This is a genomic window from Evtepia sp. (genome assembly GCF_034090835.1).
In the GTDB taxonomy this organism is placed as follows: Bacteria; Bacillota; Clostridia; order Oscillospirales; family Oscillospiraceae; genus Evtepia.
Genome location: NZ_JAXDRS010000024.1, coordinates 1 through 54,798 on the forward strand (window position 1 = coordinate 1; position 54,798 = coordinate 54,798).

The window sequence follows — 54,798 nt, forward strand, 5'->3', positions numbered from 1 at the left end:
GCTGTCACCAACCGGTACAAGAACCTGGACAAAGGCTGGTCCGTCGGCACTTTTATCATTGCCGACAACTTCACCTATGAGTACCTGAACAACCACCCCCGTGTTATGATGCGCCGCGGCCGTTACACCAACGACCCCATGATCATTGCGCAGCAGGATAACATGGTTTCCATCAACGCCGCTCTGCAGATCGACCTGACCGGTCAGGTCGCCGCAGAAGCCATCGGCCACATCCAGTGGTCCGGCACCGGCGGCGCCACCGACTACGCCTACGGCGCATACCACTCCAGAGGCGGCCGGGCCATGCTCTGCCAGATCTCTACCGCCAAGAAGGGCACCGTTTCCCGTATCGCTCCCATCCTGGACCCCGGCTCCATCGTCTCCGTCTCCCGCAACCTGACGGACATGGTGGTCACCGAGTACGGCGTGGCCAAGCTGCGTCAGCGCACGGTGAAACAGCGCGTGGAGAACCTGATCGCTGTGGCTCACCCCGACTTCCGTGCTGAACTGCGGAAGGAAGCCAATAAGTATATGTACTTCTAACCGATTTATTCCCTTATATAAAAGCCTGCGGAAGAACCTTTCTTCCGCAGGCTTTTTCTTTCATTCCAGTGCAATGGCATCGCCGCCCAAACTCACCCGGTTTTCCGGCGCCCATGTCTGGCACAGACGCTGGATTTGCAAAAGGCGCGGGTCACGGGTCTTTCGGCTCTCCACTTCCCCCATGGCATAGGTTTTTCCGATCATCTCATATTTGCTCTCCCCTAGGTTGTGATAGGGCAGCAGATTCAGCTCCGGGCACCCAGAAAGAGAGTCTACAAACTGCGCCGCTTCCTTCACCGTCTCGTCGTCATCATTATACCCCGGGATGAGAGGCACTCTTACTATCACCTTTCCTCCGACCTTGGGCAGTTCCTGACAGAGTTTCCGAATGTTCTCCAAAATCAAACGGTTGCTCACACCGGTCTGCTCTCGGTGTTTTTTCTCGTCCATGTGTTTTAGATCCACGAAGACCGTATGACAATAGCGGGCTACCTGCCACAAGTGGTCCCACGGCGCATAGGCCGAGGTCTCCAGGCAGGTGTTCAGGTAATTGCTCCGGCACAGTCGCAGGGTCTCTGCTGCCACCTCATATTGCAGCAGGGCTTCCCCACCGGAAATGGTGACACCGCCGCCCCCCTTCCGGTAAAAGGCAGCGTCCTTGTTGGCCTCCCGGAAGAGTTCCCGCGCGGTATATTCCTTCCCGGAGATCATTCTCGTACCCGCAGGGCAATGATCCACGCAAGCACCGCAGAGAGTGCAGTGATCAAAGTCCACCTGCACCTTCTCCCCCGCCGTCACCTGGTTTACTCCTTGCCCACAGACCTCCGCACAGGTACCGCAGCCGGTACACTTCACCGGATTCACCACCAGCTGAGGTTTGGGAGACAGCCCAAAGGGATTGCTGCACCACCGGCAGGACAAGGGACATCCTTTAAAAAACAGGATCGTACGGATCCCCGGCCCATCAGTGTTACGAAACCGGCCAATATCAAAGATGGTTGCTGTCTTTTCCATGTGGTCCCCTCCTCTGGCAGGCAAGCGCCCCATATCAGATTCCCCGGGGCGTTTCCGTCCCGGGGAATGGGTGGTTTTCAAAAGAAATCAATGACTCAGAAGGTATGCTCCGTGCGGTTAATGATATCGTCCTGCACTCGCTCTGCAATATCCGTCCAGTAGACGCTGTATCCCGCCACTCGAACCATCAGCGTCGGATAATTTTCCGGGTGGGCCTTGGCGTCGATCAGTGTTTCCTTGTTGATGGTGTTAAACTGCACGTGGTAAACCCCATAGTCGTTGAGCATGGTACGGACCAGGTTGGTGAAGTTGCGCATGCCCGCCTCTTTGTATGCAGGCTCGGTATAGGTGGAGTCCGGACAGTTCAAAGGATTGTCTCGAATGGTGGTCATAGCAATTCTCCTTTCCGCAGCTTGTTTTCTCAGGATTTTTCCAGCAGCTCAGACTGGCTGATCCACATATTCAGCAGCGTGCCGTTGGTGTAAGCCGGGAAGTCCAGCTTTCCGTAGCTTCGGGCTGCAGCGGTGGGCCCGTGGGTATCCGCCTGCTGGGTGGCCGACATGGTGTCCGACAGAGGCATTCCTGCCAGACGGCCATTGGGCGTGGCACCCGTCATAGCGCCGTACCCCACGTTGGACTGCACCATCTGCACCGCCGCATCGCAATAGTGGCCCCGATACATTTTCAGTACCATGGTGCAGTCTGCAAACCACTTCCACAGATCTGCTGCAATATCATCGGCAAAGTCATCGTCGTTGCCATACTTGGGTGCCTTTTGCAGTTTTGTCCGCAGCCCTTCACAGCCCTTAAAGTTATTCATACAGGCGTCGCAGACCTCTTGCAAGGTCGCTTCCTTGTCCTCAAAGACTACCTTCTTAATGGCCGCCACCGAGTCCACCATGGTACCAAAGCCGGACATATTCATGGTGGGACCCACGTTGACCTTGGCTCCTCCTGCAGTGGCATCTACCGCTTTTTCCAGGGCACCGTCCAGCAGGATGGTGAAGGTCGGGAGATTGAACTGCTCTGCCAACAGCTTTTCACATACCAGCAGGTTGGCGTGGGCTTCGTCGATGGCGTACTTGATCTGGGCTTTCACCGCAGCATAGAATTCCTCAAAGGTCTGGAAGGAATCGGGCGCGCCGCTCTCAAAGGTCAGGAGTTTTCCGGCAAACATATTATCCGACTCCACCGGCATCACGCCATTGGTCACCGCCATAAGGGCTGCGCCCGCCACGTTGATAATACCCGAGTCCGTGTGGCCATACTGAAGGCCTTCCGCGCCAGGCTCTACGCAGCCGATGGGAGAGCCATACTTCAAAATATCCTTCCGAGTGTAGTTGGAATAACCGTCCAAACCGCCAGCCCGGTGCTCCAACATAGAGTAGAGCCCTTCGCAGTTGAAGAAGGAGGGATGCCCCATCCCTTCCGCTGCCAGTTCGCAGGCCTCATACAGCAGAGAATCGGGGGTTTTCTGGTGGAGCATCAGGGAAACGGCGGGAGAAGTCGTTTTGGCATAGCGCATGGCCCGCAGGCACAGATAGGACAGCTCATTGGAGGCATCCTTTCCGTTCTCGTCCAGGCCGCCTACGTCCAGGTGGGGATACCGGTAGTACCCGCCAAAGATATAGGCCATCTGGGTGGACTGGAACCAGACATTGGAGGTCACTCGGACATACAGTTCCTCGATCAGCTCCATAGCCTTCTCCGGGGTCAGGATCCCCTTTTCTACATCTGCTTTGTAGTAAGGATACATGTACTGGTCAAAGCGTCCCCAGGTAATGGAGGGGCCTGCCCCTTCCACAAACAGGAAGAAGCACACCGCCCACGCCGTCTCACAGGCGTCGTGGAAGGAGGTCGCCGGTCCCCAGGGCACCCGCTTCATCATGGCTGCCATGTCTTCCAGCTCTTTCTTTCGCACCGGGTCCTGTTCCCCCTCTGCTCTCCTCTGGCAGGCAGCGGACATCCGCTCGCCCCAGTCTCGAATGGCTTCCAGGACTTCCAGGATCCCCTGATAGAAGATCCGCTTGTCAATGGAGGCAGGATCATTGGGGTCCAGAGCCGCCAGAAGAGCCTTTGCCTTCTCGTAGTACTTGACGAATCCATGCTGAATGACATCCGTCCAGGCAGGGATAAAGTGGGAGCCGTTGGCGCACAAGTAGTTCGACACGTCAGACACGCCGCCGAACTGTCCCCGGTTCCACTCTTCCTTGCTCACATAGTGGCCCCACTGCACCGCCATGGTCTTATCCTTCCAGTAGGGCAGAAGATCCTCTTCCAGCTCCTTGTAGTCTTCCTCCGTGATTTCAAAGGGATCATAGGTACGGTCCCGCAAATTGGGCAGATCTTCCGCCAGCCAGTGGGCGTGCAGCTCAATGGCAAAGTTTGCCCCGCGGATCCGCTTGGTGGGCCATCCCACCAGCTGTTCATAGTCGTACACGTTGTCACTGAGGGTCCGGTACACCTCAGCGGACGCCTTATACCGGCGCATCAGGCTGGGCATCCCCTCTGTCTCCCGGTACACCTTGGTGTAGGCCCGGGCCCGGGTGATGTCCACATTGGGCCGATTCTGGTGGAGCATACCGTTCAATTCCTGAATTCGTTTGGTGCTGCCGACCTTCGCCACAGTACCTGCTCGAAGCTCGTTGCCCAGAGCAGCGCCGGCAGTGGGTGTATGCTGCATCATAATACGCTCCTTTCCGCAGGCCTCTGCTGGGGCGGCCCCAAGCAGAAGCACACTTCCCTTCCTATGCTCTCTGTCCTCTGCCGAGAGAGAACACCTTTAGTCCATCCAGCCTTTCTCTACCCACTCCATGATCTGGTCGTAATCGTGACCAAAGAGAAGGGTGGCCTGGTAGTCCTGTTCCATCTTCTTGATCCGCTTCAGGTTATCATAAAACTCCTCGGGCGTCTTGTTGATGGTCCCCCCGGGAGGAAGCTCCTGCTCGTAGCTCTCTCTGGTATAGATGGTGTCGCTGGTGGTAATGACGGTGCCGTGGTGTTCCGTTTTCAGGATCATCCCGATCACGCCCGGGGTATGAGAGGGCTGCACGAAGAGTTCCAGATCCTCTGCCAGCTTGGTGTCCCCGGAAATGGCACGGAACTGTACCCCCTCCACATCAAACAGCGAGCGGATGTAGGCCCCGCCGTTCCCGGTCATCACGCTGAAATATGCGTTCTTCAGATCTTCCTCCGAGACGATCACACGCTCGATGGCTTTGGTGCCTACAAAATCCTGCAATCCGCCGGCGTGGTCAAAGTGCAGGTGGGAAAGAATGATGTGGTCAATGTCATGGGGCGTCAGACCCTTGTCTGCCAATGCATCCTTAATGGAAATGAGCTCCGTCACAGGATAGTTATGAAGCATCTCCGGGGTGTAGACGTCCGCAAAGGCCGGGCTGTTGCCCGTATCGTACAGAATATTCCCCAGTTCCGGATGCTGGATCAGAATGGCCACCGCAGGTGACCGCACCATGTTTTCTTCGTCAGGACACTGGACCAGACGGAACTTGGGAAACTCCATCTTCCCCAAATACAGAACCGAAAATTTCAAACCCATCTCACGATTTCCTCCCTTACAGTCTCTCTTCACAGCCCTGCTGTTTTCTTTTATTGAACCGCACTTCTCCCAGAAAATCAATCCACAGAAAGCGTTCAACTCATTCCTTTTTTTCATTATTCATGGTAAACTATTCAAAAAACAGGAGGTTTCTCCCCATGAATCTGGACCATCTCCGCTACTTCATCGTCCTCACCCAGGAGATGCACTATACCCGCGCCGCCGACCGGCTCAACATTTCTCAATCCGGACTCAGCCATGCCATCGCCGCCCTGGAAAAAGAGCTGGGTGTGCCTCTTTTCCAGCGCCAGGGGCGAGGGATCACCCCCAGCCCCTACGGTGCCGTTCTCCTTCCCCAGGCGGAACAGATCGTCACAGCCGCCGACAGCTGCCTGCGCAGCTTTCAGCTCATGCGGGAGGGCGGCGGCATCCTTCGGCTGCGTACCATCCCCCTGCTGATCATCCCTACCGTCACCACCCTGTGCCGCCGCTTCAAGGAGGCCAACCCGGAGTGTGACTTCACCTTTTCCACCGGTATGTCCAGCCAGGTCTGCCAGTCCGTGAAGGAAGGCACCGCAGACATCGGCTTCTGCTCCAAACTCACCGAGGACCCCAGTCTGGAATACGCCCCCATCCAAAAACGCCGCATGGTGGCTGCCGTTCCCTTGGGGCATCCCCTGGCCCAACAGAAAACCGTCTCCGTACAGGATACCCTTCCCTACCCCCACGTCACCTACTCCTGGCTCAGCGGCCAGCGGGACCCGGTGGACCGTCTTTTCGCCCCCGTCCGTGACCAATGGAACATCGCCTACGAAGTAGAAGACGCCAACTTTATCATGGAACTGGTGGCCCAGGGCTTTGGCATCACCGTTATGCTGGATACCCCTCCTGTCCATCGCCAGGACATCCATCTTCTCCCTCTTTCGGACGACCACACGGAAAGCTGCTTCTATATCGCCCGGAGAAAGGAACCCCATCCCTTAACCAGCGTGGACCGCTTTTTCACCTTTTGTGTCCAGGAATCCCCGCTCTAAAGAAAAAAACAGCGGCCCCCATCCGAAGACGGGCACCGCTGCCTCAGCCACGACCTCTCGCTGAGAAGTCGATGGTAATATCATATCACTTCTTTTTCCTCACCGCAAGGGAAAGAGAGAAACTTTTGCGTTGGAACCGCATCCAGCCACAGGCCGCCGTTTGCGCGCAATGTCCCCTTACAGCTGGCTGTAAGCAACCGCAGTCCGGGCAGCCAGCCGGGCGTTGTTGAATACCAGCTGAATGTTGGCCTCCAGGCTGTCGCCGCCGGTGATCTCCTTGACCTTGGCCAGCAGGAAGGGCGTGGTCTCCTTGCCCTGGATGCCCTTTTCCTTGGCCTCTTCAATGGCCTGCTCAATGACTGCGCCAATCTTCTCCGGATCCATGGAGTATGCCTCAGGAATGGGATTGGTCACCAGCACACCGCCCTTCAGACCCAGGTCATGCTGCACCTTCAGCACCTGCGCCAGCTCCTCCGGGGTGTCCATCTGGGCGTCCACAGAAAGACCGGAGGTCCGGGTATAGAAGGCGGGCAGTTCCTTGGTCTGGTACCCCAGCACCGGCACACCATGGGTCTCCAGATACTCCAGGGTGAGCTTCAGGTCCAGAATGGCCTTGGCCCCGGCGCAGACTACCATCACGTCGGTCTGGGCCAGCTCTTCCAGGTCAGCAGAAATATCCATGGTGGTCTCTGCACCCCGATGCACGCCGCCAATGCCGCCGGTGGCAAAGATCTTGATGCCTGCCATGTGTGCGATCATCATGGTGGTGGTCACCGTGGTGGCGCCATCCGCGCCCTTGGCCACCAGCACCGCCAGGTCACGGCGGGAGGCCTTGGTCACCTTCTGGCCCTGCTGGCCCAGATAGGTGATCTCTTCCTTGGTCAGACCCGCCTTCAGGCGTCCGCCCAAAATAGCAATGGTTGCAGGAACGGCACCATGCTCCCGGATGATCTCTTCAACCTTCAAAGCTGTCTCCACGTTCTGAGGATAGGGCATACCGTGGGAAATGATGGTGGACTCCAGGGCGACCACAGGCTTTCCTTCTGCCAGGGCCTGGGCTACTTCGGGATTAATATCAAGATAACGGTTCATGGTTTTTCCTCCTATTTCTGCATCCGTCCTCGCACCCCTTCCGGGGACAGGACGGGATTGATGGTCTTTTCTCCTTCTACCGCAATGGCAGCCGCTGCCACAGCGGCACGGGCGCTGTCTTCCAGACTTTGTCCTTCCAGCCAGGACCAGGCCAGGGCCGCGGTAAAGGCGTCCCCGCCCCCGGTCGCGTTGCGCACCTGGGCCGGACAGGCCGGCACCAAAACCGCCTGTCCCTGCTCCGCAGCAAACACGCCCTCTTCACCCAGAGAGATAAACACCCGGGTGAGGCCGGTGTCCAGCAGACAGGCTGCCGCCCGCTCTAAACTGGCCCGGTCCGTGATGGGCACCCCGGACAGCAGCTCTGCCTCCAGGCGGTTGGGTTTCAGCGTGTGGATCTTCCCCAGGATGGGCCGCAGTTTCTCCCCCTTGATGGTGGAGACCGGGTCCACAAACAAGGGCGGACGGCAATGCTCTGCCAGGTAGGCCAGAGACTCTGCCGGAAGATTGGCATCCGCCACGATGAGCTTCGCCCCGTTGAGCACCCCCAGATGCCGGGCAAAGTATGCCGGCGTCAACTGCCGGTAGATCTCCATATCCGACACCGCCAGGGCCATGTCTCCATCCTGGTCACTCAAAAAAAGATAGGTGGAAGTGGTCCCGCCGGGCACCCGCAGCGCAGCGCTCAGGTCGATCCCCAGGGACTCACAGGAGGACATCACCTCCCCGGCGTGCACATCCTCTCCCAGCGCTGTCAGCAGGGAGACCTCCGCCCCCAGCAGACGCAGATTGTGGGCGATATTTCGCCCCACGCCCCCAAGGCTGATGGTCACACTCCCCGGATTGGAATCGCGAGCAACCAGCGGGGCGTGAGAGCGTCCCCCAATATCCACGTTGACCGCCCCGGCCACCGCTACGTAACCGCCGGTCCGGAGCACATAGCCCTTTCCGGCAATATACCCCTTCTTCATCAGGTTTGAAATGTGCACCGCCACCGACGAGCGGGTGATCCCCGCCCGCTCGGCCAGAGCCTCCTGGGAGATCATGGGATCCTCCATAATCCACTGAAGAATCTGCCGCTCCCTCTGGGTCATCCCTCCACCTCCGTAAACATAAGTTTAATTTTAATCACTTGCTTATATTATCATATTTTTTCCTTCTGTCAAGAGGAAAAAGGAAAGCCGCAGTCCCCTTTGGACTGCGGCAAAAGAAAACACCTGAAATCGTACGATTTCAGGTGTTTACCAATGGTGGAGACAACAGAACTCGAAAAAAAGACATAGCTTCTCGCCTTTCAACACGAAGCGAAAAAACCATTGATATACATAGGCTTTTTTCGTCCTTCGTTTTGTCTCCTTCTCTCTTTGGTCGTTACCTTTTGCGCGGATAAAGACCAAACAACGACGAATTTGCAAGCATTTCACACGCACACAGCAGCCATAGACTCAGGCTTTAACTTTCTGGCTTCGGTGGTGTAATCGCACAAGCCGAAGTTACGGCCAACTTCCAGAATAAAGTCAGAGCGCAATCTCTGTGCAGTGGAGTACGAAACATAGCAGGCAGCGGCAGCACCGTGCGTATTGTGAGAGCGCCGCCAAAACTCAAGATCGATGAGCCTCAACGCCAAAGCCCCATTATACTTTCCCTTTGTAGCTTCAATGGCCCGCCGGACGGCTTCAACTTCCCGGTCGCAGGTATCACCAAGGGAGACCATCCCAAGGCGTTCCGTAGGACGGGAGATCTCACTACCCCGGAACACTCCACCGTAGTTTGCCACATGGGACCGTTCTTGAAGACGTTGAAGTTCTTTCAAACGCTCCGGGTACAGTCTAATCATCCACTCCACATATCCGCGCCACTTATACCGTGTCTTACTCATGCCGTGACCTCCTATACTGTAATGCGCCTGGCTCACTCTATGTTATTGCGTTAGGTCCTCTAAGGTATAGTACGCTTTGGCAAGTCCCATTTCTTGCATATATCCAACAACGGCCTGTTCCCATTCTCCCGTAGCCATCTGCGGGCATTCCGCGTAAGCCGTGAGCACTGCCCTGCTTAAATCGTCCGCCCGGTCCCACAGCTGCCGAAACTCTCCCCGGGTGGGAATGCGCACGCTGTTACCTAAAAAAGCCGTCACGCGGCGCTCCAACGTTTCTATGGTCATGTCCGCCTCCGGTTCAAGTCATCCAGGAGCGCCGCAAGCTCGTTAATTCTACGCTGCTGATCGTCAGCCCGGATGGACTGCAAGATCGTTTGAGCGGCATGCCATAGAGAATTGCGCTCTGCACATATGCATTTACCATGTTATACACCAGCCCTTCCACCGCGTCTTCTATCGCCGGCGCATTGTCCTTCAAGAACTTATTAAGGCTTTTATTCGCAGCAGTGATCCAAGGGTCTGTCCTCTGAATCTCATTCCAGATTTCAGTTTCCGTAACTGCGGACATAATATCATCAACAATGATCAATTCTTCATTTTTCATCTTGCATTTCCTCCATTTTTGTTGTATAGTGGAGATGAAACAGTGGTAATGTCACCTTTTGTTCCACCTTTGAGCTGTTCGGCGTTGGTAGCACCGGACAGCTCCTTTTCTTTGTCCTGGCAGTCGCACCGCTCCCCTGGGTCCAAGTGGGCCCCGCATTGGGGGCAGGTGTGATAGTACGTCATTTCTCTATAGCCTCCTTCCTTGGGCGGGAGACCTGCCACGCGGCGAACGTCGTCCACGCTGATACGGCGCTTTGACTTCCCAGCGAAGGGGCCAAAGCCGTACCTGCTCCCACGAGCTAACATCTTCTTCCCTGAGCTGTCTTTGTAGGTGTCTTTCTTCATCTGTCGCGCCTCCTTTCATGTTGGCGGATAAGGTCGTGAATCGCGACCTTAGATTCCGTCGTGATTCGCTACGGTATTTTGGTTGGTATCCATCAGGGTGTCGCATTTCGCTACCCCCTTTCGTTGCCACCGTCAAAGAGAGACAAATAACCCAGTGAAACGCAAACCATTGATATATAAGGCTTTTTTCACTGGGTTAGGTAACCCAGTGAAAGCGGGACGGTTTAAATTCTCTGGGGTCAAATGGTACTAGCGCATAACTTCTTCCTTACACACATAGAAGTGTTATTTGTTATGCATTGTTATGCACCCGCCGCATAACTTCGCATAACAATGCATACGAAACATAACTATTTTTTTGTAATAGGGAAGTTATGCATCCGATATTTTTGTTTGGTACCCCTCCGGGTGCTTGTACTGCTCAATTCTGATTCCACGCCTGTTTGTTCTATCGCGCTCCCCATGCGTCACAATCAGCCCATCCCGCTTTTGGAGTTCTTTGGCAAGGCCGTTGTCCAGCCTTTGGCGGAGGTCGTTCAAATCACTATATGGCGGGAACCCGAGTATCTTTGCACCCTCGTTTTTCAATTCCGAATAGCTCCAGAACCCCCCGCCGGGGCGGTCAGTAATAAGCTGGTTGAACACCTGTACAAGGGGTTCTGTATCGTAGTTGATCCCCTTCTCTTTGCGCTTGGTGATGATCTGCAAATCCTCAACGGTCATAGGGCTAAACCCCGTCCATTGCACGCCCCCTTTTTCCCCTATAGTGTAAGCAATACTACGTCCCTTTGGCGCGTTGGAGCATTTCACATGGACCATGATCCGCTCGTCCTCGTTTTCGGGGTTCTGGGTCAGCTGTAGGATGCTGCGCATAGAGGCGGGAATATCGACGGAACCAAGAGCGCGGTTCACCGGGGAAGCTCCCACACTTCCTTTGCTCATGTGTGCGATAATCACGCAAGCGCAGTCGTTCCGCTCACACATCTCAAAAAGCTTTGCCAGCTCGGGGCGGGTTTCATTCGAGCGGAACATATCCACCTTTGCGCCAAGAAAAGCCTGAAAGGGGTCAAAAATAACCATCTTAGCCCGGATTGTTTTTATGGCCTCCTCCACTACTTGGTCTGTGAAAGTCAAACCGGCTGCGTTGGTCATAAAGTGACACTTGGTCAGATCACCGCCGTCAGCCTCTATCCGGCCACGCAGAACAGGTAAATCATCCTCTACAGACAATATAAGTATGTCCCCTGGAGTTTCCACCGGGATGCCCAACAGCGGCCTACCCGTGGAGACGTGAGCGGCCACAGCGCACATGAATGCCGTTTTGCCGCTGCCGGGATCCCCCTGAACAAGTGTGCCCTTGCCACGCTGGAAGTATGGAGCAATCGTCCACTTGGGCGGTTCATAGGGCACCACAGCAGCCTGGATGAGCTGGGGCTTTATGCTTTGCCCTCCGCCATCGTTCTGCTGTCCTCGCTTGTACTTCCCCGCGCTTTGGCATATCGTCACCACCTCCTTATCGTCCAATGGGGGGATGCACCTGTTTTCATTGAACTGCCGCATGGAGGCAAGCATCTCATCAGCGGTCAAGCCCTTGGCCCGGAGGGAGGATGCCATCTTGAACAGAGCGTCATTCCGTCCGCCCTCCATGATTTTCGGCGGGCCATCCGTTTGCCCTTGCTGCGCTGTGGTCTTGGACTTCTTACCCCCAGCATAAGCCTGTGGAGCCAGTCAGGGAGCGGGGCCAGGGGTAAGCTGGTGGGGGTATGGGCCGCCTCCCACTCATACCTGCGCCCGCTCTCGTGGATGCTGGGCGGTGCTATGACGTAACCACCCGCCCCGCGATAGTCCAAGCCGGGTGCGAAGTTCACGCCCGTAGTAAGCTTTGGGTCATCACACCGGAAATAGTAGTGTACACCGCCGCCGCCAGTAAGGCACATCCAAGTGTCAGGCAACGGGCCATTTAACCATTCCAGCACCGCAAGGGTCTCGTCACCATACTTCCCCCGCTCGTGGTCAATATCCACATCAAGCACTACGAGGCCGTTTCCAGTGGCTATAGCGACGTTGTAGGCGCTTTCGCCCTGCCACCACTCGGCTACCCTGGACGGGTCTTTGGAAGCGTCATGGAAGCCTCTGGGGGTGGCAGGGGCTTTGCCGTTGGGCACACATGGGAAAATAGGTAATCCCATTTTCCCGGCGTATGCCTCAGCAAACAAGCGGAAGCGATTATCAGACACGGACACCGGCACCTCCAGACAGCATAGCGGACCCCTCAATTTGCACGCAACCGCTCTTGTCAGAAAGCTCCACTTCAATTTCTACCTTAGCCGCCTTGCCAATATCCACAACCAAGGCTCCACGCCGGTTATAAAGACGGTTGATCAGCTCCTTAGAGCTTTGACCTACAATCTGAGCGGCATTCAGCTCCGCCTTGGTCAGCACAATGGTGTCATCCGCCCTCTTGCCAGTGTTCGGGTCAAGATAGGCTACAGGGAACACCCGCACGGGTATTTTAATCGCATGGGTCATGTTGTTCTCCCTCCTCCAAATAACGATATAGATATTCCATGTTGATAAGCTTCTTTGTCCCTGCCTGGGTAAATGGGATTTTCCCCGTTTTTATTAGTCGCCTGATCTGGTGCAGGGAAACGGAGGTTTCTGGGTCCTCCTCCCGGATCATGGCAAGCGCCTTTTCTGCGGTCCGCATCTTTGGTACCTTATGCGCAGTTTGCTCTGGCATTGCTTAGTCCTCCTTTTCCACGATGTCACGCCCCAGCACGGCGGCCAGTTTCTCCGCTGTCTCTCTGGAACAACTCTTCCCACTCTTTACGGCCGTAACCGTGGCGCGGGAAACACCTGCCTTTTCGGATAATTTGTTTACAGTTAAATCCCCTCGGGCCATCTCCGCCGCAAGGCGTACTCGGTCAATTCTCATTTTATCACCTCCCCCTTAAACATTTGCATTTGACTGAACGTCTGTATAATAGCACAGTCTTTTGTAAATGTAAATACTTTTATTCAGTCTTTCGCTTGATTTTTTTGTGGCGCAGTGTTATTCTTACACACGGAGGTGTCACAATGACAACTGGAGAACGAATTAAAAAGGCACGAAAAGACGCCGGAGTTACGCAAAAAGAGCTCGGTGCGCGTCTCGGTATTTCCCCACAAACTTTAGCGCAATGGGAAAACAATTTGCGAAACCCCAAAATAGAAACATTACAGAAAATATCCGCCGCCTTAAAAGTTCCTGTAGAATATCTAATAGGCACATGGGAATATTATGGTGGTGGGGTCTATGGCCGTGAAGCAAGTGATGAAGTGTACGCAAAGTTCGCGGAGAACATAAAAAGACACACCACCCAACCCAGCCCGTCAGAAAAGAAGTTGTTAACCCCGTTTCGCAAGCTCAATCCTACGGGTCAGCGCGTGGCCGTGGAGCGTGTGGAAGAGCTAACAGACATACCCAAGTACCAAAGGCCTGCAGAAGCCACCACAGAGCCGCCAGAGGGCGGAGAGGGGCAAGAGTGATTTATATCAGAGCATGAAAAAACCGCGCAGAGGCGGCAACCTCTACGCGGTCAAGCACACAAATACCAGGACAGTAAATCAAGGCATCTGCGCTTCATCATTATATCATCTTTGGGGCGCGGTGTCAAACGCGAAAGGAGCGTTTCACCATGGCAACCTATACTAAACGCGGAAACTCTTATCGAATCCGCTCTTCCTGCGGATACACCCCAGAGGGAAAGCAAGTCATGAAGTCAAAAACCTGGACACCGGATCCGGGCATGTCGACGCGGCAAGTCGAGCGGGAACTTAATCGGCAAATGGTTCTGTTCGATGAGCTGAGCCGTGGCTCCGCATTGGCTGACGGGCATATCAAGTTCCAACTATTCGCGCAACAGTGGATGCAGGAACATGTTGAAACGGCATTAGGGAAGCGCACGCAGGCCAATTACAAGCAGCTTGCCCCGCGGATTTATGGTGAGCTCGGGCACTTATATCTGGACAAGATCACGCCGCGACACATTCAACGGTTTGTGAATGGCCTAAGCAAGCCAGGTGCCAACAAAACACATCCAAGCAGGGGCCTTTCCCCTACCAGCATAAAGAACCACCGCGCATTTATCTCCGCCGTGTTCGCCTATGCAATCCGCATGGGGATGCTGCAATACAACCCATGCCTTGCCGTTACGCTGCCCCCTCTGGACGTTGGGAAGGAAAAGGAACACGATAGGCGAAGCGCAAGCGTTCTTAGACGCGCTTGTGGAGGCTCCTCTATCCTGGCAAGTGTTCTTTACCTTGGCTCTGTTCGGGGGCTTCCGCCGGGAAGAGCTGTGCGGGTTTGAGTTTCAAGACTTCGACCACGACCACCAAACGGCAAGCGTGAAGCGCGTGTCACTATACACACCAGAAGACGGTATTTTTACTGCGCCCACCAAAACGGCAAAGAGCCGCCGCTCTCTAAAGCTCCCTGCCTGGGTTTTCTCTCTTGTGGCGCAGCTTCAAGAAGAGCGCCATCGGCAATGCCTCGCCCTTGGGGATCAATGGCATGAATCCGGGAGACTGTTCACGAAGGTTGACGGGTCCCCCATCGACCCGGGACGGCCTTATAAATGGTTAAAGCGATTTTGTAAAGAGCGGGGCCTACCCTTCTACGGGGTCCACCAGTTCCGGCACCTCAATGCATCCCTACTAATCTACAACGGCGAAGATGTCAAAACCGTTTCGGCCTCTCTCGGCCACTCCCAAACCTCAACGACGCTAAACATCTATACACACTCGTTCGAGACTGCCCAGGCAAGAGCCAGCTCCGCAATCGCGGACAAGCTGCCGGTTAAGTTCGGAGGAAAATAACGACCACGGAACGACCGGGGCATATAAACAAGGACACAAGAAAAAGCCACAACCCTTGATAGATAAGGGCTGTGGCTTTCCTGTCTTTGGTGGAGACAACAGAACTCGAATCTGTGACCTCTCGCGTGTGAGGCGAGCGCTCTACCAGCTGAGCTATGCCTCCGTGTGGTGACCCGTACGGGACTCGAACCCATGTTACCGCCGTGAAAGGGCGGTGTCTTAACCACTTGACCAACGGGCCATGCATTTCCGCAGAGGCTGCGGAAATATGGTAGCGGCAACTGGATTTGAACCAGTGACACTCCGGGTATGAACCGAATGCTCTAGCCAACTGAGCTATGCCGCCGTGTCTCGCCCGCATCACCAGCGAGCGATGTTTAGTATAGCGAAAAAGGGGCTGTTTGTCAACAGGATTTTTAAACTTTTTCTGTTTTTATCATTTTGTCAACTTCTCTCACCAGTTCCACCAGCATATCCGTCATTTTATACAACGACTCTACAGGAATATACTCATTTACCCCATAAAAATGGAATCCACCGGTGGAGAGATTGGGGCAGGGGAGCCCCATAAAACTTAATTTTGCGCCGTCGGTCCCGCCTCGGATGGGCAGATCCCAAGGCTCTACTCCCACGGCGCGGAAGGCATTTCTGGCCCAGTCCAGCAGCTGGGGATAGGGGGCGATCTTTTCTTTCATGTTGTAGTAGCTGTCCTCGATCTCTACGGTGACCGTCCCAGGTCCATAGACGCCGTTGAGATAGTCCCCAATGGCCAGAAGACGTTTCTTCCGGTTCTCAAAAGAGGTTCGGTCATGGTCCCGGATGAGCCACGACAGCCTGGCCTCACTCTCGTCCCCTGTCATGGTGGACAGGTGATAAAAGCCCTCGTACCCCTCCGTATGCGCCGGAGACTCCGCAGAGGGCACCATAGCGATCAGTTCCGCTGCGATCAGGCTGGCGTTCTTCATCTTGTTCTTACCCTCGCCGGGATGGATGTTCACCCCGTGCACCGTCACCTCTCCCGAGGCAGCGTTAAAGTTCTCGTATTCCAGCGCACCCAAGGGGCCGCCGTCCACGGTATAGCCAAACTCCGCTCCCAGCTTCTCCAGGTCCACGTAGTCTGCGCCCCGGCCGATCTCTTCGTCCGGGGTCAGGCACACGGCCACTCGGCCGTGGGTCCATTCCGGGTGGGCCAGCAGGGTTTCCATGGCGGTCAGGATCTCCGCTACCCCCGCTTTATCGTCCGCCCCCAGCAGGGTGGTCCCGTCAGTCACTACCAGTTCCTTCCCCACGTGGAGCGCCAGATCTGGGAAATCTGCCACAGCAGTCACCAGCCCCTTCTCCTCGTTCAGGACCAGGTCCCCGCCTGTGTAGGTCACCACCCGGGCCTTCACCCCCCTGCCGGGCACACGGGGAACCGTATCCATATGCGCGATGAGCGCAATGGTGGGAAGGTCCTCCTTCCCCGGAGACGCGGGCAGCCAGGCATAGACATACCCTTTTTCATCCATATGGGGACGCTCCATCCCCATCTCTTCCAGTTCTCGACAGAGCAGGTCCCCCAGTACCTTCTGCTTTTCTGTGGATGGGATGGTCTCTGATCCTTCATCCGACTGGGTGTCAAAGGAACTATACCGCAAAAATCGCTCCAGTGCTGTCATGGTCTCCTCCTGTTCCCGCTGTGCTTATGCTTCTTCCCACTGTTTGGCCCGTTCCAGAGCCTTCTGCCACCGCTGGTATTCCTCCCGTCGGTCGGTTTGGGGTTGGTACACCTTCCCAGGGACCTGCTCCCGGAGAATCTCTTCCGGAGAGGCCCACAGCCCCGCAGCAAGCCCCGCCAGGCAGGCAGCGCCCCAGGCCGTGGTCTCCACCACCTTGGGCCGCTCCACAGGCACCCCCAGCAAGTCCGCCTGGTACTGCATCATAAAGTCGCTGACGCTGGCTCCGCCGTCCACCCGCAGGCCCTGAATCTTCTGTCCGGCATCCTTTTCCATGGCCGCAATCAGGTCGGCGGTCTGATAGGCGATTCCTTCCAGCACCGCCCGGCACAAATGGCCCCGATTGGTCCCCCGGGTCAGGCCCAGCACAGCCCCACGGGCATACATATCCCAGTGGGGGGCACCCAGGCCGGTAAAGGCCGACACCATATAGACGCCGCCGTTGTCCGGCACGGACTCCGCCAGAATGTCACACTCATGGGAGTAGTCAATGATACCCAGCTCATCCCGCAGCCACTGGATGGAGGACCCTGCGTTAAACACACTGCCCTCCAGAACATAGGTAGTCTTTCCCCCAAGGCCCCATCCAATACAGGTCAGCAGCCCATTCTTTGAGGTCACCGGTTTCTCTCCTGTGTTCAGAAGGGTAAAGCAGCCGGTTCCATAGGTATTCTTCAGCTGGCCCGGGACAAAGCAGCCCTGCCCAAACAGAGCCGCCTGCTGGTCGCCGGCGGCGCCGCAGATGGGAATCCCGGCCAGCCCCTCCAGATGGGGCACCCCGGACGCCACCACGCCCAGCGGCCCGCTGTTTTCTACCGGCTCCGGCAGCCATCCCATGGGAACTTCCATCAGCCGGCACAGTTCCTCATCCCAGCGCAGATGGTGCAGGTCAAAGAGCATGGTACGGGAGCAGTTGGAGTAATCCGATGCATGGGTCTTTCCCCCGGTCAGATTCCACAGCAGCCAGCTGTCCACGGTCCCGCAGAGCAGCTCCCCGTTTTCTGCCCGCCGCCGGGCGCCGGGCACGTTCTCCAGGATCCACCGGTACTTGGTGCCGGAAAAATACGCATCCGGCAGCAGTCCGGTTCTCTCCCGAATGAGCTGGGTATACCCCTCCGCCTCCAGTTTCGAGCAGAAGGGGGCTGTCCGGCGGCACTGCCACACAATGGCGTTGCACACGGGTTTTCCGGTGTCCCGTTCCCAGACCACCGCCGTCTCCCGCTGGTTTGCCAGCCCGATCCCGGCGATCTGCCCCGGCGTGACTCCGCTCTTTTCCACACATTCCGCTGCCTCCCGCAGCTGGCTGTCCAACAGCTCCATGGGGTCGTGCTCCACCCAGCCAGGCTGGGGATAGTGCTGGGAAAAAGAAATCTGCGCCGAGGAAAGGATCTCTCCCTCCCGGGAAAATAAAATCGCCCGGGAACTGGTGGTTCCCTGGTCCAGCGCCAGCAGGTACTCTGTCATAGCTGCCCCTCTCTTTCTCTCGATCTGCTCAGGGTCCGGTTGACGAATCTCCGTTCCTTCGCTATCATGGTATTTCCCATAGTGTACCATGGCTCGCCGCTTTTTTCTACCCATTTCCCAAGGAGGTCCCCCGTATGACGTATCCTTCCGTTCTTCCCGCCACCTTTGTGTCCCGGCCCAACCGGTTTGTCGCCCAGGTCCTGGTGGACGGTACACCGGTGTCCGTCCACGTAAAAAACACCGGACGCTGCCGGGAACTGCTGCGTCCCGGCGTCCGGGTCTGGCTCACCCCCGGAACAACGCCTGGACGGAAAACGCCCTACGACCTCATCGCTGTAGAGAAGGGAGAGCGGCTCATCAATATGGACGCCCAGGCCCCCAACCAGGTCTTTGGCGAGTGGGCCCGGGCCGGACACTTTCTCCCGGACCTCACCCTCCTCCAACCGGAGCATCGTTACGGTGACTCCCGCTTTGATTTTTACTGGGAAACACCTACAAGAAAAGGGTTTGTGGAGGTGCAAGGGGTCACCCTGGAGGAGGACGGCGGGGTCTACTTCCCTGACGCTCCCACCCAGCGGGGCATCAAACACCTGCATGGGCTCACCCACTGTCTCTCCCAGGGGTACGAGGCGGCGGTTTGTTTCGTCATTCAAATGGCGCAGGCAGACTTCTTTGCCCCCAATACCCGGACCCATCCCGCCTTTGGGGAGGCACTGCGGCAGGCCGCCCAGGCAGGGGTCCAGGTGATGGCCTACACCTGCGCAGTCACCCCGGACCGCCTGACCATGGACCGCCCGGTCCCCATCCATCTGTAACCAAAAGGAAGGAGGCATCGAGATGACTCCTTCCTTTCTGATTGGATTATTTTATTGGTTCAGTGGGTCTCCGCAGGGGTATCCTCCCCTGTCAGTTCTCTGTGTTCTGCATGTTTTTCCTTTCGGATGAGAGCCACCTTCTCTGCCAGCGTAAAGAAGATACCCACCCAGATGATCACAAAGGCCACAAACTCCGCCGGATTCATCTTTTCTCCAAAGTACAGGATGCCCACCAAAAACTGCAAGGTAGGGTTGATGTACATGAGGATACCAGAAAAATAGTAGGGGATCTCCTTCACACCCATGTTAAACAGCAGCAGGGGCACCGAGGTCACCAGGCCGCTGGCAGGCAGAAGCCAGAAGGACGCCCCATGCAAAGCGCCGGCGCTGCCCCCCACCTGGGATTCCCACCACAGGGAAAAGGCCAAAGCCAGGGGGAAAACGCACACGGTCTCCATGAACAGGGATGCCTGCGCCGACAGGTTCAGGTTCTTTTTTACACCGCCGTACACAGCAAAGGGCGCACCGATGAGCAGCGCCAGGACAGGAATGCTGCCGGTACGGATGAGCAGATACAAGATCCCGCCTACGGCGAAGATCAGTGTCAGGGTCTCGCCCCGGCTGGGTCTCTCACGAAAGGCAATGACCCCCACCAGCACCACCAGCACCGGCTCAATAAAGTAACCCATGCTGGCCTCCAGCACATGTCCGCTGGTCACGGCGTAGATGTACACCCCCCAGTTCATGGTGATGAGCACGCCGCAAACAAAGCTCAGACGCAGGGTCCTGCGGTCTTTGAAGGCTCCCTTGATCTCTCCCATCCCATGGGTAAGGAGCAGGAAAATCCCGATGAGGATCATCGACCAGATGATCCGCTGGGACAAAATGTACACCGGGTTGACCTGACCCAGCAGGTTCCAGAAAATCGTCAGCGTGCCCCACAGCACGTACGACCCCAGCACAGTGGCCAGCCCCAGTTTTCTCTTCCGTTCCACGGCACCATTTCCTCTCTTTCTGCATAAAGTCGCTCCATCCATTATATCCTACCGCCCTACTCTGTCAATCCAAATTTCCGCCCCTTCCGCCTCTTGTAATTTCCCTGCGCTTTGGCTATAATGTCGAATTGACCATATTTTTTGCCAATTCCGATTATTTTATGAAAAGGAGACTGCACCCCCATGGCATCGAAACTCTTCTCTGCCGGTCAGATCGGCACCCTCACCCTGCCCAACCGTCTCATCCGCTCCGCCACCCAGGACCCCTTCGGCAAGCGTGACGGTACCTGCGCTCCCGAGCAGGTTGCCCTCTACCGGGATATCGCCGCCAGCGGCGTGGGCGCTATCATCACCGCTTACAGCTATATCTCCCCCGAGGCCCGCTCCACCGGCATCCAGGTGGGCTTCGCCACCCCCGAGCAGCGGGCCAGCCAGAAGGAAGTGCTGGACGCTGTCCATGCCGCAGGCGGCCGCCTGATCCTCCAGATCATGCACGCCGGCATGAACGTCTTCATGTCCGAGAAACACGTGGCAGGCGGCAAGCTGCTGGCTCCCTCCGGCGATATGAAGGCCCCCAACGACATGATGACCACCGAGATGACCACCGCCGACATGGATAAGATCCGCGCCGACTTCGTGGACGCTGCTCTGGCCGCCAAGGAAATGGGCTTTGATGGTGTGCAGCTCCACTGCGCACACGGCTATCTTCTCAGCCAGTTCCTGGACCCCAACACCAACCTGCGCACCGACGAGTTCGGCGGCAGCGCAGAAAACCGCTTCCGCTTCCCCGGCCAATGTCTCTCCGCCATTCGCGAGGCCGTGGGCAAGGACTTCCCCGTCCTGGTGAAGGTGAACACCAACTGCGCTGGCGAGGCTGACGCCGCTTACGCAGAGGACATCCTCTATTTCTGCCGTCAGTTCCAGGCTCTGGGCGCAGACGCCATTGAGCTGTCCGGCTACAACTGGCTCCCCCTGGGCAAGAAGAAGGTTCCCACCTTCTATCTGGAGCGTGCTGGCGCCATCCGCAAAGAGGTCACCATCCCCCTCATCCTGGTGGGCGGCGTGCGCAGCGTAGAGGGCGCTGACCAGATCCTGGACGCCGGCCTCGACTTTGTGGCCGCCTCCCGTCCCTTCATCTGCCAGCCCGACTTCTATCAGTACCTGGAGAAGGGAGAGGAGTCCCTCTGCATCGGCTGCACCAAGTGTCTGGGCAACATCTGGACCAAGGAAGGCCGCCGCTGCGTCAAGCACGAGATCCCCGAAGGGTTCCCCAAGGCCTGACCCACTGTTCTGTCCGAAAAAGGCGACTGCCGCCGGAGGAAGTTTCCTCCGGCGGCTTTTTTTGTCCCCCTCCCATCTCTTATACTTTCATTAGTACATTTGTTCGATTTCCAAAAGAGGTGGGATCATGACCACAGAAGAAAAACTCACCATCCTCACCGACGCCGCCAAGTATGACGCCGCCTGTACCTCCAGCGGCGCCCGCCGGGGAGGGGGACAGCTGGGAAAGACCATGCCCGCAGGATGCTGTCATTCCTTTTCTGCGGACGGGCGCTGTATCTCTCTGCTGAAGGTGCTGCTCACCAACATCTGCTGCTATGACTGCCAGTACTGCGTCAACCGCTCCTCCAACGATATTCCTCGGGCCATGTTCACCCCCCGCGAACTGGCCGACCTCACCCTGGCCTTCTACCGGCGCAACTATATCGAAGGGCTATTCCTCAGCTCCGCTGTGGCCAAGAGTCCGGACGACACCACAGAGCGGATGATAAAGACCCTCTCTCTTCTGCGAAATGACTACGGGTTCACCGGCTATATCCACGCAAAGGCCATCCCCGGCGCGGACCCTGCCCTCACCGCCCAGCTGGGCCGCCTGGCTGACCGCCTCTCGGTGAACATCGAGCTGCCCTCTTCCCAAAGCCTGGCTCTGCTGGCCCCGGATAAAAAGAAGGAGGACATTTTCCGCCCCATGGCCCAGATCCGGGAAGGGATCCTGGAAGCGGAAGAAGACCGGAAAAAATTCCGCTCTGCTCCCACCTTTTCTCCCGCCGGACAGTCCACCCAAATGATCATCGGGGCCACAGAGGAAACCGACTATCAAATTTTAAAGCTGTCCGAGGGGATGTACCAGAAATACAACTTGAAACGGGTGTTCTTCTCCGCCTACATCCCTGTAACGGAAAACCCGCTGCTCCCCTCCCCCCAGACCTTCCAGCCTCCCCTGCTCCGGGAGCATCGACTCTATCAGTCTGACTGGCTGCTTCGCTTTTACCACTTCCAGGCGGATGAGATCCTCTCTCCCGACGCCCCTGCTCTCAACCCCCTTTTGGACCCCAAGTGCAACTGGGCCATGAACCATCTGGACTGCTTTCCCATCGAAGTCAACACCGCGGACTACCGCACCCTCCTTCGGGTACCTGGAATCGGCCCGGTCAGCGCACGGCGCATCGTAACTGCCCGCAAGTGGCGGGCGCTGGACCACGAGGCTCTGAAAAAGCTGGGGGTGGTCCTGAAACGGGCCCAGTACTTTATCACATGCAGCGGAAAAATGACGCCCGCTCTGCGGGTGAAACCGGCCAGCATTCTGCAAGCCCTCACCGCCCTGGAGGCTCCTGCCCTGGCTCCCCATTACCAACAGCTCTCCCTCTTCCCTTCCTGAAAGGAGGTCTCCTCATGCCCACCTGGCCCCAATGCGCTATGGTATACGACGGTTCCTTCACCGGTTTCCTCTCCTGCGTGGCGGAGAGTTTCCGCCGGAAGGAATACCCTGTCTATTTTCTTCCCCCCAGAAGCAGCCAGCTCTCCCTCTATCCTCTGCGAGAGATCCCTTCCGATCCCAGCGCAGCCAAAGCGGTGTACCAGGCCCTGGACACCAGGGTCTCCCACGCTTTCCAGCGTCTGGTCACCTACGGCTTTCTCACCTGTCTGCCCCAGAAGGAACGACACCTTTTTGATCTCATCTACCTGGGCTTTCTGGGGGCGCTGCCCCAGGACCTCACCGATGACCGGGTGCTGGTGCTCACCCGGGCCATCCGTCACCTGATCCACGAGGCCCATCAGTTCAAGGGATTCGTCCGTTTCTCCGACTACGGCGGGGTTTTGGTGGGGCAGATCACCCCCAAAAACCGGGTCCTCCCTCTCCTCCGCCCTCATTTCTGCCAGCGTCTGCCGGAGGAGGCCTTCCTCCTCCACGACAAAACCCATCGGGAAGCCCTCTTTTACGCCGACCGCAAGTGGAAGATCCGCCCGGTAGACCACCTGGAACTGGACAAACCCGACCAGGCGGAGGCCACCTGCCGCGCTCTCTGGAAACAGTTCTACCATACCGTCGCCATTCCCGCGCGCTATAACCCCAACTTGCGGCGTACCCATATGCCCAAGCGGTACTGGGACGATATGACCGAGTTTCAGCCGGATTCCTCCCCAGAGTCATCCCTCTCTCTTTCCTGTCAAAAAGAAAGGGCATGACCGGCCGGTCATACCCTTTCTTTTTTTCGTTTCATGCGTGTGCTCTCCCCACGATCAACTGGGGTCTGCGCTCGTCTTTGAACCTGAATTCCTTTCCTGGGGAGGTAACGTAGGACAGAATGTCTGACAACTCCCGCACAGCGGAAGAGACCCCTGCCTCTAGCTGATCCCGCAGCTGGAGCGCCTGGAACCGCTCCCACTCTCTGACCTTGGCCGGCACACCTTCGCCCCGCAGGCAGAAGTGATTGACCAGCATGGCCATCCGCCACAGGCCGGACAGGTATTGGTTTTCGCTCACAGGTTGGATGATCGTGGCTGCCGCCTGGGCGGTGCGCCACTTTCCATCTGTCACCAGACGGGGCGGGATATACTGCCGCTCCTGTAAAATCAGCTTATCCAGGGCCATCTCCAGACGGAAATGAGAGGACCCATCCTCCATCCAGGAATAGATCCGGGGATGAACCACGTCGTCCAGCATCTGATGGAGCATGTAACCCGCCGCAAAACTGCGCATGGTCTGGTCCCCGGCGCAAATGGCCTTCTTCAGCTCCGGCAGGGTCTCCGCCCGCCAGAACTTATGCAGCCGGTCCGACGTCTTTTTGGTCCGGAAGGAAAGGATCAGTGGATCCGGGCCATACAGGCCCATGCGGAACACCGGAAGATCTCCCGCGCAAAGGTTTTTCAAATCTGGGGGCAGCTTCTCCAGCACGCGCATTCCAAAGTAGGTATGGGCATTGTAATTGGCCATACTACCGCCTCCCATCTTCTATAGTTCTATCATACGCTCTTCCCCTCGATCTTTCCAGTGGAAATTATGAACAAACCGAAAAAAGAGGGGCAGCGCCTGTCGATCCCCACCAAAAGACCGGTCGTCTATGAAAACGACCGGTCTTTTTTATCCAATGATATAGCCTCCGTTGGGAGCCAGGACCTGCCCGGTAAAGAAACTCCCCCCCTCTGAGGCCAGAAACCAGATGGTTTGCGCCACTTCCCGCGGCGTTCCCAGCCGCTCCAAAGGGGTTTCTTCCGCCAGGCTCTGCATACTCTCCGGAGAAAGGTTTTGGTTCATCTCGGTTGCGATAACCCCCGGCGCCACACAGTTCACGGTGATCCCTGACGGCCCCAGTTCCTTGGCCAAGCCTCGGGTGAGGCCGATGACCCCGGCTTTCGCCGCAGAGTATGCCACCTCACAGGAGGCCCCCACCTGCCCCCACATGGAGGACAAGGTGATGATGCGTCCCGCTTTCCGGTGGATCATGTGGGGGAGGACTGCCTGGCAGCAGTGAAACACGCCATCCAAATTGACGCCCATCATCTCCCGCCAGCTCTCCTGGGTGATATCCGTAAAGAGCTCCTGCCGGGCGATCCCGGCGCTGCACACCAGCGCATCCAGCTGGCCAAAGTCCCGCAGGAACTCCTCCACCATCCGGTCCACCTGGGCTCTGTCCGCCACGTCGCAGGAATACAGCTTGGCACGAACCCCCGCAGCGGTCAGTTCCTGCACCAGGGCCTTCCCCCGCTCCGGGCTGCGGCGGCAGGTGATCCCCACCGCCCAGCCATTCTCTCCAAAGAGTCGAGCTGTCTCCGCTCCAATGCCCCGGGAACCTCCGGTGATCAAAACGGTTTTCTGCTCAGACATTGAACCGGAACAGGACCACGTCGCCGTCCTGCATCACATATTCCTTGCCTTCGGACCGAACCAGGCCCTTCTCCTTGGCTGCGGTCATGGAGCCGTCGCAGGCGTCCAGATCAGCAAAGGACACCACCTCAGCCCGGATAAAGCCCCGCTCGAAGTCGGTGTGGATCTTACCAGCTGCCTTGGGTGCCTTGGTCCCCCGGGTAATGGTCCAGGCCCGGCACTCATCCTCGCCGCAGGTGAGATAGGAGATGAGGCCCAGCAGCGTATAGCTGGCCTGGATGAGCCGGTCCAGACCGGACTGCTCCACTCCCAGGTCTTCCAGGAACATGGCCCGGTCTTCCGGGTCCATGGCGGCAATGTCTGCCTCCACGTTGGCGCAGATGGGGATCACCTGGGCGTTTTCCTGCTGAGCAGCCTTGACCACGGCCTCATAATAGGGGTTGCCGTCGTGGTTTTTAAATCCATCCTCGTCCATGTTGGCCGCAAAGATCACCGGCTTCAGGGTGAGCAGATCGGCAGTCTCCAGGATCTCCTTCTCCTCTTCGTCGCAGGGATAGCTCCGAGCCGATTTGCCGTCGTTCAGCCAGGCCAGAAGGCCCTTAAACACCTCAGCAGAGTGGAGGAACTTTTTGTCGCCTTTGGCGGCCTTGGTATCCTTCTCGATCCGGCGCTCCACCATCTCCATATCGGCCATGACCAGCTCCAGGTCGATGATGTCAATGTCCCGGGCAGGGTCGCAGCTGCCTTCCACGTGGATGATATTCTCATTGTCGAAACAGCGCACCACGTGGACGATGGCATCGGTCTCCCGGATGTTGGCCAGGAACTTGTTGCCCAGACCCTCGCCCTTGGAGGCCCCCTTCACCAGACCGGCGATGTCCACGAACTCAATGACCGCAGGCGTCTTTTTCTTGGGCTGATAGATCTCTGCCAGCCGGTCCAGACGGGCATCCGGCACAGTCACCATGCCCACGTTGGGATCGATGGTGCAGAAGGGATAGTTGGCAGACTCAGCCCCTGCGTTGGTGATGGCGTTAAACAATGTACTTTTACCCACGTTGGGCAAACCCACGATACCTAATTTCATACTTCGTTCTATCTCCTTACTATTTCTTGTATTTTCAAAGGGTTCGGGTGTGGCGCTCTGGTCATCACGCCATTTCGGAAACCCAGTTTCTTTCCACCTGCCGAACAGCCTGACCCAGGGAATCGGTGGTTATGGGGACATACCAATACAGGATAATGATAGCACATCGTCCTCGTTTTCTCAAGGTACATTGCCGGGGATTTTCCTGAACCGGTCAGAAAAAGCAGGGGCTCCGTTCCCTGTCCTGTTCCTGCCCAAAAATGCAATCAGCCGTTCACAGGCGGACTCCCACCTGTGAACGGCTGACTGGATCTCTCTTGAGGGTCTGATAGGATACGGTCCCACCTTTGGGCAGCATTCATCCGTTGATCTTCCGGCTTGAGATCGGGCTGCCGCAGTACTCGCACTTGCCATAGGTTCCTGCACGGAGCCTGGTCGTGCCGTTGCACTGTTCGCACACAACGTTGACAAAGCTCGTTTTGCTGTCCGCTCTGCCCGAGAGGATCACACCGGGCCTCCCCTCTTTTTGCAGCGTGCAGTCGCAGAACACCCCTTTCTGAAACAACCATTCCAGCTCGGAGATCACTTTCTCAGGCGGCTTTCCCACCTGTCTGGCCAGTTCCTCCATGGTGACCGTGCCGTCGGCATCGCACATAAAGATCTGGTTGTAGCGGTTCACGAGGCCAATTTTTTTTGCGTTTCTTGCCCCCAGTACAAACAGCAGGGTGAAGAGCGCGAATATGACGATACTGCTGACAAGGCCATCCCGCAGATCCTGGTCGTCTCCTACCAGCCCCATAACGATCCCGAACAGGTAAAACGCCATAAAAAAGCCGCCGATCCCCATCTGCATATTTTTTCTGCGGGCCAGCTTTTCAAACACAGCACGGGAGATGTAGGATCCTCCGCCTACCACGTTACCGGCTCTTTTCTTCATCCTTTCTCCCTCCAGATATACATTTCACGACGCCAACTACGATCAGCACCACGCCGAACGACGCGGCGAAAAGCGAGGCGGCGATGCCCGACTTTTTATGTTCCCCGGCAAATTCCTCTGCCGTCATGAGACCCTCGAAGGTCGATATGCTGTCGATGTTCTCTGCTTTCACAAGGGTATCTCCCTTTTGGATCCCGACGATCGTATACTCCATCGGATCATCGGACGAAGTGATATAGTAGGCCAATTTTTGTTCGCCTTCAGCCCAGTTGATGTAGCCTCCCGTGGTTTTCCATGGCAGGTATGTCTCTTTCGACAGGCAAAATTTGCTTTCCTGACCACCAGAATACAGGTTCCAGCCCGGTTTCAGGCTTGCCTCGTCATAGTCTGTAAATTCACTCGATTTCTGAATGGGGAACAGCAGTTTCTCTTCCAATCGAAATTCGCCCAGCGTCGTGGGGGCAACCAGGATCGTCGAGACCAAATTCTCGGAATTGGTCACCAAGCCTCCGTCTTTGGTATACTCGTTTTCCTCCGCACTCCACTCCCAGACCCGTTCATTGTCCTGGTCACTCACGTGCTGATACGTCCAAACCTTTCGGTTTGCGATCACACCGGGAAGGGTGACCCCGGTCAGCTCATCTCGGAGCGGTTCGCTGGGCTCCAAAACACCCGAAACCACCACAAGCTTCCCTTCGTTTGCAGGATCGACCTTACCATCCTGGACCGTGACTGCGTTTCTGAGCTGTTCACTGGATTCCGGGACAGAAACTATGGCTTTGATGGGCAAAACAGACATGAGCAGACCAATTGCGATCAGTACCACACCGGATTTCTTCATTATGACTCCTCCATTCTATTTCTGACAGCGTCAGGCTGGTTCTCCCTTGCTGCGCCTTGGGCCGCTGATCACGCCCGCAAGCCTGCTGCGCAGCCGGACCACGCCGGGCCCGGGCCGCCATCTCGGTATGATGGGACATATTGTTTTTATAAGGGTAACACAAATCGTTTTCCTCTTCCCTACCCGCGGCGGGTAGTCTGTTTTATCCGGTGCCATAGTGGCGCAGTGAAGCGCGCTGCAAGCAGGTTCCCTTGCAAGACAAGCCGGCGCTGCCCACCTCTGTTTCTCCCCTTCCTCCGGCCCCAATCCCAAAAGGCGCAAAACCAAGGCTTTATCGGCAAAAAAACGGACCAACCAGCAGCCTTAGATGCCCCTCGTTTCCCGCCTGTCATTTCGCCAAAAAAGATGGGATTCTTGCATTTTTTCTCCTCGCCTCTTTGTGGGACCATCTGAAATCCCCAAAAATCCCCATCTTTTTTTGATGAAACCGCTTAATTTTTGTCTTTTTGAGGGTTCATCTCGCTTTTTTATTGAATTTTTTCCCGTCTTGCAGTAAAATGCACCCTGTATAATAACGACAGTTTACCAGAGTGAGGCGAGGGTCCTATGCTGAATATCGTTCTTGTGGAGCCGGAAATCCCCATGAATACTGGAAATATCGCCCGCACCTGCGCCGCGACCCGCAGCCGTCTGCACCTGATCCGTCCTCTGGGCTTTGATATCAGCGACAAGGCCGTCAAACGGGCCGGTCTGGATTACTGGCCCATGGTGGATGTGCACGTCTACGACAGCCTGGATGATCTCTTTGAGACCCATGAGATCTCCGATCTCTGGCTGGCGACCACCAAGGCGCCCCAGGACTACACCCATGCCCAATTCCGGGACGACTGCTGGCTCTTCTTTGGAAAAGAGACCGCCGGTCTGCCCGCCTGGTTTCGGGAAGCCCACGCCCAACGCTGCATCCGCATCCCCATGCGGCCGGATGCCCGCAGCCTGAATCTGGCCAACTCCGTTGCAATTTTAACGTACGAGGCGCTTCGCCAGCTGGATTTCCCTCATTTGAAGGGGGAAGGAGAAATGGATCCGGCAACTCTTGCTGCCGCCACACACAACAAATGAAAAGAAGGGGCTTTTTTTCGTATGAATTATAACAAGAAGACCATTCGGGACATTGATGTGTCCGGAAAGAAGATTCTCCTGCGCTGTGACTTTAACGTTCCTCATGATAAGAAAACCGGCGTCATCCATGATGATACCCGGATCGTGGCCACACTGCCCACCATCCGCTATCTTCTGGAGCACAATGCCGCTGTGATCCTTCTGTCCCACATGGGCCGTCCCCACGGCGAGTGGAAGCCGGAGCTCTCCCTCTTCTCTGCCCGGGATCACTTGGAAAAGCTGCTGGGCATCCCTGTTCCTCTGACCCAGGACGTATTGGGCCCCGACACCAAGGAGAAGTGCAGAAATCTCCAGCCCGGCCAGGTCGTTCTGGTCGAAAACCTTCGTTTCCGTCTGGAAGAAGAAAAGAACGACCCCGAATTTTCCAAAGAACTGGCTTCTCTGGCTGACATTTTCGTCTTTGATGCGTTCGGTGCTGCCCACCGGGCCCACGCCTCCACAGAAGGCGTGTCCCACTACCTGCCCTCTGTGGCCGGTCTTCTGGTAGAAAAGGAGCTGCGCTTCATGGGCGGCGCCCTTGACAACCCCAAGCGTCCTCTGGTGGCCATTCTGGGCGGCGCCAAGGTCTCTGACAAGATCGGCGTTATCAACAACCTGCTGCAAAAGGCCGACGCCATCATCATTGGCGGCGGCATGTCCTATACCTTCCAGGCCGCCCAGGGCGGTAAGATCGGGACCTCCCTTCTGGACGAATCCCACGTGGAATACGCCCGGGAGATGATCCAGAAGGCAAAGGAACTGGGCGTAGACCTTCTGCTCCCTGTGGACAACGTGGTGACCCCCGAGTTTTCTGCCGATGCACCTGCGGAAGTGGTATCCTCCCAGGACATTCCCGATGACCGCATGGGAATGGACATCGGCCCCGAAACCATCCAGCTCTTCCAGAAGGCCATCGAAAACGCCGGCACCGTTATCTGGAACGGCCCCATGGGAGTCTTTGAGTTCCCCGCCTTTGCTGTGGGCACCAAGGCCATCGCAAAGTCTCTGTCCCAGCTGAAGGACGCCGTCACCATCGTGGGCGGCGGTGACTCCGTCTCTGCACTGGAGCAGACCGGGTTTGCCGATCAGATCTCCCATATCTCCACCGGCGGCGGCGCCTCCCTGGAGTTCCTGGAAGGCCTCGCTCTCCCTGGCATCGCCTGCCTGGCAGATAAGTAAGCCCGGCAAGAAGGAGCCTTTGCACTCATGAACAGAAAATACCGGAAAACCGTCATCGCCGCAAACTGGAAAATGCATAAAACCCCGGCAGAGGCCAAGCTGTTTGCGGAGCATCTCAAGAGTTCCCTTCCCAGGGCCAAACGGTGCAGCATCGTCCTTTGCGTCCCCTATGTGGACATTCCCCTGGCGGTCAAACTCCTGAAGGACAGCCGGATCGCTGTGGGCGCACAAAACCTCCACTGGGAGGAGTGCGGCCCCTTCACCGGCGAGGTCTCTGCCTCCATGCTGGCCGATCTGGATGTGAAATACGTGATCATCGGCCACAGTGAACGCCGCTGCATGTTCGGGGAAACCGACATGATCGTGAACCAAAAACTCCGCGCCGCGCTGCGCGCCGGCCTGCGTCCGATCCTCTGCGTGGGTGAAGACCTGCAGCAGCGGGAACTGGACGTGACCGAAGAATTCATCGCCTACCAGCTCAAGGCCGCCCTGGCCGGGATCACCCCGGAGGAAATGCGCCGGGTCATCATCGCCTATGAGCCCATCTGGGCCATCGGCACCGGCAACACAGCCACACCCGAGCAGGCCGGACAGGTCTGCTCCGCCATTCGGGGTATCCTGCGCAAGCTTTATGGCGCCAGAATCGCCCGCTCCACCACCATCCAATACGGCGGTTCCATGAATGAGAACAACGCAGAAGCGCTCCTGGCCCAGGAAGACGTAGACGGCGGCCTGATCGGCACCGCCTCCCTGGACCCGGACCGCTTCCTGGACATCATTCATATCGCCAACCAGGACTAACGGAAGGGCAGCACCTTTCCCGCTGCCCCAAAAGGGAACGATTGTATGAAAACTCCTACTACTCTTATTATCATGGACGGCTTTGCCCTGGGAGACCCCTCCCCAGGCAACGCCGTTCAGGCCGCAGATACCCCGCAGCTGGACTATCTCTTTACCCAGTATCCGTTCTGCCAGCTGGAGGCCTCCGGCCTGGACGTTGGGCTGCCTGACGGCCAGATGGGCAACAGCGAAGTGGGCCACACCAACATCGGTGCCGGCCGGGTGGTCTTTCAGGATCTTCCCAAGATCAGCCGCGCCATTGACGACGGTTCCTTTTTCGAAAATCCCGCCTATCTGGACGCCATTCGCGCCTGCAAGGCCTCCGGCGGCGCGCTCCATCTGATGGGCCTGCTGTCCGACGGAGGTGTGCACAGCCATATCTCCCATCTCTTCGCCCTGATGGAGCTGGCCAGACGCCATGATCTGGAACAGCTCTATATTCACGTCTTTCTGGACGGCCGGGACGTCTCCCCCACCTCCGGCAAGGGCTTCGTCCTGCAGCTCCAAGAAGAAATCCAGAAGCTGGGCATCGGGAAGATCGCCGACGTTATGGGGCGTTACTACGCCATGGACCGGGACAGCCGCTGGGAACGCCTCCAGAGAGCCTACAACGCCATGGTCTGCGGCGACGCTCCCTTTGCCGAGGACCCCATCCAGGCCATCCAGGCCTCTTACGACGCCGGGATCACCGACGAATTCATGGAACCTGTGGTCTGCACCAAAGGCGCCAACATCAAAGCCGGCGACGCAGTGATCTTCTATAACTTCCGCCCTGACCGGGCCAGAGAGATCACCCGCAGCCTGACCGACCCCGCCTTTGGAAAACTGGTGAGAAAACGGGGCTACTTCCCCGTCCACTTCGTCTGCACCACCGAGTACGACGCCTCTCTGCCCAATGTCACCGTGGCCTTCCCCCATGAAAAGCTGAAAAATATTTTCGGCGGGTTCCTCAGCCAGCTGGGACTGACCCAGCTGCGCATCGCGGAAACGGAAAAGTACGCCCACGTCACCTTCTTCTTTAACGGCGGTCAGGAGGCTACCTTCCCCGGAGAAGCCAGGGTCCTGATCCCCTCTCCGAAAGTCCCCACCTACGATCTCAAGCCTGAGATGAGCGCATATGCCGTTACAGAGGCAGTCATCCGCCAGATCAACAGCGGAAAGTATGACATGATCATCTTAAACTTTGCCAACTGTGACATGGTGGGACACACCGGTGTGTTTGACGCTACGGTCAAGGCGGTAGAGACGGTGGACACCTGTGTGGGGCGGGTGGTGAACGCCACCACCGACCTGGGGGGCGTCGCCATCATCACCGCCGACCACGGCAACGCGGAGCAAATGCTGGACCCCAACGGGGCTCCCTTCACCGCCCACACCACCAACCCCGTCCCCTTCTGCATCGTCGGTGCGGACGTCCGTCTGCGGGACGGCCGCCTGGCGGACATCGCCCCCACGATCCTGGACCTCATGGGGCTCAACCAGCCGGAGGAAATGGACGGGAAAACCCTTATCATCAATTGACCGAGCTCTGCCCCTCGGTTTTGGGAAATACGCAGCAAAAGGAGTAATGGAAATGAAGCAGATGATTGAAATTGTTGATGTCCTTGGCCGGGAGATCTTAGACTCCAGAGGCAACCCTACCGTAGAAGCGGAAGTTTATCTGGATGACGGCACCGTGGGCCGGGCTGCAGTCCCCTCCGGCGCCTCCACCGGCGTTTACGAAGCCTGTGAGCTTCGGGACGGCGACCAGTCCCGCTACAACGGAAAAGGTGTTGATCAGGCGGTAGAACATGTTAACACCGAGATCGCAGATGCCCTCATCGGCCTGAACGTACTGGATCAGACTTACATCGACAAGCTTCTCATCGAGCTGGACGGCACCCCCAACAAGAGCCGTCTGGGCGCCAACGCCATTCTCGGCGCCTCCCTGGCCTGTGCAAAAGCTGCCAGCGAAAGCCTGGCCATTCCTCTCTACTCCTATCTGGGCGGCATCAATGCCAAGACCCTGCCCGTGCCCATGATGAATATCCTCAACGGCGGCGCACACGCCACCAACAACGTGGACATCCAGGAGTTCATGGTCATGCCTGTGGGCGCTTCCTCCTGGAAGCAGGCCCTGCGGATGTGTGCGGAGGTCTTCCATGCCCTCAAGACCGTTCTGAAGAACATGGGCTTCCCCGCTGCCGGTGTGGGTGACGAAGGCGGCTACGCTCCCAACCTGAAAAACGACGAGGCCGCACTGAAGGCCATTGTGGCCGCCATCGAAGCAGCCGGCTACAAGCCCTACGACGATTTCATGATCGCCATGGACGGCGCTGTGTCCGACTGGTATCGGGAGGACACTGGCGACTACTTCCTGCCCAAAGCCAAGAAGGTCATGACCCGCCAGCAGATGGTCAATATGTGGAAGAACTTCGTCAACAAGTACCCCATCATCTCCATCGAGGATGGCATGGGCGAAAACGACTGGGAAGGCTGGGCCATGCTCACCAAGGCTCTGGGCAGCAAGGTCCAGCTGGTGGGCGACGACCTCTTCGTCACCAATGTGGAACGGGTGGCCATGGGTATCGAAAAGAAGGTTTGCAACGCCGTTCTCATTAAGGTCAACCAGATCGGCACTCTGACCGAGACCCTGAACACCATCCAGATGGCCAACCGGGCCGGTTACACCACCGTGATCTCCCACCGCTCCGGCGAAACCGAAGACACTACCATTGCTGACCTGGTGGTGGCTGTGAACGCCGGCCAGATCAAAACCGGCGCCCCCAGCCGCACGGACCGCGTGGCAAAGTACAACCAGCTGCTGCGGATCGAAGAAGAACTGGACGAGGTGGCCCAGTACCTCGGCAAGGACGCCTTCTTCAACCTGAAGTAACTCTTTTCTTTCTGCGTTCTAACCCCGTGGCACCCATGATGGGCGCCACGGGGTTTTTCCCGTCAGAGGGGCAGCTGCGCTTTTCCAGCCTTTTGGATCCAGTTTCTTCCAATCTTCTTTTTCCTCTGGATTTTGTAGTTAATTTATGTAATAATAGAGAAGAGTTTGTTTGATTTTGTATTTCCAGTTAAAGAGGTACCCTTTCATGAAACAAAAGAGATTGTTTTCCTGCCTGTTGGCACTCCTTATGCTGCTTACTGTCACCCCTGCTCCGGTCGCTCTCGCCGCCGGAACCGCCTACTATAACGGAAAACCATACAGCACAGACTACACCACCTGGCGGCAGGGGGATTCCGCCTGGGGAGACACCCCCCTGGGCGACCTGCACACCATGGCAGGCTCCGGATGTCTGGTGACCTCCATCGCCATCCTCATGTGCCATTCCAAGGCCTATGACCCGGCCGATCTCAACCCCGGTGTCTACCGTGACTGGCTGGATTCCAAGGGATACATCAGCCACAGCTCTGACCGGTCCAAGGACGCTCTGCTCTCCTTTGGCCTTATCACAAAGTACTCCTCCCCCCGCTTCTACTTCGTCAACCAGACCTTCTTCCCCGTCTCCACACCTCTGGACAACGTGGTGGCGCAGATCAACGACCTCCTGGCCAGCGGCTACTACGTGATAGCCCGGGTCAAGAACAGCGGTCACTTCGTTCCCATCGCCAAAACCACCGACGGAGATGCTCTGCTCTATGACCCTGGTTACGCTTCCAAAAAGCTCCTCTCCGAGTACAACGGCACCATCGGCGGCCTGATTTACTTTAAGGCAGACCTCGCCGGCAAGGACACCATCCTGGGGCAAACCGGGAAACCCGGCACTCCTGTGGTCTCTCCCATTGCTGATACTTTTGGCGACCACGACCCCATCTCTGTCTCCTGGGGGAAGACCAATAATACCACCCACTACAACGTCTACGTGGACATGAAGCAGGCAAACGGTACCTGGAAGGATAACTACCGGTACTACTTCTACACCAACTCCCCCTTTACCGTCGATCCCCTGCCCCCCGGACAGTACCGCCTGAAAGTGCAGTCCACCAACGCCAACAACAACTACGCTTACAGCAACTCGGAATACCAGTATTTCACCGTGAAATCTGGGTATCTGACCATTACCTATGACCCGGCGGGAGGCGCAGTCTCTCCCACCTCCCAATTCGTAAAGGCCAACTCCATCTACAACCTGCCCACCCCCACCAAGTCCGGGGCCGCTTTCCTGGGCTGGTATACCAAGGATGGTAAGATGGTCAACTACGAGACCTCTGCCGGGTCCGACGGACACACCCTGACCGCCCGGTGGGCATCCAGCGGTGTTGGGTTCAAAAAGCAAAATACCTATCAAAATGAATATATTGACGTTCCTAAAACAGCCTGGTACTACGACAACGTGGTGGCTTCCTATGAGTACGGCCTGATGAACGGCATGGATGGCAGAAAATTCGCCCCCCAGGATCAGATCACTTCCATTCAGGCCATCACCCTGGCCGCCCGGATGCGCAAGCTTTACCTCACCGGCAACGGCTCCTTCCCCTCCTCCACCCCCTGGTATAAGGCTTACACCGATTATGCCATCAGCCAAGGCATCATCTCCTCCGTCCCCAGCAACCCCAACCTCCCCCTCACACGGCAGGAGTTTGCCAACATCATCGCCAACGCCCTGCCCGCTGACGCTCTGCCCGAAATCAACTCCGTGCCCTATGGCTCCATTCCTGATGTATATCGCTCTGACGAAGCGATTCACAAGCTTTATCGAGCAGGAATTTTTGCCGGCATTGATGCAGCCGGAACCTTCCGTCCCAATGCATCCATCACCCGGGCAGAAGTTGCTTCGGTGGTGGTCCGCATGGCTGACCCCAATCTGAGAGAACGGTTCTCTCTGTCTTAACCACAGTTTGACACAAAAAACAGAGCGCAGGGAACCATCCCCTGCGCTCTGTTTTTCTCGCTCTCCACTCTGCACACATCCCATGTATGTCATAACACACAGCTTCATGTCTATCATAACAGGAACAAAAAAGCCCCGGAAGAAGGTCTTTTCCACCTTTTCCGAGGCTTTTCTTACATCTTTAAGGAATCAGTCCTGATCCCAGTTGTGATACACGTTCTGGACGTCGTCGTTGTCCTCCAGCATATCAATGAGCTTTTCCATGTTCTTGATATCGCCATCGTTGGTCAGCTTCACATAGTTCTGGGGCACCATTTCCACCTGAGCGGAAGCAAACACATAGCCCTTCTCTTCCAGAGCAGTGGCTACCTTACCGCATTCATCGGGCTCAGTATACACCGTGAAGCAGCCCTCTTCCGGCACAAAGTCTGCTGCGCCGCAGTCCAGTGCGTCCATCATGACGGTATCTTCGTCCAGATCGCCGTCCTCGTTGTCAATGATAATAACGCCCTTCCGGTCAAAGGACCAGGACACGCAGCCGGTGGCGCCCAGGTTCCCGCCGTACTTGTCGAAGTAATGACGCACTTCCGGTGCAGTCCGCTGACGGTTGTCGGTCAGGGCCTCCACGATGACAGCCACACCGCAGGGACCGTATCCCTCATACACAACGTTCTCATAGTTGTCGGTGTTGTTGGCACCCAGGGCCTTCTCGATGGTGCGCTTGATGTTATCGTTGGGCATGTTCACAGACTTTGCCTTGGCGATGACAGTAGCCAGACGGGAGTTGTTGTTGGGGTCACCGGAGCCGCCGGTCTTGACTGCAACAATGATCTCCTTGGCCACCTTGGTGAAGATCGCGCTTCGCTTGGCGTCTGCTGCGCCCTTGGTCTTCTGGATATTATGCCACTTGGAATGTCCAGACATAGGTATCGTTCCCTTCCTGAATTTCTAATACTTTGCGTTGCAGTGCGCCGACGGGCGTTCTGCAATCGTTGTCTTTAACTGAATAATTTTATCATAGCTTCCTACGCTTGGCAAGGGCTCTTCCTTACAAATAAGAAAAAACCTCTCTCTGGCTGGTGGAGATCTCCACCTTTACCTGGGGAAATGCCTCCCGCAGCCACTGGGCCAGGACAGGGCAGACCACTGTCTCTGTAGAATAATGGCCTGCGTCCAGGAGGTTCACCCCCAGCTCTCTGGCCTCCAGGTAGAGGTCATGCTTCAAATCAGAGGTCAGGAAGGTGTCGCACCTCATGGCCTTCACCTGGCTCAGCATACTGCCGCAGGCACCGCCGCCCACCGCCACTCGACGGACTGGAACGCCGGCATCCAGCGCACGAATTCCCTCCAGGGACAGGGCTTCTTTCACCCGGTCTGCAAAAGCTCCCAGGGAAAGCGGACCACCTTCCAACTCCCCCACCCGGCCAATGCCATAGGGACGGCCCCCTTCGTCCACCCCATCCTCTTCCAGAGGAACAGAATCCTTCAGGCCTACCAGCCGGGCCAACTCGGTGTTGACGCCGCCTTCCACGCTGTCCAAATTGGTATGGGCGCAAATGGCCGACAGTTTCCCCTCGATGAGCGCCAGGATCTTTCGCCCTGTGGAGGTCTCGTCGGTCACCTGCCCGATCTGGCCCCAGATCACCGGATGATGGGCCACGATCAGGGAACAGTCCTTCTCTGCCGCTTCCTGGATCACTGCCGGGGTGATATCCAAGGCAACCAGGACACCCTGGACAGGGGCATCTCCTCGCCCCACCAGAAAACCTGCGTTATCAAACCCCATCTGATACCGAAAGGGTGCTTTTTGGTCTAAGTACTGATAAATCTCTTTTACGGTTGTCACTGTGTTCCCTCCGTTCTCTCTTCCCATTCCTTTTCCAGCCTTCTCAGGTCTGCCAAAAGGACCTCTTCTGCCTGTATGGTCTCCGGTTCCATGGCTTCCCCTTTCCGCATCCCTTCCAGGGCCCGTTCCCGGCGGCGGATCAGGTCCGAGAGGTAAGCTGCCCGATAGGGGGGGTCCTCCTCCTGCTGGCGGCCCACCCAGAGCTCTCCAGGGGTATAGGCAGGGCTCTCGCCTCCTCGCACCGTGAGAATAGTATAAACCTTATTGCCTTCCCTCTGCAGCCGTTCTCGGGTGATGGTGTATCCGTTGGTGATCAGCCACTGACGAAGAAATGGCTGGGCGGTCATGGGCTGCAGCAGCAGCAGGGCATCCCGGGTCCAGGGTGCTTTCTCCAGGATATGGGCAATCAGTTCGCCCCCCATACCGGCGATAACAATGGTATCCGCCTCCTCCGGTCCTGCGCCCTCCAGACCGTCGCAGCAGCGGAAGGTCATCTGCTCCAGTACGCCATACGTCTGCGCCGTCTCCCGGCCCCGTTCCAATGGCCCCTGGTTTACGTCTGACGCCGCCGCAGCAGCCACGCGGCCCTGCCGCAGCAGCCAGACCGGTAAGTAGGCATGGTCGGTTCCCACGTCCAGCAGGCGGGCGCCTTGGGGAACCTGGTCCGCAATGGCCTGCAGACGGGGGGACAGCTCTAACTCTTTCATAGCCTCTCTCCTCCCTCAGGAAGAAAAACAGGAGCGGATGCCCGCTCCTGTTTTTTCATCTTATTTCCGGTTTGCCTCGATCAGCTCGTTCAGCTTCTTCACCAGATCATCCACGGACTCGTCGTGGACCTGGCAGGCCTGCTCCACGGTCTCGTTCCGGGAAGCGGGGCAGCCCAGGCAGTGCATACCGATCTCCAGGAAAGCGGGAGCGGTCTCAGGCGCAATGTCCAGGATATCGCCGATGATGGTGTCTTTGGTAATGGTAACCATGGTATGTCCTCCATTCTTATTTGTGAACTCAGGATGCCCAAAAGCCTCCTGTTTCACTCTCTAAAAAAGGGGAACTGACCAAACTGGCAGTTCCCCTTTTCTTGTTTATCCTTCTGCCAGCGAACGATATATGGTTCTCTTATTCCTCGTAACCAGCGTCGTCCTCTTCCTGCTCGCCCTCTTCTGCACAGGCGTCGTTGAGCAGAGCGCGGATGGACAGAGAAACCTTCTTGCGTTCGTAGTCAATGTCGGTGATCTTCACGTCAACCACCTGGCCCTCTTCCAGAACATCGCCGGGCTTCTCGATGCGGTGATCGGCGATCTGGGAGATGTGGATGAGGCCATCCACGCCGGGAACCACTTCAGCAAAGGCGCCGAAGGTCATGAGCTTCACCACGCGGACGCTGGCCACGGAGCCAACCTCGTAGGTGGAGGTGAACTTCTCCCAGGGATCCTGGCTGCGGTCCTTCATGCCCAGAGAGATCTTCTTCTTCTCGGGGTCGAAGGAGATGACGTACACGCTGACATGGTCGCCCACGGAGACGACTTCAGCGGGGTTCTTGATCCGGCTCCAGGACAGCTCGGACACGTGAACCATGCCGTCCACGCCGCCGATGTCCACGAATGCGCCGTAAGAAGTCAGGGACTTCACGGTGCCCTCATACTTCTTACCTTCCTCGATGTTCTCCCAAACCTCAGCGGCCTTGGCAGCGCGCTCCTCAGCCTGAACGGCACGGACGGAGCCCACCACACGACGGCGGGAACGGTTGACCTCGGTGATGCGCAGCTTCACTCTCTGCTTGATCATCTCGGACAGGTCAGCCCCTCTGGGCATACCGGTCTGGGATGCGGGCACAAACACGCGGATGCCCTTGACGTTGACCACGATACCGCCCTTGTTGTCCTCGGTCACGGTACCTTCCATGATGGTCTTCTCTTCAACAGCAGCCTCGATGGTGTCCCAGTTCTTCACGGTGTCCAGACGCTTCTTGGACAGGGTAGCAACACCCTCCACGTCGTTGACACGCATAACATAGGTCTCGATCTCATCGCCGACCTTCACCACGTCCTCAGGCTTCACAGAGGGATCGTCGCTCAGCTCGGAGATGGGGATGTAGCCTGCGTGCTTGGTGCCCAGGTCCACGTTGACCTCGGTGGCAGTGATGCCGGTCACAACGCCAGTGACCTTATCCCCCGTATTTAAAGTTTTGATCGAGTTCTCCAGCATTTCAGCGAAGGATTCTTCGATCTCCATCACGTTGTTAGTTTCGTCGCTCATTTTGTCTTTGACCTCCTTTATTATCCACCCCGGTGTGGACGCACCGGCGGTGATTCCCACAGAAGCTACCCCGCTTACCATACTCCGGTCAAGCTCCTCAGCCCGACTGATGTGGAAAACCAGCGGGCAGTGTGCCCGGCATAACTCAGCAAGACGGGTCGTGTTGGAGCTTTTTCGGTCGCCGATCACGATCATAGCACCGCACTGCTCCGCCAAACTCTGCGCTTCTGATTGCCGCATACACGTAGCGTTACATATTGTATCAAATATTTCTGCATTTGTACACAGTTTTTTTACTTTTTCTCTGCAGGGGGTCCAAATTCTATTCGTTGATGTAGTTTGAGAAACCAATGTCACCGGTTTTTGTTGATTTTCTTCCTTTTCCACAAGAAATCGGGTCAATTCTTCCTCATTTCTGAAGATTTTTGCCCTTTCACCCCAACCGGCGATCGCCTTCACCTCAGGGTGCTCCGGCGAGCCGATGATAATCACCTGCCGTCCCCGGTCGCTGGCGTCCTTCACGATCTCATGGATGCGGGATACGTTGACACACGTGGCGTCGGCGATCTGACACCCCCTTGCTGCCAGGGCATCATAGACAGCCTTTCCTTCCCCGTGGGACCGGATGATGACCCCGTATCCCGGCGGGACCTCCTCTACGCTGGAAACACAGGCGACGCCCTTCTCCTCCAGCTGCTCGATCACATGGTCGTTGTGGATCACGGGGCCCAACATCACATAGGGCTCGCCGCTCTCTGCCACCTTCTGCGCCAGTTCCACTGCCCGGCGGACCCCAAAGCAGAAGCCCGCCGACTTGGCCAGGATCACCCGTTCCATGTACCCGCCTCCATCTCTTCCCGGTGGTCTTTGATCTCCCGGATCTTCGCCATGATGCCTTCGGTGACGGTCTCATAGTCCTCCGCGTTGGCCCGCCGCTTCTCGGTGAAGGGCATGTAAGGCTTGCCGATGTACACCTTGGTCTTGCTTCCCTTCTCCCGCTCGGGAGAAATGTACATAGGGAGGATGGGGGTCCCGGTACGGATGGCCATCATGGCCGCTCCGGTTTTCCCCTCGCCGATCTCTTCTTGGCGGGTGCCCTCCGGGAAGATCAGCAGCTTTTCGTTGCCCTTCAGGGCCTTCAGCGCGGATTTCACCGCCCCGATGTCCGACTTCCCCCGCTTGACCCAGATCACAAATCCCAGCCAGTGCAACAGCCAGCCGGCCACAGGGTAGTGACGGATCTCTTCCTTGGCCATGATCCAGATCTTATCCTTTCGGTCAAAGGAGTACACAATGTAAAACGGGTCGGAATTGTGCACATGATTGCAGCACAGCACTGCGCCGCCCTCAGGGATATTCTCTTTCCCGATCGTCTGCAGAGGGGTCCGCAACGTGGACAGGCGGAAGATCCCTTTGCTCACCACGTAGGCCAGTTCATATAAGTTCAAATCGATATCCTCTCTTTCACGATGGTCAGCAGCGCCTCCACACTCTCTTCCAGCGTCAGCGCAGAGGTATCCAGCTCCACGGCATCCTCCGCCTTTTTCAGAGGGGCAGCGGCGCGGCTGCTGTCCCGTTCGTCCCGCTGGATGAGTTCCTCCCGAATGGTCTCCAGAGAAATGGTCTCCCCTTTCTGGAGCAGTTCCCGATGACGGCGCAGGGCCCGCTGCTCCACCGAAGCGGTGAGAAAGATCTTCACCTCTGCCTGAGGCAGCACCACGGTGCCAATATCACGGCCATCCATGATCACATGGTGCCGGCGGGCCAGATCCCGCTGCATCTCCAGCAAAAAGGTCCGCACCTCCGGGATGGCGGAAACCTGGGAGGCATACCGGGACACTTCATTCTCCCGGATGGCGGCAGTCACATCCTCCCCGTTGAGGATCATATGCTGTAGTCCGTCCTCTCCATAAGTCAGGGAGAGATGGATTTCGTCCAGACAGGGCAACACCTCCGCAGGCTTGCTGCAATCTCGTCCCTGTCGGGCCACATACAGGCCTACCGTGCGATAAATAGCGCCGGTATCTACATACAAAAAGCCCAGCCGCTTGGCCAGCGCCTTGGCCATGGTGCTCTTTCCCGCCCCGGACGGTCCATCAATGGCGATGCTGTGAAAGGTCGTCATGTTCCTCTTCCTCCTTTACGTACTGGGCAGCACCTTCTCCGGCGGCCCGCCCGGTGCTCCAGGCAATCTGCAAGTTGAATCCGCCGGTATAGGCGTCCACATCGATGACCTCCCCCGCCAAGAACAGTCCGGGTGCCTTCTTGGACATCATCGTCCCCGGGTCGATCTCCCCGGTCTTGATTCCGCCGGCGGTGATGATGGCATCCTTCACCGGCCGGGGACCCGCAATATCCACCACAAAGCCCTTCATGTTCTCGATCAGGCGGCGGCGCTGGGCCTTGGTCAGAGCGTTCACCGGCAGGTCCGGTGGAATATCCGCCCGCTCACCCATCACCGGCACCATCATCCTGGGGAGCAGACCCTCCAGGAAATTGTGAAACGCCCGGTTGGGCGCCTGGGCAATGTCCCGGAGGATGCGGGCCTCCAGCTTTCCTTCGTCCAGGGCAGGTTTCAGGTCAATGAGGATGCGGTAGGTATCCTTCGCCCAGTTCCCGTGGGCGCTGGCGCTGAGCACCAGAGGGCCGGACAGGCCGAAGTGGGTGAAGAGCATCTCTCCCTGCTCCTGAAACACCGTCTTTTTCTTCTGGTTCTTCATGGTCAGGGTGACATTTTTCAGGGAGAGTCCCTGCATCCTGGCGCAGGTGTCCCCCGCCTCTTCCAGCGGGACCAGAGAGCCTCTGGGGGGCACGATGGTGTGCCCCACCTCTGCTGCCATCCCATATCCGTCTCCGGTGGAGCCGGTGGCCGGGTAGGACACCCCGCCGGTGGCCAGGACCACGGCCCCTGCGGGCAGCACCCCATCCTCCAGACGAACGCCGGTGACCTTTCCAGCCTGAACTTCCAGCCCCAGGGCCCGGGCCTGTCGAATGATGACCCCAGCCCGTTTCAGCGCATAAAACAAAGCGTCGATCACGTCGGCGGCTTTATCCGAACACGGAAAAACGCGTCCCCCCCGCTCGACCTTCAGGGGGACGCCCAGTGCTTCAAAATATTCCATCACGGCAGACGGTGGAAACCGCGTCACCGCGCTATACAGAAACCGGCTGTTGCGGGGAATGTTGTTGAGCACTCCCTCCGCCGTTGTATGATTGGTGAGATTACACCGGCCCTTGCCGGTGATGTAAAGTTTTCTGCCCAGCTTGTCGTTGGGTTCCAGCAGGGTCACCGAAGCCCCCGCTTTATGAGCCGACAGCGCAGCCATCATCCCTGCTGCGCCGCCGCCAATCACCACCACTGAGGGCTGTTTCATTGATTTTCTTCCTCCATGCTGACAAACACACCGTATTCTTCCCAAATGTGCTCCAGCCGTTCAAAATGTTCCACAATGTCAGATTTGCTCCGGGCGATGGCCACCAGCAATGCGTTAATGAGACTCAGCGGCGCCACCAGAGAGTCCACAAAGGAGGCCATGTCGCTCTTGGCCAGCAAAACATAGTCCGCCGCCTTGGCCATGCTGTTGGAGGCGCTGTCGGTGATGGCGATCACCTTGGAGCCCCGCTCGTGGGCAAAGTTGATGGCCCGTACCGTCCGCCGGGAGTACCGGGGGAAGCTCAGACCAATGGTCACGTCGCCCTCTCCTACCTGTACGATCTGGTCAAAGATCTCCTGGTTGGCGCTCTCGCCCACATGGACCACGTTGTCGAACATCAGGCCAAAGTAAAAGGACAAAAATCCTGCCAGAGAACCGGAGGAACGGGTGCCCAGAATGTAAATCTTCTTGGCGTTGACAATGGCATCGACCGCTGCATCAAAGCTGTCCCGGTCGATCTCTTCCATGGTCATACGAATCTTTTCCATATCCGACTGCATGACCGTAGACACCACGTCCTGATTGCCGATGATATCGTTGGTCACTTCGATCCGCTGGATCGAGGTCAGCTTATTCCGAATCATCTCCTGCAGCGCCTTCTGCATGTCCGGGTAGCCGTCATACTTCAGCTCCGACGCAAAGCGGACCACCGTCGACTCGCTCACATGCACGATCTTACCCAGTTTACTGGCTGTCATGAAGGCCGCTTTGTCATAGGAGGAGAGAATATAGTTCGCAATAAGCTTCTGCCCTTTGGAAAAGGTGTTCATTTTGCTGCTGATCAAAGATAAAATATCTTTCCCCATGAAAGTAATCCTCCGGTTCTGCTTCCGGGTGCCGCTGTTCCCGCTGTTTTTGGGATGATCCTCTCTGCGCAGCAGCCCACCCACAACAACGGAACCTTCTTCGTATGCAACCCAAGTTTCATCGTTTCCGTTATTATAGCGCGATTCCCCTCATTTTGCAAGAAAAAAACTTATTCTTGCAGGAGAGAATCCTTTTGCAGCAATTCTTTCTCTGCCTCCGTAAGGTATCGCCACTGCCCCGATTTCAGCTTGGGGTCCAGCTGTAAATCCCCTTCCCGCATGCGTTTTAGACGGGTCACTGTGAGCCCGCAGGCGGCGCACATCCGACGCACCTGGCGGTTTTTTCCCTCATGGATCACCACAGAAAAAATGGTTTTGAGGCCGTCCTCTCCCAGACGCACCACCCGGGCCGGACGGAGCTGCTGCCCATCCAGTGTCATGGGACGGGACAGTTTTTTCACCGCCTCAGGGTAGAATCCCGTAACCCATACGTGGTATTCCTTTTCCACCTGATGCCGGGGATGAATGAGATGATTCGTCAGCGCTCCGTCATCGGTCAGCAGCAGAAGCCCTTCGGAATCCATATCCAGCCGTCCCACCGGCCAGACCCGCACTGGACAGTCCTTCACCAGCTGCGCCACTGTCTTTCGCCCTTTTTCGTCGGACAGGGTGGTCACCACACCTCTGGGCTTATACAACATCAGAACGGTATGCGCTTCGGACGGACGGGCCACCACCCTGCCATCCAGTGCGATCTCGTCTCTGGCCGGGTCCGCCCGGTCTCCCAGACCAGCCGGTGCTCCGTTCACCGTGATCCGCCCCTGCAGGATATATTCCTCCGCTTTCCGCCGGGAACACACCCCAGCGCTGGAGAGGATCTTTTGCAGCCGTTCTTCCATCCCCATCTCCATCCTTTCTCCCGCGTTTGCTTCTGCTTCCGTATTATACTATACCCACGAAAAAAAAGGAAGGCAAGGGAACCTCCCTTACCTTCTTGTCTGCCTCATGCTTCCTTTTGCCGGTCCCACCACTGCCGGAAGAGTTCCAGGGGAGATCGCCGCAGATCTTCCCCCACCACGTCCCGGTGGGCTGCACCCTCCCACACCAGATAACTCTCTCCCACCAGAGTATTTCCGGAAAAGAAGCGGACCTGACCGGCAATCGCCCCCGCCTTGACCGGAGCCTGCACCTGCTCCGGCAGGTCTACCTCCGCTCTCACTTCTTCCCCTTCCTCCATGGGATAGCGGACCGTCTCCCGCATCACCGCAGGAAGGGTATGGAGAAGGCTTCCCTCCACCGGGACCCGTCCCATCATCTCTCCCTTTTCCCCCAACACGCGCTGGGGATACTGGAGAAACCCATAGTCCAGGAGGGCTGCGTGGTCTGCCCAGTCGTTCCGGTCGTTCAGCGTGACGCACACCAATCGCTGCCCCCCTCTCTCCGCACTGGACACCAGCGTCCGGCCCGCCTGCCGGGTGTAACCAGTCTTCATGCCTGTACAATCCGGATACTGCCACAGTAGCTTGTTGTGATTCACCAGAGACCTTCCCTCCATGGTAATCGTACGGGTAGAAACGATCTCCTGTAATTTTGGATGCTCTAAGCAGGCCGCCGCCAGCCGAGCCATATCCATCGCCGAGGCATAGTGGTTCTCGCTGCTCAGGCCATGGGGATCGGCAAAATGGGTGTGGGTCATCCCCAGGTCCTTGGCCCGCTGGGTCATCCACCCTACAAAAGTCTCCACATCCCCTGCGCAGATCTCCGCCAGGGCCACCGCTGCGTCATTGCCTGAGTGGAGCAGTAACCTGTAGAGAAGGGTCTCCACCGACAGCTGTTCCCCCGCTTTCAGGTAGAGAGAGGTCCCTTCGATCCCCGTCCAGGCGGGCAGCACCGTTACCTGCTGGGATAGATCATCCAAACACTCCACCGTCACCAGCGCCGTCATCAGTTTTGTAATGCTGGCAATGGAGCGGGGCTCTTCCGGGTTGCGGCTGTACAGCACCCTCCCACTGTCCACGTCCATAAGCACCGCGCAGGAGGCAGAAATGTCCGGCGCTGGGGCAGCCGCCCGGGCCTGTCCCCCCAAAACCGGCACAAAACTCAGCGCCATGATCAGCACCACGATGGTTTTTCCCAAAGGATCGCCTCCATCCCAAAAGGTTTTCCCTTTTAGTATGGAGGCTTTCCTTATCCTTTATTCTCGTTCTTTCCCTTTTTCTTCTCCAGCATATCGGAGAGCTTGTTCACCGTGTCGGGGATCAGATCCACCAGACGGTCCAGACTGGTCTCCGCTGTGGTCCCCACAGGCAGCACCCGCACGTTGGAACCATGCACCGACAGGAAACAGATCGGGGTGATCTTCACGCCGGCGCCGCCGCCCCCGCCAAAGGGATTCACCGCAGGGGTCTGGTCACCCTTCCCGGCCATCTCCGAGCCGCCGGTGCCAAACCCGAAGGAGATCTTGGACACCGGGATCAGCAGGATCTCCCCTGCCAGGATCGGCTCTCCCACGACGGTGTTGGCATCCACCGCCTCCTTGATCTTTTCAATGGTGGCAGCCATAAGGTCATTCACAGGATGTTTCTTTTCCATTGTGCAGCGCTCCTTTCTGTTGCTCTTTTCCAGCTGTTTTTGCCGGATGATTTTTCTTTCGATGGGTCCACAAAATTTTTCCTCCCCGCCAGGCCAGAGGCAGGGCGATCTTCAACAGCTGGCCGACCGTCAGGGACAGCTTTCCCCGCACATACAGCAGAGGTTCCTCCCTCTGGTAATCCAGATGAAGGGCAATGTCCCAATGCTTGACCACAAAGTTCGCTTCCAAAAAGGACAGAAGGGTCTCCGTGGCAGCCCAGGCCCAGCCGTAATGGATGGCGGCGTCTGCCGGGTCCTCCTCTCCCCAGGTCAGGTCCATGACAAGCGCATCCACACGGACCTTTCTCCGGAAGCTCCCCACTGCCTCTCCAATGGCAGGCAGAAGGTCCCAGACCAGAGACAAGGTCCCCCCCAGGGAAGCGGGCTTTTTTTCCTTTTCCGTTTCTTTTTCAGGTTCTTTTGCCGCCTTCTTCCGGGCTTTCTCCTCTTTCTTTGCCGCTTTTCGGGCGGCTTTTTCCCGGTCGGCTGGATAAAGCCGCAACGCCTTCGGTCCTATGAAAGCTGTAAGCCAGGGGCCGGTTTCATCGTACCCCGCCTCCGCTCCGATCCGCAGGAACGCGACCAGCAGAATGAGCGCCAGCAGGATCAAAAGCAGGATCCAACCTGTCATGGCATCGCCTCCTCCCTTTCTCCATCCCTCCGCTCCTGCAACGGCGGCAGCGCATCCAGCGACGCCAGGCCGAAACTACGGAGGAACCCTGTAGTGGTCCGATACAGCAGCGGACGGCCCGGTGCATCCAGATGGCCGCAGGACGCAATGAGATCTCGGTCCAGCAGCAGGGACAGGGAATGGCTGCTGTCCACCCCCCGCATCTGGTCAATGGCCGCCCGGGTGACCGGCTGATAGTAGGCCACCAGCGCCAGGGTCTCCATGGCCGCCGGGGACAGCTTGTCCGCCTGTTTCCCCGCCAGCAGCCGCCGAATGGCAGGCCCCCACGGAGGGGCCGACACCAGCTGCCACTGGTCCTCCAGCGCCGTCAGGCGGATGCCAGCCTGACGCGCCTCATAGAAGGCCGCTAGGCTTTGGCAGGCCCGGGCAATTTCCGCCGGGGACACCCCCAGGGCTTCGCTCAAACGCACCTGGGAAACCGGCTCCCCCAGGGCAAAGAGAATGGCTTCCACCCCTCGTTCAATCTCTCGTTGTTCCATATGCATCCTCTTGCCAGGTGCCCTCCGGAGACAGAGAGAGCACCACCGCTTCTTCCGGTCCCGACAGCTGGATCTTTCCCCGGCGGCACAGCTCAAGCACCGCCAGAAACACCGCCGTTGCCTCAGACAAACTGCGGCTCCGGGACAACAGAGCATCCAGAGACAATGCGCCCCTTTCCTCCAGCTGCTCCAACAGCTGCTCGGTTTTTCGTTCTACTTCATAGGGCTTCTTTGGAATCCCCGGAGGGACCCATGTCTTATCCGGGGGCGCTGCGTTCTCCCTGCGCCGGTGCCAGGACTCCATGGTCTGCTGCAAGTCCCCGGGGGTATAGGAATAGTGATACACCCGCCGTGCATAGCGGGCTTCCGGTTTTTTCGGGAATCGTTCCCGCCCGGAGAGGTATCCATCCTGGAGGGCCGGGAGCACCGACTGCACCCGCAGGCAGGCCTCCCGGTACTGCTGCTGCTCCAAGGAAGCCATCAGTTCTTCCATCTCTGTTTTGGCCTCCGGGTCCTTCTCCGAAAGCAGCATCCTGGTTTTGAGCAGCATCAGGTGGGAGGCCATGGTGATGAACTCCCCTGCCACGGCAAGGTCCAGCGTCCGCCGGGCGGCGACCCAGGCCAGATACTGGTCCAGAATATCGGACAGCGGAATATCCCGGATCTCCAGGCGGTTTCGTCGGAGCAGATGAAGGATCAGATCCAGTGGGCCGGTAAAATCTCCCGGCACCTCTTCCCGCGCTTTCACGATCCCCTTGATATAGTAGACCGGCCGTTCCATCTGCCTTACACCAGAAGGGACAGGACCCCGTGGTAGACAAACTCGGTCCGGGTGAGCATGAAGTTGACCATCCAGCTTCGGGCAGTCCCCAGGAAAGGATCCAGCCACCCGAACCAGAGAAGGGCCATAAGAAAAATCATGCCATACCGCTCCAGCTGCATCCAGCGGATGTAAGATCGGTCGGGCAGGAACATGGCCACCACCTTGGAACCGTCCAGCGGCGGGAATGGGATCAGGTTAAAGATCCCCAGACCGATGTTCATCATGACCATAAGATAAAAGAATTGCAGCGCCGTCACTAAGCCCGCAGTTTCTCCCCGGACCACCAGAGCAGCATAGACGCCGTTCATGGCAGCCGCAGAGAGAAAGGCCAGAACAAAGTTAGAGACCGGACCGGCCAAAGCCGTAAGCGCCATACCCTGCTTGGGATTTCTGAAATAGCGCGGGTCCACCGGGACCGGCTTGGCCCAGCCAAACCCCACGGCCACCATCATAATCAGGCCAAATACGTCCAAATGACGCAGTGGGTTCAGGGACAAACGATGGGACAGCTTTGCTGTGGGGTCTCCCAGATAGTACGCCGCCAGTCCATGGCACACCTCGTGCACCACAAGGCAGAGCAGGATCGCAACGATCCGCAAAACCATGGTACTCAGACCGAACCAGTCGATCCCATGGACAAATTGAGAAAACACGCTGTGGGGATCCCTCCTTTCTCCAGTATGCCTGTATTCTTCCTGATTAACACGGATCCCTTCCCTACCCAGGGAAGTTGGACACAATTATAACAAAAAAGTGCCCCTCTGGCAAGCAGAGGGCACTTTCTCCCCTTCAATATCCCCCATGGGTCCTTTTTCTCCGGCACAAAAGCCAGGCTGCACACAGCAGCAGCGAGAAATTCCCGCTGACAGACAGCACCCACACCCCCGCAGCAGCCAACACTCCCCCCAGGCCCCAGGTGGCCCCGTTCAGCACCCGCTCCCCCACATCCGGCCCCACCACCAAAGAGACCAGCGCCCGGAGGATCCTACCTCCGTCCAGGGGCCCGGCAGGAAGAAGATTGAATACCCCCCCCGGTGAGCAAGTAGGCATCCACACCGCCAAACTGGCGGCCCCAGAAAGCGGCCACGCCCGCCAAAAGAAAGCTGGCTGCAGGTCCCGCCGCCGTTAGGCATTCCTCTTCATAGGAAAACAACCGGTCACGGCTGGGATGGATCACCGCCCCAACGCCGGTCAGCTGGATCGACCGCACCCGGCCGCCCAACAGACGAACCGCCGCCATGTGCCCCAGCTCATGCACCAGGCAAGAAACCTCAAACCAAAACAACAGCCGAAGGGACGCCGCCAGCAGCAGCGTCCCCAACACCAGCCAAAAATCACCTGTGCTATGTACTTTGTTCCGCGCCGTCCTCACCTGACCCTTCTTCTGCTTCCTCCGGAGCCCGCTCTCCATCCTCATCCTGAGAAAACATCCCCTGCCAGAATCCCTGGAAGGTCTCTGCCGCAGGCTCTCCCCTGGAGATGGCTTCCCCCATCTGCGCAAACACCGCCTGAAAATCCGTATCTGACTGCACCAGGTCCCTGACCGCAGAGGACAGACGGGAAACCGGTCCCAGGTCCACGCCCCGGCCCAGAAAGACCACCCCAAAAAGCAGCAGGCAGACCACCAGTTGACGCAGCCGGCGGCGCTCTCCCGGCGATAACGGTTCCTTCTTTCGGTTTCGCTTGTTTGCCGTGGCCATGGTATCCCTCCTTTCCTGTTTGTCCTATCTCTATGCCTGGGCTCCGCAGAATATGAGGGAAGAAATTCTCCCCTTTCCCCTTGACATTCCCTGCTTCCTTGCATATAATAGTGTAGCCTATCGGGGTGTGGCGAAGCTTGGTATCGCGCTTGGTTCGGGTCCAAGAGGCCTGGGGTTCAAATCCCCACACTCCGACCAAAAAGAGGGTTTTTCCGTCTTTTAAAAGACGGAAAAACCCTCTTTTCTTTTTCCCCGGCACAAAAGATCAATGCCCCCGATGCTTTTCTCGTTTTTTCTGTTGGCGCAGCGCAAATTGCCGTTCCTTTTCCGCCTCCCTTTGTTCACGGCTTATGGTTTTTCGTTCCAATCGATTCTGTTCTCTCTGTAGTTGCAGCGCTTGCTGCGCCTTTGTGCCGATCCCGGTGTGATCCAGTTGGCTTCGGATCTCCCGCTATATCCGTTTTGGATTGCACCTTCTCTGCTCCAGACGCTCCGCGGGAAGGGGCGGGCTGAACTTCAGTTTACTCCAGTTTTTCAGCAGGAATGCCCACACCTCATAGTCCTTTGGCTCAGCCCCAAAGAGGATTTTACAGACCTCATACCGATCTCCGTCCACGCGCTCATAGATCCCAACCCAAAAGGGTGATTCAAAGCAAATCGTCAGCGTGCTCTGCGTCATGATCCTCCCCTCTCTCTTGGGCAAACTGCGCAGAAAAGGTATCCAGCCACGCCAGCAGTGCTTCATAGAGCCGGCGCTGCTGGTCAAAAATGGTACGGCCCACCAGGGGAATGTCTGCATATTCCCGTGCATATCCCTCGGTTTCTTCCGCCGATGTCTCAATGCTCCGCCGGAGTTTCTCCACAAGCGCTTGCGCGCAGGACGGCTCCATTTTACTGAGATTCGTAATCACCACGTTAAAGTCAAAGGTAAGCGGGACATACTGCCCAGCAACGGTATGCATCAGCGTCTCGAAATAGGCTCTCCCAGCGTCGGTCACGGAATAAATCGCCTTTTCTGCAAATCGCTCCCCCTTCACTAAGGTACTCGCCAGATATCCTTTCTCTTTGAGTTGATGTACTTTCTTATAAACGGACGGAATACTGATCTTCGTCCAGCGGGAAAAATGATGGGATTCGATATCTTTTTGAATATCATAGGCACTTTGGGGCTTTTCCAGCACAATTCCCAAAATTACCAAGTCGATGGAAGACAAGCACCATCCCTCCTTTGCTATAATATATAATACTATAAGTTATAGTATTGTGCAAGAAGAAATTCCGATACAAAAAGAGGACCGGTTGTCTGAGACATCCGGTCCTCTTTTTCACAACACCCATAAAAAGCAAAGAGGACAGAAAGCCCTGCTCTCTGTCCTGTTCCCTTCTTCACGCCAGCGGCAAATCCTTGCGCATATAGATCGTGCTGTCCAAGGGGCTGTTATTATAGCTGGGGATCTCATAAAAGCCCAGCTCCTGATACAGACGGATGGCTCCCTTCAAAAAGGGGAAGGTATCCAGCAGCATCGCCTGGTAACCCTCCTCCTGGGCATCTGCCAGGAGCATGGTCACCAGTCGGCGGGCGATCCCTTTCCCCCGGAAGGCAGGCCGGATATACAGCCGCTTCATCTCACACTTGGTCTCGTCCAGCCGCTTCATGGCAATGCACCCGGCCGGCGCACCGTCCACCCGGACCAGATACAGCCGTCCGCCGGGCTGTCCGTATTTCTCAGCCAGGTTATTGAGCTCTGCGTCGTATCGCTGGAGCTTCAGATACCCCGCAAAATCAGGATCATTCTCCACCACCATATCTGTATACTCTGTAAACAGTTCTCGAATGGCCTCCTGCTCCTGGTAGGCCGGTTTGATGGTTATCTCCACGTTGCTTCGCTTCCTCCGGTGTTCTTTCGGCAACAGTCCCCCTGCCAACGGCAGGGGGACTGTCTTTTTTCTTTCTTACTCAGGCTTCCGGTCCTTCTTCGGGTTCTTCCGTCAGATCCATAAAATCAATTTCCGGTTCGCCTTCCTCCTGCTCTGTGGTCGGAACCGTATGAACGATGTTGTCCATATCGCCGGAGAAGAACATGACGTCCTCCCGGGCTTCCAGCTGGTCCGAAATCTCCTTCAGAGCTTCTTCGATCTCTTTCCGATGCTTATAGGCCGCAATGCCGCCCAAAGCTGCGGTCACTGCGCCAAAGAAAAGCATTCCGCCAAATCCATACTTTTTTGCCATAGTGGTTCCTCCTATTCTTTCCATCAGGGAAATGAGGTTTCTCTTATACGATACCACGTTTCTGTCATTTGTCAACGAGGGGCTTGTCTTTTCCCACGATCTCCTGGTAGGAGGCCGGGTCCGTGTCCCCTTCGGTGCTGAACAGCAGCACCACTGACTGCCGGTCCAGCCCCATGGCTGTCCGCAGGTCGCGACAGTCCTCCCGGGTCATGATCCGCCCCAGCAGGCCGGCGGTCACGCCGCCGCTCTCTCCGGAAACCACCACAGGGTCTCCCTCCAGAGGTAGGCCAAGCAGCCGCATCCCCTCCCTGCTCACGTCATCCGGGCAGGCGGTATACCACCGGGCAAAATCACGCAGCACCGGCCAGGTGATCCCACAGGGCTCCCCGCAATTGAGCCCCGCCATGATAGTAGAGCCGGTCTCTTCCACGGGGTGCGGCTGGCCGTCGCCCATCCGGGCGGACTGATAGATGCAGGGGATGACCTCCGGCTCTACCACCACGAAAACCGGCGGATCTTCCCGGTAACGGTGGAGCAAGTACCCCAATACGCCGCCGGCCATGGCCCCTACTCCGGCCTGCAAAAACACATGGGTGGGCCGCTGGTACCCCTGGGCCTCCAGCTGTTCCGCCGCCTCCCGGGCCATGGTGGTATACCCCTGTACGATCCACCGGGGAATGTCTTCATACCCCGGCCAGCTGGTATCCTGTACCAGTGTCCAGCCCTTTTCCTCTGCCATCTGCGCCGCATAGCGGACCGTATCATCATAGGACAGCTCCAGGATCTTCGCCTCCACCGCCCCAGCGTCCGCAATGGCCTTGGCCCGGGCAGGAACCGAGCCCACCGGGAGATAGACATGGGCCTCGCACCCCAGCTGGGCCGCTGCCCAGGCAACCCCCTTCCCGTGGTTGCCATCAGTCGCAGTGACGAACACCATATGGGAGAGTTTCTCCCGATAGAGATCGCTGCAAAGGGCAGAGAATGACACCTCCTCCAGCCCCAGTTCCTGACAAATGGCCCGGGTCAGCGCATAAATTCCCCCTAAACCCTTAAAGGCATTCAGCCCAAAACGGGGGGACTCGTCCTTGACCAGAAGGCCCCGCAGGCCCCACGCCTCTGCCCGATGGCGCAGGCTGGCCAGCGGCGTCTCCTGATAGGCATCCAGGGTATGATGGAACCGCCAGGCCGGTTCCGTGGCCTCCCGGGTCAAAAAGTCAGGACCCTGTTCCGGCTGGGGGCCTTCCCTTTCTATGCCCCGGAATCCGCCCACCTTCCATTCTTTCATGTTGGCTCCCTCCGTTTCATTGTTCTTTCTCCCATCCTACCACAAGGCGCACCAAAGAAACAGAAGAATTTTTCTCCCGCATAAAAATTCCCCTGCGGCAGAAAAACCTGCCGCAGGGGTCATACACTGCGTTGGACAATCGATTAGTTCCAGAAATCCGTTTCGGACTTGAGCTGAATGGACGCAGCCTTGAACTCGGGGTTTTTCCCTTCCTTCCGCTGTGCCATGTAGTCCTTCAGGGCAGCCATGGCGGGACGGCCCAGAATCAGGATCACGGGAACGTTGATCACTACCATCAGACCCTGGAAGAGGTCAGCGGTATCCCAGGCCAGATTCATGCTGATCATGGCACCCAGCAGGATGATCACAGCCGCAATGATGCGGAACACGGTCATGAAGGCGTGGCTGGGGGTACGCTTAAAGATGAAGCGCAGGCAGCCTTCGCAGTAGAAATAGTTGCCGATCAGGGTGGTGAAGGCAAAGAGCGCCATGGAAACCGCAATGAAAATGGGGCCGAAGTTGCCCAGCGCGCTCTGCAGGGAAGCCTGAACATAAGGAGCGCCAGCCAGTTCCTTGGTGGGGACCACGCCGGAGCACAGGCACATGAGGGCGGTGGCAGAGCAGATGAGCAGGGTGTCGATGAAGACGGACAGCATCTGGACCAGGCCCTGCTTAACCGGGTGGGAAACGTCTGCGGTGGCAGCGGCGTTGGGGGCGGAACCCATACCGGCTT

62 protein-coding genes, 4 tRNA genes and 1 pseudogene (1 of these 67 only partly in view) are annotated in these 54,798 nt (G+C 57.3%); 16 read left to right on the plus strand and 51 right to left on the minus strand.

The features are described from left to right. A partial coding sequence (locus tag SOR61_RS04725) for an acetyl-CoA hydrolase/transferase C-terminal domain-containing protein (RefSeq protein ID WP_320611527.1) occupies positions 1-543 on the plus strand: 543 nt, incomplete at its 5' end. Between the two features lie 60 nt (positions 544-603). Here the strand turns inward: SOR61_RS04725 and SOR61_RS04730 are convergent. The 4 genes from SOR61_RS04730 to SOR61_RS04745 form a co-directional block, all read right to left on the minus strand. Further along, positions 604-1,557, minus strand: coding sequence for a glycyl-radical enzyme activating protein (locus SOR61_RS04730; protein ID WP_320611528.1), 954 nt, complete (start codon positions 1,555-1,557; stop codon positions 604-606). A gap of 95 nt (positions 1,558-1,652) precedes the next feature. Continuing rightward, positions 1,653-1,949, minus strand: a complete 297-nt coding sequence (locus SOR61_RS04735) for a glycine radical domain-containing protein (RefSeq protein WP_320611529.1) — start codon at positions 1,947-1,949, stop codon at positions 1,653-1,655. Between the two features lie 29 nt (positions 1,950-1,978). Continuing rightward, positions 1,979-4,243: a pyruvate formate lyase family protein gene (locus SOR61_RS04740; RefSeq protein WP_320611530.1), complete on the minus strand. Its 2,265-nt coding sequence runs from the start codon at positions 4,241-4,243 to the stop codon at positions 1,979-1,981. Positions 4,244-4,339: 96 nt separating this feature from the next. Further along, entirely contained in the window at positions 4,340-5,116 is a 777-nt protein-coding gene (locus tag SOR61_RS04745; RefSeq protein WP_320611531.1) for an N-acyl homoserine lactonase family protein, read from the minus strand. 158 nt (positions 5,117-5,274) lie between these two features. On the opposite strand from SOR61_RS04745, the gene SOR61_RS04750 reads away from it, so the two are divergent. Further along, entirely contained in the window at positions 5,275-6,150 is an 876-nt protein-coding gene (locus tag SOR61_RS04750; protein ID WP_320611532.1) for a LysR family transcriptional regulator, read from the plus strand. A 177-nt stretch (positions 6,151-6,327) separates the two neighbouring features. Here SOR61_RS04750 and SOR61_RS04755 read toward each other — a convergent pair whose 3' ends face one another. The 11 genes from SOR61_RS04755 to SOR61_RS04805 form a co-directional block, all read right to left on the minus strand. Further along, positions 6,328-7,242: a pseudouridine-5'-phosphate glycosidase gene (locus SOR61_RS04755; RefSeq protein ID WP_320611533.1), complete on the minus strand. Its 915-nt coding sequence runs from the start codon at positions 7,240-7,242 to the stop codon at positions 6,328-6,330. Positions 7,243-7,253: 11 nt separating this feature from the next. Beyond that, positions 7,254-8,333 (minus strand): PfkB family carbohydrate kinase, encoded by a 1,080-nt coding sequence (locus SOR61_RS04760; protein WP_320611534.1) that lies wholly within the window; start codon positions 8,331-8,333, stop codon positions 7,254-7,256. A gap of 326 nt (positions 8,334-8,659) precedes the next feature. Continuing rightward, positions 8,660-9,016: a hypothetical protein gene (locus SOR61_RS04765; RefSeq protein ID WP_320611535.1), complete on the minus strand. Its 357-nt coding sequence runs from the start codon at positions 9,014-9,016 to the stop codon at positions 8,660-8,662. A gap of 144 nt (positions 9,017-9,160) precedes the next feature. Beyond that, positions 9,161-9,403: a hypothetical protein gene (locus tag SOR61_RS04770; RefSeq protein WP_320611536.1), complete on the minus strand. Its 243-nt coding sequence runs from the start codon at positions 9,401-9,403 to the stop codon at positions 9,161-9,163. A gap of 13 nt (positions 9,404-9,416) precedes the next feature. Then, the gene (locus SOR61_RS04775; protein ID WP_320611537.1) at positions 9,417-9,722 is read right to left on the minus strand and encodes a hypothetical protein; all 306 of its coding nucleotides are present in this window, start codon (positions 9,720-9,722) and stop codon (positions 9,417-9,419) included. Further along, entirely contained in the window at positions 9,719-10,069 is a 351-nt protein-coding gene (locus SOR61_RS04780) for a hypothetical protein (RefSeq protein ID WP_320611538.1), read from the minus strand. The genes SOR61_RS04775 and SOR61_RS04780 overlap by 4 nt, the downstream gene beginning before the upstream one ends. A gap of 372 nt (positions 10,070-10,441) precedes the next feature. Beyond that, entirely contained in the window at positions 10,442-11,716 is a 1,275-nt protein-coding gene (locus SOR61_RS04785; protein ID WP_320611539.1) for an AAA family ATPase, read from the minus strand. Next, entirely contained in the window at positions 11,653-12,318 is a 666-nt protein-coding gene (locus SOR61_RS04790; RefSeq protein WP_320611594.1) for a bifunctional DNA primase/polymerase, read from the minus strand. Before SOR61_RS04790 ends, SOR61_RS04785 begins: the two co-directional genes overlap by 64 nt. Beyond that, the gene (locus tag SOR61_RS04795; RefSeq protein WP_320611540.1) at positions 12,299-12,598 is read right to left on the minus strand and encodes a hypothetical protein; all 300 of its coding nucleotides are present in this window, start codon (positions 12,596-12,598) and stop codon (positions 12,299-12,301) included. Before SOR61_RS04795 ends, SOR61_RS04790 begins: the two co-directional genes overlap by 20 nt. Further along, positions 12,582-12,809 (minus strand): DNA-binding protein, encoded by a 228-nt coding sequence (locus SOR61_RS04800; RefSeq protein ID WP_320611541.1) that lies wholly within the window; start codon positions 12,807-12,809, stop codon positions 12,582-12,584. The genes SOR61_RS04795 and SOR61_RS04800 overlap by 17 nt, the downstream gene beginning before the upstream one ends. A 3-nt stretch (positions 12,810-12,812) precedes the next feature. Further along, positions 12,813-13,004 carry a helix-turn-helix transcriptional regulator gene (locus SOR61_RS04805; protein WP_320611542.1) on the minus strand — a complete coding sequence of 64 codons (192 nt, stop codon included), beginning with the start codon at positions 13,002-13,004 and terminating at the stop codon, positions 12,813-12,815. Between the two features lie 143 nt (positions 13,005-13,147). On the opposite strand from SOR61_RS04805, the gene SOR61_RS04810 reads away from it, so the two are divergent. From SOR61_RS04810 to SOR61_RS10240, 3 genes are all read left to right on the plus strand, one after another. After that, positions 13,148-13,597: a helix-turn-helix transcriptional regulator gene (locus SOR61_RS04810; protein ID WP_320611543.1), complete on the plus strand. Its 450-nt coding sequence runs from the start codon at positions 13,148-13,150 to the stop codon at positions 13,595-13,597. Positions 13,598-13,746: 149 nt separating this feature from the next. Then, positions 13,747-14,418, plus strand: a complete 672-nt coding sequence (locus SOR61_RS04815; protein ID WP_320611544.1) for a phage integrase SAM-like domain-containing protein — start codon at positions 13,747-13,749, stop codon at positions 14,416-14,418. Beyond that, positions 14,360-14,926, plus strand: coding sequence for a site-specific integrase (locus tag SOR61_RS10240; protein WP_407066507.1), 567 nt, complete (start codon positions 14,360-14,362; stop codon positions 14,924-14,926). Before SOR61_RS04815 ends, SOR61_RS10240 begins: the two co-directional genes overlap by 59 nt. 87 nt (positions 14,927-15,013) lie before the next feature. On the opposite strand, the gene SOR61_RS04820 is transcribed toward SOR61_RS10240, so the two are convergent. From SOR61_RS04820 to glpK, 5 genes are all read right to left on the minus strand, one after another. Next, positions 15,014-15,089 (minus strand) — tRNA-Val (locus tag SOR61_RS04820). Positions 15,090-15,092: 3 nt separating this feature from the next. After that, a tRNA-Glu gene (locus SOR61_RS04825) sits at positions 15,093-15,167 on the minus strand. A gap of 28 nt (positions 15,168-15,195) precedes the next feature. Next, a tRNA-Met gene (locus tag SOR61_RS04830) sits at positions 15,196-15,272 on the minus strand. A gap of 70 nt (positions 15,273-15,342) precedes the next feature. Then, on the minus strand, positions 15,343-16,584 hold the full coding sequence (pepT, locus tag SOR61_RS04835) for a peptidase T (RefSeq protein WP_320611545.1): 1,242 nt from the start codon (positions 16,582-16,584) through the stop codon (positions 15,343-15,345). Between the two features lie 24 nt (positions 16,585-16,608). Beyond that, the gene (glpK, locus tag SOR61_RS04840) at positions 16,609-18,105 is read right to left on the minus strand and encodes a glycerol kinase GlpK (RefSeq protein WP_320611546.1); all 1,497 of its coding nucleotides are present in this window, start codon (positions 18,103-18,105) and stop codon (positions 16,609-16,611) included. Between the two features lie 134 nt (positions 18,106-18,239). Between glpK and sfsA the strand changes: the two genes are divergently transcribed. Continuing rightward, positions 18,240-18,920, plus strand: coding sequence for a DNA/RNA nuclease SfsA (sfsA, locus tag SOR61_RS04845; RefSeq protein ID WP_320611547.1), 681 nt, complete (start codon positions 18,240-18,242; stop codon positions 18,918-18,920). A gap of 59 nt (positions 18,921-18,979) precedes the next feature. On the opposite strand, the gene rarD is transcribed toward sfsA, so the two are convergent. Next, positions 18,980-19,915: an EamA family transporter RarD gene (rarD, locus tag SOR61_RS04850; RefSeq protein WP_320611548.1), complete on the minus strand. Its 936-nt coding sequence runs from the start codon at positions 19,913-19,915 to the stop codon at positions 18,980-18,982. 183 nt (positions 19,916-20,098) lie between these two features. Here rarD and SOR61_RS04855 point away from each other — a divergent pair, with 183 nt between their 5' ends. The 3 genes from SOR61_RS04855 (at position 20,099) to SOR61_RS04865 (ending at position 23,383) form a co-directional block, all read left to right on the plus strand. After that, positions 20,099-21,196, plus strand: coding sequence for an NADH:flavin oxidoreductase (locus SOR61_RS04855; RefSeq protein WP_320611549.1), 1,098 nt, complete (start codon positions 20,099-20,101; stop codon positions 21,194-21,196). Positions 21,197-21,323: 127 nt separating this feature from the next. Further along, positions 21,324-22,574: a putative DNA modification/repair radical SAM protein gene (locus tag SOR61_RS04860; RefSeq protein WP_320611550.1), complete on the plus strand. Its 1,251-nt coding sequence runs from the start codon at positions 21,324-21,326 to the stop codon at positions 22,572-22,574. A 14-nt stretch (positions 22,575-22,588) separates the two neighbouring features. After that, the gene (locus tag SOR61_RS04865; protein ID WP_320611551.1) at positions 22,589-23,383 is read left to right on the plus strand and encodes a TIGR03915 family putative DNA repair protein; all 795 of its coding nucleotides are present in this window, start codon (positions 22,589-22,591) and stop codon (positions 23,381-23,383) included. 31 nt (positions 23,384-23,414) lie between these two features. On the opposite strand, the gene SOR61_RS04870 is transcribed toward SOR61_RS04865, so the two are convergent. From SOR61_RS04870 to SOR61_RS04890, 5 genes are all read right to left on the minus strand, one after another. Continuing rightward, positions 23,415-24,131: a zinc dependent phospholipase C family protein gene (locus SOR61_RS04870; protein ID WP_320611552.1), complete on the minus strand. Its 717-nt coding sequence runs from the start codon at positions 24,129-24,131 to the stop codon at positions 23,415-23,417. 147 nt (positions 24,132-24,278) lie between these two features. Then, positions 24,279-25,022, minus strand: a complete 744-nt coding sequence (gene ymfI / locus SOR61_RS04875) for an elongation factor P 5-aminopentanone reductase (RefSeq protein WP_320611553.1) — start codon at positions 25,020-25,022, stop codon at positions 24,279-24,281. After that, positions 25,015-26,109: a redox-regulated ATPase YchF gene (ychF, locus tag SOR61_RS04880; protein ID WP_320611554.1), complete on the minus strand. Its 1,095-nt coding sequence runs from the start codon at positions 26,107-26,109 to the stop codon at positions 25,015-25,017. Before ychF ends, ymfI begins: the two co-directional genes overlap by 8 nt. 358 nt (positions 26,110-26,467) lie before the next feature. Further along, a complete protein-coding gene (locus tag SOR61_RS04885; RefSeq protein WP_320611555.1) occupies positions 26,468-27,046 on the minus strand; it encodes a hypothetical protein in 579 nt (192 codons plus the stop codon). Then, positions 27,027-27,887, minus strand: coding sequence for a TMEM43 family protein (locus tag SOR61_RS04890; RefSeq protein WP_320611556.1), 861 nt, complete (start codon positions 27,885-27,887; stop codon positions 27,027-27,029). The genes SOR61_RS04885 and SOR61_RS04890 overlap by 20 nt, the downstream gene beginning before the upstream one ends. Positions 27,888-28,493: 606 nt before the next feature. Here SOR61_RS04890 and SOR61_RS04895 point away from each other — a divergent pair. The 6 genes from SOR61_RS04895 to SOR61_RS04920 all read left to right on the plus strand — a co-directional run bounded on the left by SOR61_RS04895 (position 28,494) and on the right by SOR61_RS04920 (position 35,884). Next, positions 28,494-29,006, plus strand: a complete 513-nt coding sequence (locus SOR61_RS04895) for a tRNA (cytidine(34)-2'-O)-methyltransferase (RefSeq protein ID WP_320611557.1) — start codon at positions 28,494-28,496, stop codon at positions 29,004-29,006. A gap of 21 nt (positions 29,007-29,027) precedes the next feature. Beyond that, entirely contained in the window at positions 29,028-30,224 is a 1,197-nt protein-coding gene (locus SOR61_RS04900) for a phosphoglycerate kinase (protein ID WP_320611558.1), read from the plus strand. A gap of 27 nt (positions 30,225-30,251) precedes the next feature. Further along, the gene (gene tpiA / locus SOR61_RS04905; RefSeq protein WP_320611559.1) at positions 30,252-31,025 is read left to right on the plus strand and encodes a triose-phosphate isomerase; all 774 of its coding nucleotides are present in this window, start codon (positions 30,252-30,254) and stop codon (positions 31,023-31,025) included. A gap of 45 nt (positions 31,026-31,070) precedes the next feature. Further along, a complete protein-coding gene (gene gpmI, locus SOR61_RS04910) occupies positions 31,071-32,585 on the plus strand; it encodes a 2,3-bisphosphoglycerate-independent phosphoglycerate mutase (RefSeq protein ID WP_320611560.1) in 1,515 nt (504 codons plus the stop codon). Positions 32,586-32,637: 52 nt separating this feature from the next. Next, positions 32,638-33,939 (plus strand): phosphopyruvate hydratase, encoded by a 1,302-nt coding sequence (gene eno / locus SOR61_RS04915; protein WP_320611561.1) that lies wholly within the window; start codon positions 32,638-32,640, stop codon positions 33,937-33,939. Positions 33,940-34,144: 205 nt separating this feature from the next. Next, positions 34,145-35,884 (plus strand): S-layer homology domain-containing protein, encoded by a 1,740-nt coding sequence (locus SOR61_RS04920; protein WP_320611562.1) that lies wholly within the window; start codon positions 34,145-34,147, stop codon positions 35,882-35,884. Positions 35,885-36,073: 189 nt separating this feature from the next. On the opposite strand, the gene SOR61_RS04925 is transcribed toward SOR61_RS04920, so the two are convergent. The 19 genes from SOR61_RS04925 to SOR61_RS05010 form a co-directional block, all read right to left on the minus strand. Next, positions 36,074-36,808 carry a YebC/PmpR family DNA-binding transcriptional regulator gene (locus SOR61_RS04925; protein ID WP_320611563.1) on the minus strand — a complete coding sequence of 245 codons (735 nt, stop codon included), beginning with the start codon at positions 36,806-36,808 and terminating at the stop codon, positions 36,074-36,076. Positions 36,809-36,932: 124 nt separating this feature from the next. Next, a complete protein-coding gene (locus SOR61_RS04930) occupies positions 36,933-37,730 on the minus strand; it encodes a Nif3-like dinuclear metal center hexameric protein (RefSeq protein ID WP_320611564.1) in 798 nt (265 codons plus the stop codon). Next, the gene (locus SOR61_RS04935) at positions 37,727-38,437 is read right to left on the minus strand and encodes a class I SAM-dependent methyltransferase (RefSeq protein WP_320611565.1); all 711 of its coding nucleotides are present in this window, start codon (positions 38,435-38,437) and stop codon (positions 37,727-37,729) included. The genes SOR61_RS04930 and SOR61_RS04935 overlap by 4 nt, the downstream gene beginning before the upstream one ends. A gap of 60 nt (positions 38,438-38,497) precedes the next feature. Beyond that, positions 38,498-38,707, minus strand: a complete 210-nt coding sequence (locus SOR61_RS04940; RefSeq protein WP_320611566.1) for a DUF1858 domain-containing protein — start codon at positions 38,705-38,707, stop codon at positions 38,498-38,500. Between the two features lie 139 nt (positions 38,708-38,846). Further along, complete coding sequence (locus SOR61_RS04945) at positions 38,847-40,823, minus strand: bifunctional 4-hydroxy-3-methylbut-2-enyl diphosphate reductase/30S ribosomal protein S1 (protein ID WP_320611567.1); 1,977 nt, start codon at positions 40,821-40,823, stop codon at positions 38,847-38,849. Next, the gene (locus SOR61_RS04950) at positions 40,811-41,434 is read right to left on the minus strand and encodes a lysophospholipid acyltransferase family protein (RefSeq protein WP_320611568.1); all 624 of its coding nucleotides are present in this window, start codon (positions 41,432-41,434) and stop codon (positions 40,811-40,813) included. The genes SOR61_RS04945 and SOR61_RS04950 overlap by 13 nt, the downstream gene beginning before the upstream one ends. Further along, positions 41,431-42,111: a (d)CMP kinase gene (gene cmk / locus SOR61_RS04955; RefSeq protein WP_320611569.1), complete on the minus strand. Its 681-nt coding sequence runs from the start codon at positions 42,109-42,111 to the stop codon at positions 41,431-41,433. Before cmk ends, SOR61_RS04950 begins: the two co-directional genes overlap by 4 nt. Next, on the minus strand, positions 42,083-43,360 hold the full coding sequence (locus tag SOR61_RS04960) for an NAD(P)/FAD-dependent oxidoreductase (protein WP_320611570.1): 1,278 nt from the start codon (positions 43,358-43,360) through the stop codon (positions 42,083-42,085). The genes cmk and SOR61_RS04960 overlap by 29 nt, the downstream gene beginning before the upstream one ends. Then, the gene (locus SOR61_RS04965; protein WP_320611571.1) at positions 43,357-44,226 is read right to left on the minus strand and encodes a MurR/RpiR family transcriptional regulator; all 870 of its coding nucleotides are present in this window, start codon (positions 44,224-44,226) and stop codon (positions 43,357-43,359) included. Before SOR61_RS04965 ends, SOR61_RS04960 begins: the two co-directional genes overlap by 4 nt. Before the next feature lie 170 nt (positions 44,227-44,396). Then, positions 44,397-45,125 carry a pseudouridine synthase gene (locus tag SOR61_RS04970; protein WP_320611572.1) on the minus strand — a complete coding sequence of 243 codons (729 nt, stop codon included), beginning with the start codon at positions 45,123-45,125 and terminating at the stop codon, positions 44,397-44,399. A 104-nt stretch (positions 45,126-45,229) separates the two neighbouring features. Then, a complete protein-coding gene (locus SOR61_RS04975) occupies positions 45,230-46,363 on the minus strand; it encodes a D-alanyl-D-alanine carboxypeptidase family protein (RefSeq protein ID WP_320611573.1) in 1,134 nt (377 codons plus the stop codon). A 50-nt stretch (positions 46,364-46,413) separates the two neighbouring features. Next, a complete protein-coding gene (ytfJ, locus tag SOR61_RS04980; protein ID WP_320611574.1) occupies positions 46,414-46,818 on the minus strand; it encodes a GerW family sporulation protein in 405 nt (134 codons plus the stop codon). Further along, positions 46,793-47,488 (minus strand): DUF2953 domain-containing protein, encoded by a 696-nt coding sequence (locus tag SOR61_RS04985; protein ID WP_320611575.1) that lies wholly within the window; start codon positions 47,486-47,488, stop codon positions 46,793-46,795. The genes ytfJ and SOR61_RS04985 overlap by 26 nt, the downstream gene beginning before the upstream one ends. Further along, positions 47,485-48,027 carry an SMC-Scp complex subunit ScpB gene (gene scpB, locus SOR61_RS04990; RefSeq protein WP_320611576.1) on the minus strand — a complete coding sequence of 181 codons (543 nt, stop codon included), beginning with the start codon at positions 48,025-48,027 and terminating at the stop codon, positions 47,485-47,487. Before scpB ends, SOR61_RS04985 begins: the two co-directional genes overlap by 4 nt. After that, a complete protein-coding gene (locus SOR61_RS04995) occupies positions 48,008-48,808 on the minus strand; it encodes a segregation/condensation protein A (RefSeq protein WP_320611577.1) in 801 nt (266 codons plus the stop codon). The genes scpB and SOR61_RS04995 overlap by 20 nt, the downstream gene beginning before the upstream one ends. A gap of 5 nt (positions 48,809-48,813) precedes the next feature. Beyond that, positions 48,814-49,503: a site-2 protease family protein gene (locus SOR61_RS05000; RefSeq protein ID WP_320611578.1), complete on the minus strand. Its 690-nt coding sequence runs from the start codon at positions 49,501-49,503 to the stop codon at positions 48,814-48,816. A gap of 136 nt (positions 49,504-49,639) precedes the next feature. Next, complete coding sequence (locus SOR61_RS10245) at positions 49,640-49,900, minus strand: site-2 protease family protein (protein WP_407066508.1); 261 nt, start codon at positions 49,898-49,900, stop codon at positions 49,640-49,642. Then, positions 49,836-50,174: a site-2 protease family protein gene (locus tag SOR61_RS05005; protein ID WP_320611579.1), complete on the minus strand. Its 339-nt coding sequence runs from the start codon at positions 50,172-50,174 to the stop codon at positions 49,836-49,838. Before SOR61_RS05005 ends, SOR61_RS10245 begins: the two co-directional genes overlap by 65 nt. A gap of 19 nt (positions 50,175-50,193) precedes the next feature. Continuing rightward, the gene (locus SOR61_RS05010) at positions 50,194-50,550 is read right to left on the minus strand and encodes a hypothetical protein (protein WP_320611580.1); all 357 of its coding nucleotides are present in this window, start codon (positions 50,548-50,550) and stop codon (positions 50,194-50,196) included. Positions 50,551-50,671: 121 nt separating this feature from the next. Here SOR61_RS05010 and SOR61_RS05015 point away from each other — a divergent pair. Then, positions 50,672-50,748, plus strand: a tRNA-Pro gene (locus SOR61_RS05015). Between the two features lie 67 nt (positions 50,749-50,815). Here SOR61_RS05015 and SOR61_RS05020 read toward each other — a convergent pair. From SOR61_RS05020 to SOR61_RS05045, 6 genes and pseudogenes are all read right to left on the minus strand, one after another. After that, positions 50,816-51,229: pseudogene (locus tag SOR61_RS05020) on the minus strand (YjdF family protein). Then, the gene (locus SOR61_RS05025) at positions 51,198-51,764 is read right to left on the minus strand and encodes a PadR family transcriptional regulator (RefSeq protein WP_320611581.1); all 567 of its coding nucleotides are present in this window, start codon (positions 51,762-51,764) and stop codon (positions 51,198-51,200) included. Before SOR61_RS05025 ends, SOR61_RS05020 begins: the two are co-directional and overlap by 32 nt. A 172-nt stretch (positions 51,765-51,936) precedes the next feature. Next, positions 51,937-52,428: a GNAT family N-acetyltransferase gene (locus tag SOR61_RS05030; protein ID WP_320611582.1), complete on the minus strand. Its 492-nt coding sequence runs from the start codon at positions 52,426-52,428 to the stop codon at positions 51,937-51,939. A 79-nt stretch (positions 52,429-52,507) separates the two neighbouring features. Beyond that, positions 52,508-52,780: a hypothetical protein gene (locus SOR61_RS05035; RefSeq protein WP_320611583.1), complete on the minus strand. Its 273-nt coding sequence runs from the start codon at positions 52,778-52,780 to the stop codon at positions 52,508-52,510. Between the two features lie 64 nt (positions 52,781-52,844). Then, a complete protein-coding gene (locus tag SOR61_RS05040; RefSeq protein WP_320611584.1) occupies positions 52,845-54,065 on the minus strand; it encodes a diaminopropionate ammonia-lyase in 1,221 nt (406 codons plus the stop codon). Between the two features lie 143 nt (positions 54,066-54,208). Continuing rightward, a protein-coding gene (locus tag SOR61_RS05045; RefSeq protein ID WP_320611585.1) for an alanine/glycine:cation symporter family protein crosses the window boundary here: on the minus strand, positions 54,209-54,798 show its end. It continues 832 nt past the right edge of the window; 590 of the gene's 1,422 nt are visible here — the last part of the coding sequence; its start codon lies off the right edge, out of view; its stop codon occupies positions 54,209-54,211.

Excerpts from the sequence above, each read along its gene's own strand:
- SOR61_RS04730 (WP_320611528.1), bottom strand. The coding sequence starts at position 1,557 with ATGGAAAAGACAGCAACCATCTTTGATATTGGCCGGTTTCGTAACACT.
- SOR61_RS04735 (WP_320611529.1), bottom strand. The coding sequence starts at position 1,949 with ATGACCACCATTCGAGACAATCCTTTGAACTGTCCGGACTCCACCTAT.
- SOR61_RS04740 (WP_320611530.1), bottom strand. The coding sequence starts at position 4,243 with ATGATGCAGCATACACCCACTGCCGGCGCTGCTCTGGGCAACGAGCTT.
- SOR61_RS04745 (WP_320611531.1), bottom strand. The coding sequence starts at position 5,116 with ATGGGTTTGAAATTTTCGGTTCTGTATTTGGGGAAGATGGAGTTTCCC.
- SOR61_RS04750 (WP_320611532.1), top strand. The coding sequence starts at position 5,275 with ATGAATCTGGACCATCTCCGCTACTTCATCGTCCTCACCCAGGAGATG.
- SOR61_RS04755 (WP_320611533.1), bottom strand. The coding sequence starts at position 7,242 with ATGAACCGTTATCTTGATATTAATCCCGAAGTAGCCCAGGCCCTGGCA.
- SOR61_RS04760 (WP_320611534.1), bottom strand. The coding sequence starts at position 8,333 with ATGACCCAGAGGGAGCGGCAGATTCTTCAGTGGATTATGGAGGATCCC.
- SOR61_RS04770 (WP_320611536.1), bottom strand. The coding sequence starts at position 9,403 with ATGACCATAGAAACGTTGGAGCGCCGCGTGACGGCTTTTTTAGGTAAC.
- SOR61_RS04775 (WP_320611537.1), bottom strand. The coding sequence starts at position 9,722 with ATGAAAAATGAAGAATTGATCATTGTTGATGATATTATGTCCGCAGTT.
- SOR61_RS04780 (WP_320611538.1), bottom strand. The coding sequence starts at position 10,069 with ATGAAGAAAGACACCTACAAAGACAGCTCAGGGAAGAAGATGTTAGCT.
- SOR61_RS04785 (WP_320611539.1), bottom strand. The coding sequence starts at position 11,716 with ATGGAGGGCGGACGGAATGACGCTCTGTTCAAGATGGCATCCTCCCTC.
- SOR61_RS04795 (WP_320611540.1), bottom strand. The coding sequence starts at position 12,598 with ATGACCCATGCGATTAAAATACCCGTGCGGGTGTTCCCTGTAGCCTAT.
- SOR61_RS04800 (WP_320611541.1), bottom strand. The coding sequence starts at position 12,809 with ATGCCAGAGCAAACTGCGCATAAGGTACCAAAGATGCGGACCGCAGAA.
- SOR61_RS04805 (WP_320611542.1), bottom strand. The coding sequence starts at position 13,004 with ATGAGAATTGACCGAGTACGCCTTGCGGCGGAGATGGCCCGAGGGGAT.
- SOR61_RS04810 (WP_320611543.1), top strand. The coding sequence starts at position 13,148 with ATGACAACTGGAGAACGAATTAAAAAGGCACGAAAAGACGCCGGAGTT.
- SOR61_RS04815 (WP_320611544.1), top strand. The coding sequence starts at position 13,747 with ATGGCAACCTATACTAAACGCGGAAACTCTTATCGAATCCGCTCTTCC.
- pepT (WP_320611545.1), bottom strand. The coding sequence starts at position 16,584 with ATGACAGCACTGGAGCGATTTTTGCGGTATAGTTCCTTTGACACCCAG.
- glpK (WP_320611546.1), bottom strand. The coding sequence starts at position 18,105 with ATGACAGAGTACCTGCTGGCGCTGGACCAGGGAACCACCAGTTCCCGG.
- sfsA (WP_320611547.1), top strand. The coding sequence starts at position 18,240 with ATGACGTATCCTTCCGTTCTTCCCGCCACCTTTGTGTCCCGGCCCAAC.
- SOR61_RS04855 (WP_320611549.1), top strand. The coding sequence starts at position 20,099 with ATGGCATCGAAACTCTTCTCTGCCGGTCAGATCGGCACCCTCACCCTG.
- SOR61_RS04860 (WP_320611550.1), top strand. The coding sequence starts at position 21,324 with ATGACCACAGAAGAAAAACTCACCATCCTCACCGACGCCGCCAAGTAT.
- SOR61_RS04865 (WP_320611551.1), top strand. The coding sequence starts at position 22,589 with ATGCCCACCTGGCCCCAATGCGCTATGGTATACGACGGTTCCTTCACC.
- SOR61_RS04870 (WP_320611552.1), bottom strand. The coding sequence starts at position 24,131 with ATGGCCAATTACAATGCCCATACCTACTTTGGAATGCGCGTGCTGGAG.
- ymfI (WP_320611553.1), bottom strand. The coding sequence starts at position 25,022 with ATGTCTGAGCAGAAAACCGTTTTGATCACCGGAGGTTCCCGGGGCATT.
- ychF (WP_320611554.1), bottom strand. The coding sequence starts at position 26,109 with ATGAAATTAGGTATCGTGGGTTTGCCCAACGTGGGTAAAAGTACATTG.
- SOR61_RS04885 (WP_320611555.1), bottom strand. The coding sequence starts at position 27,046 with ATGAAGAAAAGAGCCGGTAACGTGGTAGGCGGAGGATCCTACATCTCC.
- SOR61_RS04890 (WP_320611556.1), bottom strand. The coding sequence starts at position 27,887 with ATGAAGAAATCCGGTGTGGTACTGATCGCAATTGGTCTGCTCATGTCT.
- SOR61_RS04895 (WP_320611557.1), top strand. The coding sequence starts at position 28,494 with ATGCTGAATATCGTTCTTGTGGAGCCGGAAATCCCCATGAATACTGGA.
- SOR61_RS04900 (WP_320611558.1), top strand. The coding sequence starts at position 29,028 with ATGAATTATAACAAGAAGACCATTCGGGACATTGATGTGTCCGGAAAG.
- tpiA (WP_320611559.1), top strand. The coding sequence starts at position 30,252 with ATGAACAGAAAATACCGGAAAACCGTCATCGCCGCAAACTGGAAAATG.
- gpmI (WP_320611560.1), top strand. The coding sequence starts at position 31,071 with ATGAAAACTCCTACTACTCTTATTATCATGGACGGCTTTGCCCTGGGA.
- eno (WP_320611561.1), top strand. The coding sequence starts at position 32,638 with ATGAAGCAGATGATTGAAATTGTTGATGTCCTTGGCCGGGAGATCTTA.
- SOR61_RS04920 (WP_320611562.1), top strand. The coding sequence starts at position 34,145 with ATGAAACAAAAGAGATTGTTTTCCTGCCTGTTGGCACTCCTTATGCTG.
- SOR61_RS04925 (WP_320611563.1), bottom strand. The coding sequence starts at position 36,808 with ATGTCTGGACATTCCAAGTGGCATAATATCCAGAAGACCAAGGGCGCA.
- SOR61_RS04935 (WP_320611565.1), bottom strand. The coding sequence starts at position 38,437 with ATGAAAGAGTTAGAGCTGTCCCCCCGTCTGCAGGCCATTGCGGACCAG.
- SOR61_RS04940 (WP_320611566.1), bottom strand. The coding sequence starts at position 38,707 with ATGGTTACCATTACCAAAGACACCATCATCGGCGATATCCTGGACATT.
- SOR61_RS04945 (WP_320611567.1), bottom strand. The coding sequence starts at position 40,823 with ATGGAACGGGTGATCCTGGCCAAGTCGGCGGGCTTCTGCTTTGGGGTC.
- cmk (WP_320611569.1), bottom strand. The coding sequence starts at position 42,111 with ATGACGACCTTTCACAGCATCGCCATTGATGGACCGTCCGGGGCGGGA.
- SOR61_RS04960 (WP_320611570.1), bottom strand. The coding sequence starts at position 43,360 with ATGAAACAGCCCTCAGTGGTGGTGATTGGCGGCGGCGCAGCAGGGATG.
- SOR61_RS04965 (WP_320611571.1), bottom strand. The coding sequence starts at position 44,226 with ATGGGGAAAGATATTTTATCTTTGATCAGCAGCAAAATGAACACCTTT.
- SOR61_RS04970 (WP_320611572.1), bottom strand. The coding sequence starts at position 45,125 with ATGGAAGAACGGCTGCAAAAGATCCTCTCCAGCGCTGGGGTGTGTTCC.
- ytfJ (WP_320611574.1), bottom strand. The coding sequence starts at position 46,818 with ATGGAAAAGAAACATCCTGTGAATGACCTTATGGCTGCCACCATTGAA.
- SOR61_RS04985 (WP_320611575.1), bottom strand. The coding sequence starts at position 47,488 with ATGACAGGTTGGATCCTGCTTTTGATCCTGCTGGCGCTCATTCTGCTG.
- scpB (WP_320611576.1), bottom strand. The coding sequence starts at position 48,027 with ATGGAACAACGAGAGATTGAACGAGGGGTGGAAGCCATTCTCTTTGCC.
- SOR61_RS04995 (WP_320611577.1), bottom strand. The coding sequence starts at position 48,808 with ATGGAACGGCCGGTCTACTATATCAAGGGGATCGTGAAAGCGCGGGAA.
- SOR61_RS10245 (WP_407066508.1), bottom strand. The coding sequence starts at position 49,900 with ATGCCTACTTGCTCACCGGGGGGGGTATTCAATCTTCTTCCTGCCGGG.
- SOR61_RS05010 (WP_320611580.1), bottom strand. The coding sequence starts at position 50,550 with ATGGCCACGGCAAACAAGCGAAACCGAAAGAAGGAACCGTTATCGCCG.
- SOR61_RS05035 (WP_320611583.1), bottom strand. The coding sequence starts at position 52,780 with ATGGCAAAAAAGTATGGATTTGGCGGAATGCTTTTCTTTGGCGCAGTG.
- SOR61_RS05040 (WP_320611584.1), bottom strand. The coding sequence starts at position 54,065 with ATGAAAGAATGGAAGGTGGGCGGATTCCGGGGCATAGAAAGGGAAGGC.